At 66.0% G+C, this 48,095-nt stretch carries 52 protein-coding genes, 1 other RNA gene and 1 pseudogene; 25 read left to right on the top strand and 29 right to left on the bottom strand.

What is annotated here, in order from left to right; translation table 11 throughout:
* A partial coding sequence (locus G3N97_RS09675) for a glycosyltransferase family 9 protein (RefSeq protein WP_241030489.1) occupies positions 1-274 on the top strand: 274 nt, incomplete at its 5' end.
* On the opposite strand, the gene G3N97_RS09670 is transcribed toward G3N97_RS09675, so the two are convergent.
* Entirely contained in the window at positions 240-530 is a 291-nt protein-coding gene (locus tag G3N97_RS09670; protein ID WP_205993002.1) for a hypothetical protein, read from the bottom strand. The genes G3N97_RS09675 and G3N97_RS09670 overlap by 35 nt on opposite strands.
* Here G3N97_RS09670 and G3N97_RS09665 point away from each other — a divergent pair.
* Entirely contained in the window at positions 511-1,395 is an 885-nt protein-coding gene (locus tag G3N97_RS09665) for a Kdo hydroxylase family protein (RefSeq protein ID WP_205993001.1), read from the top strand. The genes G3N97_RS09670 and G3N97_RS09665 overlap by 20 nt on opposite strands.
* A gap of 88 nt (positions 1,396-1,483) precedes the next feature.
* Complete coding sequence (waaA, locus tag G3N97_RS09660) at positions 1,484-2,809, top strand: lipid IV(A) 3-deoxy-D-manno-octulosonic acid transferase (protein ID WP_205993000.1); 1,326 nt, start codon at positions 1,484-1,486, stop codon at positions 2,807-2,809.
* Positions 2,810-2,881: 72 nt separating this feature from the next.
* Here the strand turns inward: waaA and ureG are convergent, their stop codons facing one another.
* The 7 genes from ureG to G3N97_RS09625 form a co-directional block, all read right to left on the bottom strand.
* Positions 2,882-3,529 carry an urease accessory protein UreG gene (ureG, locus tag G3N97_RS09655; protein ID WP_205992999.1) on the bottom strand — a complete coding sequence of 216 codons (648 nt, stop codon included), beginning with the start codon at positions 3,527-3,529 and terminating at the stop codon, positions 2,882-2,884.
* Between the two features lie 47 nt (positions 3,530-3,576).
* A complete protein-coding gene (locus tag G3N97_RS09650) occupies positions 3,577-4,278 on the bottom strand; it encodes an urease accessory protein UreF (protein ID WP_205992998.1) in 702 nt (233 codons plus the stop codon).
* Positions 4,265-4,966 carry an urease accessory protein UreE gene (ureE, locus tag G3N97_RS09645; protein WP_205992997.1) on the bottom strand — a complete coding sequence of 234 codons (702 nt, stop codon included), beginning with the start codon at positions 4,964-4,966 and terminating at the stop codon, positions 4,265-4,267. The genes G3N97_RS09650 and ureE overlap by 14 nt, the downstream gene beginning before the upstream one ends.
* Before the next feature lie 47 nt (positions 4,967-5,013).
* Complete coding sequence (gene ureC / locus G3N97_RS09640) at positions 5,014-6,720, bottom strand: urease subunit alpha (RefSeq protein WP_205992996.1); 1,707 nt, start codon at positions 6,718-6,720, stop codon at positions 5,014-5,016.
* A gap of 37 nt (positions 6,721-6,757) precedes the next feature.
* Positions 6,758-7,063 (bottom strand): urease subunit beta, encoded by a 306-nt coding sequence (locus tag G3N97_RS09635; protein WP_110327549.1) that lies wholly within the window; start codon positions 7,061-7,063, stop codon positions 6,758-6,760.
* Between the two features lie 11 nt (positions 7,064-7,074).
* Complete coding sequence (ureA, locus tag G3N97_RS09630) at positions 7,075-7,377, bottom strand: urease subunit gamma (protein ID WP_065057295.1); 303 nt, start codon at positions 7,375-7,377, stop codon at positions 7,075-7,077.
* Positions 7,378-7,673: 296 nt separating this feature from the next.
* Positions 7,674-8,576, bottom strand: coding sequence for an urease accessory protein UreD (locus G3N97_RS09625; RefSeq protein WP_205992995.1), 903 nt, complete (start codon positions 8,574-8,576; stop codon positions 7,674-7,676).
* Between the two features lie 217 nt (positions 8,577-8,793).
* Between G3N97_RS09625 and G3N97_RS09620 the strand changes: the two genes are divergently transcribed.
* Entirely contained in the window at positions 8,794-9,036 is a 243-nt protein-coding gene (locus G3N97_RS09620) for an AbrB/MazE/SpoVT family DNA-binding domain-containing protein (RefSeq protein ID WP_205992994.1), read from the top strand.
* Complete coding sequence (locus tag G3N97_RS09615) at positions 9,033-9,464, top strand: PIN domain-containing protein (RefSeq protein ID WP_205992993.1); 432 nt, start codon at positions 9,033-9,035, stop codon at positions 9,462-9,464. Before G3N97_RS09620 ends, G3N97_RS09615 begins: the two co-directional genes overlap by 4 nt.
* 87 nt (positions 9,465-9,551) lie before the next feature.
* Here the strand turns inward: G3N97_RS09615 and urtE are convergent, their stop codons facing one another.
* The 7 genes from urtE to G3N97_RS09580 all read right to left on the bottom strand — a co-directional run bounded on the left by urtE (position 9,552) and on the right by G3N97_RS09580 (position 17,077).
* Positions 9,552-10,247 (bottom strand): urea ABC transporter ATP-binding subunit UrtE, encoded by a 696-nt coding sequence (gene urtE / locus G3N97_RS09610; protein WP_074984646.1) that lies wholly within the window; start codon positions 10,245-10,247, stop codon positions 9,552-9,554.
* A 52-nt stretch (positions 10,248-10,299) separates the two neighbouring features.
* Complete coding sequence (gene urtD, locus G3N97_RS09605; protein ID WP_241030491.1) at positions 10,300-11,085, bottom strand: urea ABC transporter ATP-binding protein UrtD; 786 nt, start codon at positions 11,083-11,085, stop codon at positions 10,300-10,302.
* 80 nt (positions 11,086-11,165) lie between these two features.
* The gene (gene urtC / locus G3N97_RS09600; RefSeq protein WP_205992992.1) at positions 11,166-12,356 is read right to left on the bottom strand and encodes an urea ABC transporter permease subunit UrtC; all 1,191 of its coding nucleotides are present in this window, start codon (positions 12,354-12,356) and stop codon (positions 11,166-11,168) included.
* 2 nt (positions 12,357-12,358) lie between these two features.
* A complete protein-coding gene (gene urtB, locus G3N97_RS09595; protein WP_241030490.1) occupies positions 12,359-13,942 on the bottom strand; it encodes an urea ABC transporter permease subunit UrtB in 1,584 nt (527 codons plus the stop codon).
* Between the two features lie 218 nt (positions 13,943-14,160).
* Positions 14,161-15,465 (bottom strand): urea ABC transporter substrate-binding protein, encoded by a 1,305-nt coding sequence (urtA, locus tag G3N97_RS09590; protein ID WP_205992990.1) that lies wholly within the window; start codon positions 15,463-15,465, stop codon positions 14,161-14,163.
* 546 nt (positions 15,466-16,011) lie between these two features.
* Positions 16,012-16,335 (bottom strand): rhodanese-like domain-containing protein, encoded by a 324-nt coding sequence (locus G3N97_RS09585; protein ID WP_065057301.1) that lies wholly within the window; start codon positions 16,333-16,335, stop codon positions 16,012-16,014.
* Between the two features lie 88 nt (positions 16,336-16,423).
* Positions 16,424-17,077: a protein-L-isoaspartate O-methyltransferase gene (locus G3N97_RS09580; protein WP_205992989.1), complete on the bottom strand. Its 654-nt coding sequence runs from the start codon at positions 17,075-17,077 to the stop codon at positions 16,424-16,426.
* Positions 17,078-17,396: 319 nt separating this feature from the next.
* On the opposite strand from G3N97_RS09580, the gene G3N97_RS09575 reads away from it, so the two are divergent.
* From G3N97_RS09575 to G3N97_RS09540, 8 genes are all read left to right on the top strand, one after another.
* Positions 17,397-18,512 (top strand): LacI family DNA-binding transcriptional regulator, encoded by a 1,116-nt coding sequence (locus G3N97_RS09575; protein WP_205992988.1) that lies wholly within the window; start codon positions 17,397-17,399, stop codon positions 18,510-18,512.
* A 147-nt stretch (positions 18,513-18,659) separates the two neighbouring features.
* Complete coding sequence (locus tag G3N97_RS09570; protein ID WP_205992987.1) at positions 18,660-20,147, top strand: sugar ABC transporter ATP-binding protein; 1,488 nt, start codon at positions 18,660-18,662, stop codon at positions 20,145-20,147.
* Positions 20,128-21,156 (top strand): ABC transporter permease, encoded by a 1,029-nt coding sequence (locus tag G3N97_RS09565; RefSeq protein ID WP_205992986.1) that lies wholly within the window; start codon positions 20,128-20,130, stop codon positions 21,154-21,156. The genes G3N97_RS09570 and G3N97_RS09565 overlap by 20 nt, the downstream gene beginning before the upstream one ends.
* 104 nt (positions 21,157-21,260) lie before the next feature.
* Complete coding sequence (locus G3N97_RS09560) at positions 21,261-22,241, top strand: ABC transporter substrate-binding protein (RefSeq protein WP_065057306.1); 981 nt, start codon at positions 21,261-21,263, stop codon at positions 22,239-22,241.
* Positions 22,242-22,318: 77 nt separating this feature from the next.
* Positions 22,319-23,368: a sugar phosphate isomerase/epimerase family protein gene (locus G3N97_RS09555; RefSeq protein ID WP_205992985.1), complete on the top strand. Its 1,050-nt coding sequence runs from the start codon at positions 22,319-22,321 to the stop codon at positions 23,366-23,368.
* Between the two features lie 31 nt (positions 23,369-23,399).
* Entirely contained in the window at positions 23,400-24,551 is a 1,152-nt protein-coding gene (locus tag G3N97_RS09550) for a Gfo/Idh/MocA family oxidoreductase (RefSeq protein WP_241030488.1), read from the top strand.
* Positions 24,552-24,688: 137 nt separating this feature from the next.
* On the top strand, positions 24,689-25,051 hold the full coding sequence (locus G3N97_RS09545) for a type II toxin-antitoxin system RelB/DinJ family antitoxin (RefSeq protein WP_205992984.1): 363 nt from the start codon (positions 24,689-24,691) through the stop codon (positions 25,049-25,051).
* Complete coding sequence (locus G3N97_RS09540; RefSeq protein WP_205992983.1) at positions 25,048-25,335, top strand: type II toxin-antitoxin system RelE/ParE family toxin; 288 nt, start codon at positions 25,048-25,050, stop codon at positions 25,333-25,335. The genes G3N97_RS09545 and G3N97_RS09540 overlap by 4 nt, the downstream gene beginning before the upstream one ends.
* Before the next feature lie 42 nt (positions 25,336-25,377).
* On the opposite strand, the gene G3N97_RS09535 is transcribed toward G3N97_RS09540, so the two are convergent.
* Positions 25,378-26,577 carry an ABC transporter substrate-binding protein gene (locus tag G3N97_RS09535; protein ID WP_205992982.1) on the bottom strand — a complete coding sequence of 400 codons (1,200 nt, stop codon included), beginning with the start codon at positions 26,575-26,577 and terminating at the stop codon, positions 25,378-25,380.
* Positions 26,578-26,706: 129 nt separating this feature from the next.
* Positions 26,707-27,648: a CysB family HTH-type transcriptional regulator gene (locus G3N97_RS09530; protein ID WP_065057310.1), complete on the bottom strand. Its 942-nt coding sequence runs from the start codon at positions 27,646-27,648 to the stop codon at positions 26,707-26,709.
* Between the two features lie 224 nt (positions 27,649-27,872).
* Here G3N97_RS09530 and G3N97_RS09525 point away from each other — a divergent pair, with 224 nt between their 5' ends.
* The 6 genes from G3N97_RS09525 to cobA all read left to right on the top strand — a co-directional run bounded on the left by G3N97_RS09525 (position 27,873) and on the right by cobA (position 34,172).
* Positions 27,873-29,552, top strand: a complete 1,680-nt coding sequence (locus tag G3N97_RS09525; protein ID WP_205992981.1) for a nitrite/sulfite reductase — start codon at positions 27,873-27,875, stop codon at positions 29,550-29,552.
* A gap of 29 nt (positions 29,553-29,581) precedes the next feature.
* Positions 29,582-30,124, top strand: a complete 543-nt coding sequence (locus G3N97_RS09520) for a DUF934 domain-containing protein (RefSeq protein ID WP_205992980.1) — start codon at positions 29,582-29,584, stop codon at positions 30,122-30,124.
* Positions 30,121-30,885: a phosphoadenylyl-sulfate reductase gene (locus G3N97_RS09515; RefSeq protein WP_065057313.1), complete on the top strand. Its 765-nt coding sequence runs from the start codon at positions 30,121-30,123 to the stop codon at positions 30,883-30,885. Before G3N97_RS09520 ends, G3N97_RS09515 begins: the two co-directional genes overlap by 4 nt.
* A 114-nt stretch (positions 30,886-30,999) precedes the next feature.
* Entirely contained in the window at positions 31,000-31,962 is a 963-nt protein-coding gene (gene cysD, locus G3N97_RS09510; protein WP_065057314.1) for a sulfate adenylyltransferase subunit CysD, read from the top strand.
* A gap of 25 nt (positions 31,963-31,987) precedes the next feature.
* Entirely contained in the window at positions 31,988-33,304 is a 1,317-nt protein-coding gene (locus G3N97_RS09505; RefSeq protein WP_065057315.1) for a GTP-binding protein, read from the top strand.
* Positions 33,305-33,407: 103 nt separating this feature from the next.
* Positions 33,408-34,172, top strand: a complete 765-nt coding sequence (gene cobA, locus G3N97_RS09500) for a uroporphyrinogen-III C-methyltransferase (protein ID WP_065057316.1) — start codon at positions 33,408-33,410, stop codon at positions 34,170-34,172.
* Between the two features lie 102 nt (positions 34,173-34,274).
* Here cobA and G3N97_RS09495 read toward each other — a convergent pair whose 3' ends face one another.
* Genes G3N97_RS09495 through lptF form a run of 3 tightly spaced genes read right to left on the bottom strand, consistent with a single transcriptional unit; the run spans position 34,275 to position 36,972 of the window.
* On the bottom strand, positions 34,275-34,691 hold the full coding sequence (locus G3N97_RS09495; protein WP_205992979.1) for a CbiX/SirB N-terminal domain-containing protein: 417 nt from the start codon (positions 34,689-34,691) through the stop codon (positions 34,275-34,277).
* 28 nt (positions 34,692-34,719) lie between these two features.
* Positions 34,720-35,868, bottom strand: coding sequence for an LPS export ABC transporter permease LptG (gene lptG / locus G3N97_RS09490; protein ID WP_176080464.1), 1,149 nt, complete (start codon positions 35,866-35,868; stop codon positions 34,720-34,722).
* Between the two features lie 3 nt (positions 35,869-35,871).
* Positions 35,872-36,972, bottom strand: a complete 1,101-nt coding sequence (gene lptF, locus G3N97_RS09485) for an LPS export ABC transporter permease LptF (protein WP_205992978.1) — start codon at positions 36,970-36,972, stop codon at positions 35,872-35,874.
* Positions 36,973-37,106: 134 nt separating this feature from the next.
* On the opposite strand from lptF, the gene G3N97_RS09480 reads away from it, so the two are divergent.
* The 3 genes from G3N97_RS09480 to G3N97_RS09470 all read left to right on the top strand — a co-directional run bounded on the left by G3N97_RS09480 (position 37,107) and on the right by G3N97_RS09470 (position 39,785).
* On the top strand, positions 37,107-38,618 hold the full coding sequence (locus G3N97_RS09480; RefSeq protein ID WP_205992977.1) for a leucyl aminopeptidase: 1,512 nt from the start codon (positions 37,107-37,109) through the stop codon (positions 38,616-38,618).
* Between the two features lie 61 nt (positions 38,619-38,679).
* Positions 38,680-39,096 (top strand): DNA polymerase III subunit chi, encoded by a 417-nt coding sequence (locus G3N97_RS09475; RefSeq protein ID WP_065057321.1) that lies wholly within the window; start codon positions 38,680-38,682, stop codon positions 39,094-39,096.
* Between the two features lie 41 nt (positions 39,097-39,137).
* Complete coding sequence (locus tag G3N97_RS09470) at positions 39,138-39,785, top strand: DUF2486 family protein (protein WP_205992976.1); 648 nt, start codon at positions 39,138-39,140, stop codon at positions 39,783-39,785.
* 119 nt (positions 39,786-39,904) lie between these two features.
* Here G3N97_RS09470 and G3N97_RS09465 read toward each other — a convergent pair whose 3' ends face one another.
* A complete protein-coding gene (locus tag G3N97_RS09465; RefSeq protein ID WP_205992975.1) occupies positions 39,905-40,288 on the bottom strand; it encodes a c-type cytochrome in 384 nt (127 codons plus the stop codon).
* 201 nt (positions 40,289-40,489) lie between these two features.
* Positions 40,490-42,163 (bottom strand): dihydroxy-acid dehydratase, encoded by a 1,674-nt coding sequence (gene ilvD / locus G3N97_RS09460; protein WP_205992974.1) that lies wholly within the window; start codon positions 42,161-42,163, stop codon positions 40,490-40,492.
* A 138-nt stretch (positions 42,164-42,301) separates the two neighbouring features.
* On the opposite strand from ilvD, the gene G3N97_RS09455 reads away from it, so the two are divergent.
* Entirely contained in the window at positions 42,302-43,273 is a 972-nt protein-coding gene (locus tag G3N97_RS09455) for a LysR family transcriptional regulator (protein ID WP_205992973.1), read from the top strand.
* A 33-nt stretch (positions 43,274-43,306) separates the two neighbouring features.
* Here the strand turns inward: G3N97_RS09455 and G3N97_RS09450 are convergent, their stop codons facing one another.
* On the bottom strand, positions 43,307-43,489 hold the full coding sequence (locus G3N97_RS09450) for a hypothetical protein (RefSeq protein ID WP_124261103.1): 183 nt from the start codon (positions 43,487-43,489) through the stop codon (positions 43,307-43,309).
* On the opposite strand from G3N97_RS09450, the gene lgt reads away from it, so the two are divergent.
* Entirely contained in the window at positions 43,482-44,405 is a 924-nt protein-coding gene (gene lgt / locus G3N97_RS09445; RefSeq protein WP_205992972.1) for a prolipoprotein diacylglyceryl transferase, read from the top strand. The genes G3N97_RS09450 and lgt overlap by 8 nt on opposite strands.
* Before the next feature lie 105 nt (positions 44,406-44,510).
* Here the strand turns inward: lgt and G3N97_RS09440 are convergent, their stop codons facing one another.
* From G3N97_RS09440 to G3N97_RS09420, 5 genes are all read right to left on the bottom strand, one after another.
* Positions 44,511-45,239 carry an SIMPL domain-containing protein gene (locus tag G3N97_RS09440; RefSeq protein ID WP_205992971.1) on the bottom strand — a complete coding sequence of 243 codons (729 nt, stop codon included), beginning with the start codon at positions 45,237-45,239 and terminating at the stop codon, positions 44,511-44,513.
* A 258-nt stretch (positions 45,240-45,497) separates the two neighbouring features.
* Positions 45,498-45,956 (bottom strand): EVE domain-containing protein, encoded by a 459-nt coding sequence (locus G3N97_RS09435; protein ID WP_065057379.1) that lies wholly within the window; start codon positions 45,954-45,956, stop codon positions 45,498-45,500.
* Positions 45,957-46,024: 68 nt separating this feature from the next.
* A non-coding RNA gene (gene ssrS / locus G3N97_RS09430) (6S RNA) lies at positions 46,025-46,205 on the bottom strand.
* Between the two features lie 114 nt (positions 46,206-46,319).
* Positions 46,320-46,634: a cell division protein ZapA gene (locus tag G3N97_RS09425; protein ID WP_065057327.1), complete on the bottom strand. Its 315-nt coding sequence runs from the start codon at positions 46,632-46,634 to the stop codon at positions 46,320-46,322.
* Positions 46,631-46,981, bottom strand: a complete 351-nt coding sequence (locus G3N97_RS09420) for an ATPase (protein ID WP_176080467.1) — start codon at positions 46,979-46,981, stop codon at positions 46,631-46,633. The genes G3N97_RS09425 and G3N97_RS09420 overlap by 4 nt, the downstream gene beginning before the upstream one ends.
* 548 nt (positions 46,982-47,529) lie before the next feature.
* Here G3N97_RS09420 and G3N97_RS09415 point away from each other — a divergent pair.
* On the top strand, positions 47,530-47,943 hold the full coding sequence (locus G3N97_RS09415; protein WP_205993004.1) for a hypothetical protein: 414 nt from the start codon (positions 47,530-47,532) through the stop codon (positions 47,941-47,943).
* A 6-nt stretch (positions 47,944-47,949) separates the two neighbouring features.
* Here the strand turns inward: G3N97_RS09415 and G3N97_RS40145 are convergent.
* Positions 47,950-48,051 (bottom strand): annotated as a pseudogene (locus tag G3N97_RS40145) (hypothetical protein); the annotation flags it as partial.
* Positions 48,052-48,095: the final 44 nt, after the last annotated feature.

Raw genomic sequence — 48,095 nt, 5'->3', positions numbered from 1 at the left:
CGAGTTCGGCGAGGCGGCCATCGTGCCGCCCAAGCTCTCGCTGCCCGCCGTGGTCGGCCTGATCGACGGCGCGGCGGCCACGGTCGGCGTGGACACGGGGCTCGTGCACATCGCGGCGGCGCTGAAGCGGCCGACCGTCGAGTTGTACAATTTCGCGACCGCCTGGCGCACCGGCGGCTATTGGTCGCCGAACGTCGTCAATCTCGGCACCGCCGGGCAGCCGCCCACGCTCGCGCAGGTCAAGAGCGCGCTGGCCGGTTTCGGGCTGCTGTGACGGCCAGGGCGCCGGAAGCGCGAAGGGCAATCTCTGACAGACTGCGTCGCATCAAAGCGCGCCGCGCGGCCCGCGGGGTATAAGGAGCGGCGCGTGCGGCAAGATAACGCTCGCCGCGCGCCACTTCGGGCCGGGCCGCGAACGTGCCGACGATATTGTCGATCGCGTCGATATCACGCACGCCGCGCACCACGCACAGGCCGGGCAACCAGATCCAATCGCTTGCAGGGGCGACCATGAAAGAATCCCAGATCATCGAAATCACTTCCGCCGACTGGCAGGGCAACGGCCTCGCGATGCCGCGAGAGACGCTGCTCGATGCCGTCGAGCAGGGCAAGGTGCTGTACTTTCCGAAGCTCGAATTCGCGGTCGAAGGCGGCGAGCGCGCGCTGCTCGATCCGGCCATCGCCGATCCGAAGCGCAAGAACATCAGTCTCGATCCGAACGGCGGCGCGCTGCATGGCGTGCTTGGCGACACCGTCACGCAGTCGGCCGTGCGCGCGCTGATCGCGCGTTATCAGGCGTGCGCGCGTTCGCTCGTCGACGGTCTCTTTCCCGAGTACACGGGCAAGCTGCGTGTGGCGCCCACGAGTCTGCGTCTGCATCAGGTGGAAACGCGCGAGACTTCGTGGCGCAAGGACGATTCGCGTCTGCACGTCGATGCGTTCCCGTCGCGCCCGAACTACGGCGAGCGCATCCTGCGCGTCTTCACCAACGTGAATCCGAACGGCGTGCCGCGCGTGTGGCGCGTGGGCGAGCCGTTCGAGGACATGGCCAAACGCTTCCTGCCGAACATCAAGCCGCAGTTTCCGGGCTCGGCGTGGCTGCAGAATCTGCTGCACATCACCAAGTCGCCGCGCAGCGAGTACGACCATCTGATGCTCAATCTGCACGACGGCATGAAGGCCGATCTCGACTATCAGAAGTCGAGCCCGCAGCAGACCATCAACTTTCCGCCGGGCAGCGTCTGGGTGTGTTTCTCCGATCACACCTCGCACGCCGTGATGTCCGGCCAGTTCATGATGGAACAGACCTTCTTCCTGCCGGCGAAGGACATGGTGCATCCGGAATGGGCGCCGCTCGGCATTCTCGAACGTCTCAAGGGCAAGGAACTGGTTTGATCTTCGATTTGAGCGTCGATTCGAGCGTCGATTTGAGCGCTGACTTCAACGTTGAGCCGGGCGCGCGGGCTGCGATCGCGGAGGCCCGATGCTGAGGGCGGTTTATCGCGCGGCCTGGTGGCTGATCGCGCCGCTCGCGGTGCTGCGCCTGTTCATCCGCTCGCGGCGCGAGCGCGGCTATCGCGAACACGTCTGTGAGCGTTTCGGTTTTGCGGCCGGCCGTCTGCCCGAGGACGACACGCCGCTGATCTGGGTGCATGCCGTCTCGGTCGGCGAGACGCGCGCGGCGCAGCCGCTCATCGACGCGCTGCTCGCGGCGCGACCCGATGCGCGCATCCTGCTCACGCACATGACGCCCGGCGGGCGCGCGCAAGGCGAGCAACTGTTCGGCGACCGCGTGCTGCGCTGCTATCTGCCGTACGACATGCCGCACGCGGTGCGGCGTTTTCTGCACACGTGGCGGCCGTCGCTCGGCCTCGTGATGGAAACCGAGGTGTGGCCGACGCTCATCGACGAATGCAGGCGCGCCGATGTGCCGCTCGTGCTCACGAATGCGCGTATGTCGGCGCGTTCGTTCAAGCGCGCGGCGAAGTTCGGCGCGGGCGCGCGCGAGGTGTTCGGCGGCTTCACGCGCGTGCTCGCGCAAAGCCCGTCTGATGCCGAACGTCTGACCGCGCTCGGCGCGCGCAACGTGGCCGTGCTCGGCAATCTGAAGTTCGATATGGCGAGCCCGCCCGCGCTCGTCGCGCGCGGCCGCGACTGGCGACGCGCGATCGGCGCGCGTCCCGTGTGGGTGGCGGCGAGCACGCGCGAGGGCGAAGAGGAACTGGTGTTGCAGGCATTCGCGGCGCTCGAAGTGCCTGACGCCTTGCTGATTCTCGTGCCGCGTCATCCGCAGCGTTTCGACGAAGTGGCCGCGCTGGTCGCGCGCAGGAATCTGAAGCTCGAACGGCGCTCGCAGTGGGCGCCGGCGTCCACCGGCACCGCGCATGCGGATGTGCCGGCCTTGCCGCAGGACGTGAACGTGCTGCTCGGCGATTCGATGGGCGAGATGGGCGCGTACTACGCGGCCGCCGATGTCGCGTTTATCGGCGGAAGTCTGTTGCCGCTGGGCGGGCAGAATCTGATCGAGGCGTGCGCCGTCGGCACGCCGGTGCTGATCGGCCCGCACGTGTTCAACTTCACGCAGGCGACGGCCGATGCCGTGGCGGCGGGCGGCGCGTTGCAGGTGCAGGACCCGGCCGACCTCGCGCGCGTGTTGCGCGAACTCTTCAAGGACAAGTCGCGCCGCGTGACGATGGGCGCGGCGGCGTCGGCTTTCGCCTCGCGCCATCGCGGCGCGACCGCGCGCACGGTCGACGTGCTCACGACGCTGTTGCCCGAGCGCGCCTCGGCGACGACGCTCGATCTCTGAACGACGCACTCACCAGGTACTCACCGCGTTCTCACGATACGCGCCGCCCGGCACGCATCGTGAGCCGCGCGCTCAACCCACCAGCAACCCCTTCTTCTCGATGAAACCGATCACCTGATCGAGGCCGTCGAGCGCCTTCAGATTGCACATCACGAACGGCCGCTCGCCGCGCATCTTCTGCGCGTCGGAGGCCATGATGTCGAGATTCGCGCCCACGAGCGGCGCGAGATCGGTCTTGTTGATCACCAGCAGATCCGACTTCGTGATGCCGGGGCCGCCCTTGCGCGGAATCTTCTCGCCGCCGGCCACGTCGATCACGTAGATCGTCAGGTCCGACAATTCCGGGCTGAACGTGGCGGCGAGATTGTCGCCGCCGGACTCGATGAACACGATGTCCGCATCGGGAAAACGCGTGAGCATCTGGTCGACGGCTTCGAGGTTGATCGACGCATCCTCGCGGATCGCCGTGTGCGGGCAGCCGCCCGTTTCCACGCCCATGATGCGCTCGGCGGGCAGGGCGCCCGCGACGGTCAGCAGGCGCTGATCTTCCTTCGTGTAGATGTCGTTGGTGATGGCGACGAGGTCGTAGCGCTCGCGCATCGCCTTGCAGAGCATTTCGAGCAGCGTGGTCTTGCCGGAGCCAACCGGGCCGCCGACGCCGACGCGCAGCGGCGGTAGTTTCTTGGTGCGCTTATTGGACGAACTGTTGGGCGAATTCATGTGTGAGTGCGAACGCGAAGTGACGCGAAGTGAGGAGAGCGCGGCGCTCAGGAACGAAACAGCCGCGAGTATTGCGATTCATGGCGCGCGCTCAGAATGCCGAGCTGCGGCGCGAACGTGTTGAGCGAGTCGGGCGGCGTGGCGAGCGCGCGCGCCACGGCGTCGGCGATCGCAGGCCGCAGCGCGACGACGATGCGTTGCCCCGCGACCTGACCGAGCGGCACCGCCTTGAGCGCGGCGGCCGTCTGGTTCTCGACCCAGCTGAACGCGTAGGCGGCGAGCGTCGCTTCCGTGGACGCATCGTGCGCGTAAGCCGCGAAGGCAAACGCGGTGGGCTGCGCGACGGGCGTCATGCGATCGAGCGTGGCGCGGCGCGCGGCGTCGCCCCATTCGAGTTGCGCGCAGAGCTGGCGCAGCGACCAGCCCATCTGCGCGGTCTCGCGACGCAGTTCCGCCGACTCGCGGCTCGCGATGAATTCCGCATTGGCGTCGATCAGCGCTTGAATGGTGTCGGCGTCGCTATCCGTATCGTGCGCGCGCCAGCGTTCGAGCTGATGCGCGAGGAACGGCAACTCGCCGGGCGCGAGCACGTTGGCGAGGCCGTGGGCGATCCAGTGCGCGGCGTCGTCGGCGGTTTCGACCAGTCTGGCGTCGATCGCCGCTTCGAGTCCCTGCGAATAGCTGAACGCGCCGATCGGCAGCGCCGGCGACGCGAGATGCAGCAGTGCGGTGAGTTCAGCGATGTTCATGGCTGTGGTCGTGCGCGTGGCCGTCGCAATGACCGTGGTCGTGTCCGCATTCGTGGTCGTGCGTGTGTTCGTCGCCGTGCGGATGTTTGTGATCGTGCGAATGATCGTGGCCGTGTGCGTGGCTGTGATCGTGTGCGTGATCGTGTGCGTGATCGTGTGCGTGATCGTGCGAGTGACCGTGATGCTCGTCGTACACGCGCTGCGCGAGCGCGTAGTCTTCGGCGAACGTCGCATCGTGACCGTGACGATGCCCGCCGCCATACGCGCCCGACTCGGGCTGGAACGGCAGTTCCGCGCGCTCGACCTGCGCGCCTAGACGCTTGAGCATGTCTTCGAGCACCGGATCGGCTTCGAGCTTCAGTTCGTCGACGCCCACTTCCACGGGCGTATGGCGATTGCCGAGGTGATACGCCGCGCGCGTGAGCGTGAGCCGGTCGTGCGCGCGCACACGCAGCACGCTCTGCGCCGCCGCGATCACGCGCACGAGGCCGCCGTCGTCGGCGACCAGCATGTCGCCGTCACGCAGCACCGTGCCGCGCGGCAGCACCACGCCCACGTCCTCGCCCGTGTCGAGCCTGGCCGCGAGACGGCTCTTGCAGCGCTCGTCGTAGGCGAGCGTGAGGGTGGGCGCGCGCTTGACCAGCACGGGCGCGAGTTTGGCGTTGAGTCGTTTGTCGATCGTGCGCATATCAATACTTCAAACTTCATGACTGCTGTTCGCGGATCCCGAACAGATCAGAACAGAAAATACCGCTGCGCCATCGGCAGCACCGTGGCGGGTTCGCAGGTGAGCAACTGGCCGTCCGCGACCACCTGGTAGGTTTCGGGATCGACGCTGATCGACGGCTGCCATGCATTGTGGATCATGTCGGCCTTCGTCACGCTCCGGCAGTTGCGCACCGCGACCACGCGCTTTTGCAGACCATAACGATCGACGATGCCTTTGTCGAGCGAGAGTTGCGAGACGAAGGTGAGCGAGGTCTGCGTGAGCGCGCGTCCGCGCGTGCCGAACATCTCACGATAATGCACGGGTTGCGGTGTCGGAATCGACGCGTTCGGGTCGCCCATCTGCGCGAGCGCGATCATGCCGCCCTTGAGAATCAGCGAGGGCTTGATGCCGAAGAACGCCGGGTCCCAGAACACCAGATCGGCCCATTTGCCCGGCTCGATCGATCCCACTTCATGCGCGATGCCGTGCGTGAGCGCCGGATTGATCGTGTACTTCGCCACATACCGCTTGACGCGGAAGTTGTCGTTGCGCGCGTTGTCCTCGGCCAGCGCGCCGCGTTGCACCTTCATCTTGTGCGCGGTCTGCCACGTGCGGATGATGACTTCGCCCACGCGACCCATTGCCTGGGAATCCGAAGAAAGCATCGACAGCGCGCCGAGGTCGTGCAGGATGTCTTCGGCGGCGATGGTTTCGCGGCGGATGCGCGATTCGGCGAAAGCAATATCTTCGGCAATCGACGGATCGAGGTGATGGCACACCATCAGCATGTCGAGGTGTTCGTCGAGCGTGTTGACGGTGTACGGGCGCGTGGGATTGGTCGAGGAGGGCAGCACGTTCGCCTCGCCGCAGACCTTGATGATGTCGGGCGCGTGGCCGCCGCCCGCGCCTTCGGTGTGATACGTGTGGATCGTGCGGCCCTTGAACGCGCCCACGGTTGCTTCCACGAAGCCCGATTCGTTGAGCGTGTCGGTGTGGATCGCCACCTGGGTGTCGGTGTCGTCGGCGACGCTCAGGCAGTTGTCGATGGCCGCGGGCGTCGAGCCCCAGTCCTCGTGCAGCTTCAGGCCGATCGCGCCGGCCGCGATCTGTTCTTCGGCGGGCGCGGGCAGGCTTACGTTGCCCTTGCCGAGAAAGCCGAGGTTGATCGGCCAGCCGTCGGCGGCCTGGAGCATGCGTTCCATGTGCCACGGGCCCGGCGTGCAGGTCGTGGCGTTGGTGCCCGTCGCCGGGCCGGTGCCGCCGCCGAGCATCGTCGTCACGCCGCTCGCGAGCGCCTCGTCGATCTGCTGCGGGCTGATGAAGTGGATGTGCGTGTCGATGCCGCCCGCCGTGACGATCTGGCCTTCGCCCGCGATCACTTCGGTCGAAGCGCCGATGGGAATCGTCACGCCCGGCTGCACGTCCGGATTGCCCGCCTTGCCGATGCGCCAGACGCGCCCGTCCTTGATGCCGATGTCGGCCTTCACGATGCCCCAGTGATCGATGATCACGGCGTTGGTCACGACCGTATCGGCGACTTCGGCGTGCAGGCGCTGCGACTGGCCCATGCCGTCGCGGATCACCTTGCCGCCGCCGAACTTCACTTCGTCGCCGTAGACGGTGTAGTCGCGCTCGATCTCGATGAGCAGTTCGGTGTCGGCGAGACGCACGCGGTCGCCGGTCGTGGGGCCGAACATCTCCGCGTAGGCGCGGCGGCCGATCTTCAATGTCATATCGGATTCCTGATGAATTCGGGGCGTGACGCGCCGCTCAGAGCGGGCCCATCACCTTGCCGTTGAAGCCGTAGACCGCGCGCTCGCCCGCGAGCGCGACGAGTTCGACGGTGCGCTCCTGGCCGGGCTCGAAGCGCACGGCGGTGCCCGCCGCGATGTTCAGCCGGAAGCCGCGCGTGACCTCGCGCTCGAACACGAGCGCTTCATTCACTTCGTAGAAGTGGTAGTGCGAGCCGATCTGCACCGGGCGGTCGCCCGTGTTCGCGACCGTCACGCTGAGCGTCTCGCGGCCCACGTTGAGTTCGATTTCGCCGTCGTCGATCAGCATTTCGCCGGGGATCATGGGCGCGTCCTTCAGGGAATCGGATGGTGGACGGTGACGAGCTTGGTGCCGTCGGGGAAGGTCGCTTCGACCTGAATGTCGGGGATCATTTCGGGCACGCCGTCCATCACGTCGTCGCGCGTGAGCAGCGTGGTGCCGTAGTGCATGACCTCGGCGACGGTCTTGCCGTCGCGGGCGGCTTCCATCAGCGCGGCGCTGATGAACGCCACCGCTTCCGGATAGTTGAGCTTGAGGCCGCGCGCGCGGCGCCGTTCGGCGAGCAGCGCGGCGGTGAAGATCAGGAGCTTGTCTTTCTCGCGTGGCGTGAGCTTCATCGTTCTGGTTCGGTTGGGGCAAGTCTGGACGCGTGGCGCAGCCGAAGCGGCCAGGCGCGCGGGAAGGGCGCGGACCAGCTTACGGGAGCCAGGTTACGGGCAGCTTGCTGCCTCGTGCGCGGCGCGCACGATTCGCTGCAAGCTCACAGCAAGGTGTGTGCCAATGAAGGGGTAAGCGTGAATGCACCATATGCGCGGTGTTTGTGCACCGATACATTGCCTCGATGTCGCAAGTTTGTGCGTAGATGTGCGAGTGAGCACCAGAATGGTGCGATGTAAAGCAGGAACGATGCGGATCAGGTCGTCCACAGACGCAGCGGCGCGGCCTTCACGCCGTGCACGAACGGACGCAGTTGCGTCCAGCATTGCGCGAGCGTGGTTTGCAGCGGCTCCATCGAGCGGCCCACCACGCGCACGAGCAGCACGCCCGGCGCGATGCAGCTCGCGCCCGAGCGCAGCGCATCGTCGAAAGGCAGCGTGGCGGCGAGATCCTGCGCGAGCGCGTCGGTGCATGCGGGGCCGATCGCCCACAGCACGCCGAACGCCGGAAAGCCCGCGAGACCTTGCGGCGCGTCACGCAGCGGATCGGCGGCGTCGATTAGCGCGCGCTCGAACCAGAGCAATTGTTCCTCGGCCTCGGGCGTGGCCGCGCACACGACGCGCGTGAGCGCGCGCAGCATGCCCGCCGACCAGCGCTCGCCCGCCGCCTGGCGGCCAAGTTGTGTCGCGTCCCAGCCGATGGCCGTCGCGCCTGCGCCGAGCGTGAGCGCGAAGTCCAGTTCCGCGTGCGCGTGATCGAAGACGAGATTGTTCTGCGGCAGCCAGTCGAGCTTCGCGCCGTCGCCCACGCGCACCTTGATGCGCTGGCGCGCGACGCGGCCGTTCGACTTGTACCACTTGGTCGCGCCCGGCGTGGTGAGCACGGCGTGCGCGCCATCGCCCACGTTCACGTCGATGTCGAGACGGTCGCCGCCCGCGATCCCCGCCGGCGGATGCACGATCACCGCGTGGCAGATCGCGTCGCCTTCGGGATAGAGCGGACGTTGCACGCGCAGCGGTCCCACATGCAGACGATGCGTGAGCGCCGTGCGCGCCTTTTGAAGCTCGAAACCGAGTTCGAGCTTCGCGACCCATTCGGGTTGCGCGACCTGGCGCAGCGTGGTGTTGGCGAGCGCGGCGTGATCTTCGTGAAGCGACATGCGCAGTAAGGTGTGAGGGCGGAAACAGGTCGCGAGGATAGCATGCGGGCTGGCAAGCGCCAGCCCGGGAAAATCAGGCGCCTGGCAGTCCGCGCGAAAGGAGCGATTGCATGTCGCGTTGACCGCCGGCTATGACGTAGATGAGAACCTGATTTTCGCTTGAAAAACACCGTCTGAGATATACAATTTATACTGTGTATATCCATCGGGGTGAATCATGCAAGTCGCAAAATGGGGTAATAGCCTTGCTGTCCGACTGCCTGCCGCCGTGATCGATGCGCTTGGCCTCAAAGAAGGCGATGACATCGAGATTTACGCCATGCAGTCGGGAGCGTTCTCAGTGAGCAAAACGCCGACCGCTTCCGAGCGGATCGAGCGCCTTCGTAAATATCGTGGTCGTTTGCCCGCCGACTTCCGGTTCGAGCGCGAGTCGCTTGACGAAAGAGGGAGCGGTAAATGACCGCCGATGCATCGACGCGATTTGCCGTCGATAGCAACGTCATTGTCTACCTCTTTTCCAGCGACGCGACGAAGGCCGACCGGGCCGAGGCTCTGTTGGTGCAGGGGAGTTCGAAACCCGTCATCAGCACTCAGGTCATGAATGAAGTTACCCTCGTCATGACCCGGAAAATGCAGCTCGCATGGCCGGAGATCGATGGGTTGCTCGCAGACGTGGAGGCGTTGTGCGAGATCGTGCCTTTGACACTCGAAGTCCACAAAGAGGCGCGCCGTGTGGCCGCGCACTACGGTTTCAGGTTCTACGATGCATGCATCGTCGCCTTCGCCTTGCTTGAAAATTGCCAGGTGCTCTTCAGCGAAGACATGCAGGATGGTCAAGTCATTTTTGGTCAACTCAAGGTGATCGATCCGTTCCGCACGTCCAGATAGTGGGATCTTGTATCTAAACCGACACCCGGTAAGCCGACACCCGGCGCCGCACAGTTTTTTCCGTAAGCGCTTCTCTGCGGCACCGGCTCAGACCGCAATCAACTCCCTCACCCCGTCCGCATCCATCTGCGCGCCCGCGCCGCCCGCGACGATTTCGCCGCGGCTCATCACCCAGTAACGGTCGGCGATGGCCTTCGCGAAGTCGTAATACTGCTCGACCAGCAGCACGGTGAGATTCATCTCCTCGACGAGCCTGCGCAGCGTGCGCCCGATCTCCTGAATGATCGACGGCTGAATGCCTTCGGTCGGCTCGTCAAGTATCAGCAGTTGCGGTTCGCTCATCAGCGCGCGGCCGATGGCGAGCTGCTGCTGCTGGCCGCCCGAGAGATCGCCGCCGCGCCGTGACTTCATGTCCTTGAGCACGGGAAAGAGCGTGTAGATGTGCTCGGGCACGCCCTTGGGCATGCGCTTCTTGCTCGCCGCGCCCACCAGCAGATTCTCCTCGACCGTGAGACGCGGAAAGATATCGCGCCCTTGCGGCACGTACGCGAGGCCGTGCGCCACGCGCGCATGCGTGGGCATTTTCGTGAGCGCGGTATCGCGCCACGCGATGCTGCCGTTCTTCGTCGGCACCACGCCCATCAGGCAGCGCAGCAGCGTGGTCTTGCCCACGCCGTTGCGGCCGAGCAGCACCGTGAGTTCGCCTTCGGGCACCGTCATCGAGACGTTGCGCAGGATGTGGCTGCCGCCGTAATACTGGTTCAGCGATTCGATTGTGAGCATGTCGATGCCTTCGAGGCTTTGTCGATCCCTTCTCGGGCCGGTTGGGAGAGGCTCAGCGGCCCAGATACGATTCGATCACCGTTTCGTCGCGCTTGACCTCGTCGAGCGTGCCGTGCGCAAGCACGCGGCCTTCGGCCATCACGGTCACGCGTCCGGTCGCGCCCGCGAGCGCCGCGACGAATTCCATGTCGTGCTCGACCACCATCATCGAGCAACTGCCGCGCAGGCGATTGAGCAGTGCGGCGAGTTCCATCGTCTCGTCGTCGGTCATACCCGCGGCGGGTTCGTCGAGCAGCAGCAACTGCGGCTTCTGCATCAGCAGCATGCCGATTTCGAGCCGCTGTTTTTGCCCGTGCGAGAGCTCGCCCGCGAGCCGGCGCGCGTCGCTTTCGAGGCGGATCGTTTCGAGCGTCTGCTCGATCTTCGCCTGCGCGTCGCGCCCGAGTCGCGCACGCAGCGTGGCGAACCAGCCCTTGTCGGCCTTCATCGCGAGTTCGAGGTTTTCCCACACGGGATGCTGCTCAAACACGGTCGGCTTCTGGAACTTGCGGCCGATGCCCACGCGCGCGATCGCCGGTTCGTTCATGCGCGTGAGGTCGAGCGTCTGGCCGAGAAATACCTTGCCCGAATCGGGCGAGGTCTTGCCGGTGATGACGTCCATCATCGTGGTCTTGCCCGCGCCGTTCGGCCCGATCACGCAGCGCAGTTCGCCCGCGTCGATCTCGAGCGAGAGCTTGTTGAGCGCGCGAAAGCCGTCGAAGCTCACGGTCACGTCTTCGAGATACAGAATCGTGCCGTGCGAGGTGTCGATCACGCCGGGCTCGACCACGTGACCCATGTCGGCGACGCCCGAGAGCGTGAGGCCTTCCTCGTCGAACGGATTGTGATTGAGCGGATCGTTGAGCAGGATGTGTCCGTTCATGAGCGCTTGCCTCCTGCCGCGAGCTTCATGCGCCGCACGGCGAGTTCGATGAGGCCCATGATGCCGTTGGGCAGCAACAGCGGCACGAGCACGAAAATGAGGCCGAGGAAGAACAGCCAGTATTCGGCGAAATAGGCGGTGAAGAAGCTCTTCGCGCCGTTCACCGCGAACGCGCCGATGATCGGGCCGATCAGCGTGCCGCGTCCGCCCACGGCCACCCAGATCGCCATTTCGATCGAGTTGCCCGGCGACATTTCGCTCGGATTGATGATGCCGACCTGCGGCACGTAGAGCGCGCCCGCGATGCCGCAGAGCATCGCCGAAACGGTCCAGATGAACAGCTTGTAGCCGAGCGGGCTGTAGCCGAGGAACATCAGGCGCGTTTCGCCGTCGCGCACGGCGGTGACCACGCGTCCGAGCTTCGAAGTGACGATCGCGCGCGTGGCGAGAAACGCGAGCACGAGCGTGGCGAAGGTCAGCAGGAACAGCACCGTGCGCGTGCCCGGATGCGTGATCGGCATGCCGGCGATGCGCTTGAAATCGGTGAAGCCGTTATTGCCGCCGAAGCCGGTCTCGTTGCGATAGAACAGCAGCATCGCCGCGAAGGTCATGGCCTGCGTGATGATCGACAGATACACGCCCTTCACGCGCGAGCGGAACGTGAAGAAGCCGAACACCCACGCGACCACGGCGGGCACCAGCACGACCAGCAGCAGCGCGTAGCCGAGATGCTGCGTGCCGCTCCAGTACCACGGCAGGCTGTGCCAGTCGAGAAAGACCATGAAGTCGGGCAGATCGCTGCCGTACTTGCCGTCGTGGCCGATCTGGCGCATCAGGTACATGCCGATGGCGTAGCCGCCCAGCGCGAAGAACAGGCCGTGGCCGAGGCTCAGGATGCCGCAGTAGCCCCAGACGAGATCGAGCGCCAGCGCGGCGATCGCGTAGCACATGAGCTTGCCCGCGAGCGTCATCGTGTAGGCGGAGAGATGCAGCGCGTTCGTTTGCGGCAGCACCAGCGCGCACAGCGGCACGCCCACGCCCATCGCGATGATCAGCGCGATGAGCGCGAGCCACGCGCGCCGCGAGAGCAGGGCGGGGCGCGCGGGCAGGCCGAGCGCGAAGGTGTCGGCGTTGCCGTCTTGCGGCGCGAGCGCCGAACGCGGCGAAGTGGAGGTGGCGGTCGTCATGGTCAAGCCTCCGCGCTGCGGCCCTTGAGGGCGAACAGGCCCTGCGGACGCTTCTGGATGAACAGCACGATCAGCACGAGCACGGCGATCTTCGCGAGCACCGCGCCCCAGAACGGCTCGATGGCCTTCGAGACGAGCCCGAGCCCGAAGCCGCCGATCACGGTGCCGGCGATCTGGCCCACGCCGCCGAGCACCACGGCCATGAACGAGTCGATGATGTAGCTCTGGCCGAGGTCCGGACCGACGTTGCCGATCTGCGAGAGCGCGCAGCCGCCGAGTCCGGCGATACCCGCGCCGAACGCGAACGCCCATGCATCGACGCGCGCGGTGCGCACGCCCACGCAGGCGGCCATGCGGCGATTCTGCGTGACGGCGCGCACGAACAGGCCGAGGCGCGTTTTCGTCAGCACGGTCCACGCGATGCCCACCACGATCAGCGCGAAGGCGAGAATCGCGAGGCGGTTGTACGGCAGGATCAGGTTCTGCATCACGGTCACGCCGCCGCTCATCCACGCGGGGTTTTCGACCTGCACGTTCTGCGCGCCGAAGATCATGCGCGTGGCCTGAATCAGGATCAGGCTGATGCCGAAGGTGGTGAGCAGCGTTTCGAGCGGGCGGCCGTACAGATGGCGGATCACGAGGCGCTCGATCACCGCGCCCACGAGCGCGGCGGCGACGAACGACGCCGGAATCGCCAGCAGCGGATACCAGTCGAACGCGCCCGGCGCGTAGCGCAGGAACAGCGTCTGCACGACATAGGTGGCGTACGCGCCGATCATCAGAAACTCGCCGTGCGCCATGTTGATCACGCCGATCAGGCCGTACGTGATCGCGAGGCCGAGCGCTGCGAGCAGCAGCACGCTGCCGAGCGACAGACCCGCGAACAGCGTGCCCGCAATTTCGCTGCGGCGCTGGATCGAGTCGAGCGCGTCGATGCCTTGCTGTGCGACGGCGCGCACATCGGCATCGGGTTCGTTGAATGCGCCGCTCGCGTTCTTCGCGACGAGCGGGCGCAGCAGTTCGTACATGTCGAGATCGTGGCGCGCCGCGACGAGCTTCGTCGCTTCGAGGCGCGTCGCCGCGTTCGGGTCGCGCAGCGCGGTCATCGCCCAGAGCGTGTCGAGGCGGCGCTTGAGCGCGGCGTCGGTTTCCTTCGCGCGGGCGGCGTCGATCATTGGTTTCATCGACGGATCGGGGTTCTTCAGCAGCTCCGCGATGGCCGCGCGGCGCGTTGCCAGATCGGGCGACGCGAGTTGCAGGCCCGAGACCGCGCCCGCCACTTTCGAGCGCAGCAGGTTGTTCAGCGTGATGGGCTGCGCACTCGACGCGACGTCGGCGGCGACCGGTTTGCCGGTTGCGGCGTCGCGCGCGGTGTCGCCGTCGGTGACGAGCACTTCGCCGGCGTCGGTGGCGCTCACGTTGTCCTCGGCGAGCGCCTTGAGCAGCGCGAGCGAGGCGGCGTCGTGGAGGGCAATGAGTTTGTCGACGGCGGCGGACTTGGCGTCGAAGTCGTCGCCGCCGAGCGGTGCGACGTCGGCGGCTTCGAGCGCGTGCGCGGCCGTGGTGAAGGTGGCAAACAGCGTCATGCACAGCGTGACGCTGGCAATCGCGCGCCGCAAGCCCAGGCGGGCGTACCTCGGGAATGAGAGAGCCATGATGAGGTCTTTATGATGCGGGCCGCCGCGTCGCGCGAACGCTGGCGCAAGCGGCGGCCCGTGGGCAGAACGCGCGCGACGCTCAGGGCGCGCCGCGCGTGGCTTGCATGACGTGCAGGGTGCGCAGGATGGCCGTGCGATCGCGACGATCAGGCCGTGCGCGAACGGCGCAGGAAGTTCGGCAGCACGTCCTGCGAGACCACGTCCGGCTTGCCTTCGTTGCCGGCGATATACGGGCTCCACGGCTGCGCGCGAATTGCGGTCTTGGTGCGCCACACGACGTTGAACTGGCCGTCGGCGCGAATCTCACCGATCATCACCGGCTTGTGCAGGTGATGGTTGCCGTCCATCGTCAGCGTGAAGCCCGAGGGCGCCGCCACGGTCTGGCCGATCATCGCCGTGCGCACCTTGTCGACATCGGTGCTCTTCGCCTTTTCGACGGCCTGCTTCCACATGTGGATACCGACAAAGGTCGCTTCCATCGGATCGTTGGTGACGCGCTTGCTGCCGCCCGGCAGATTGTTCGCCTTCACCCACGCCTCGAACTGCTCCTTGAACTTCGTGTTCTGCGCGCCCTTCACCGACATGAAGTAATTCCACGCCGCGAGGTGGCCGACGAGCGGCTTGGTGTCGATGCCGCGCAGTTCTTCCTCGCCCACCGAGAACGCGACCACGGGCACGTCGGTCGCCTTGATGCCCTGGTTGCCGAGTTCCTTGTAGAACGGCACGTTCGAGTCGCCGTTGATGGTCGAGACGACGGTGGTCTTGCCGCCCTGCGAGAAGGTCTTGATGTTCGCGACGATGGTCTGATAGTCGCTATGACCGAACGGCGTGTAGACCTCCTGAATATCGGCGTCCTGCACGCCCTTCGAATGCAGGAAGGCGCGCAGGATCTTGTTGGTCGTGCGCGGATACACATAGTCGGTGCCGAGCAGGAAGAAGCGCTTCGCGCCGCCGCCTTCCGCGCTCATCAGATATTCCACGGCCGGAAGCGCCTGCTGGTTCGGCGCGGCGCCCGTGTAGAACACGTTGCGCGACATTTCCTCGCCTTCGTACTGCACCGGGTAGTAGAGCAGGCCGTTCAGTTCCTCGAACACCGGCAGCACCGACTTGCGCGACACCGAGGTCCAGCAGCCGAACACGCACGCGACCTTGTCCTGGGTGAGCAACTGGCGGGCCTTCTCCGCGAACAGCGGCCAGTTCGATGCGGGGTCCACGACCACGGGCTGAATCTGACGCCCCATCACGCCGCCGTTCTTGTTGATGTCGGCGATCGTCATCAACGCGGTGTCCTTGAGCGACGTCTCCGAGATCGCCATCGTGCCCGAGAGCGAATGCAGGATGCCGACCTTGATCGGCCCGCTGCCCGTGTCGGCATGCGCGAACGGCACGCGTCCCGCTACGGCGAGCGCGCCCGACATCGTCCCGAGTTTCAACAGACTGCGACGTTTCATGTAGATGCCCCTATGGGTGAAGTCCTGGGTCTCGGCGCGTCTGATTACGCGCCCCCGTTGGTGTGTCCAGCCTTGCGGGGTTGTTACTGCAAAGGCTATGCCAGCGCGTGTGGGAAGCGCGATGCACGTGCTGTCGACGCGCGCCGAGCGCGGGGCGGGCCTTCGGCGAGCAAGACGGGCGGGACGTAAGCGAACGCGCCGTGCGGCGGGCGGGCGAATCTGGTGCAGCGGGGCGCATGTTCGGGCGCGCTGCATCGTTGCAGTGCGCGCGTGCATGAAAGCCGATGATCGTCGCGGTGCATGCGTCGCGCGCAGTGCATGACGATGCGATCAGGTGCATGCGGTGTGCATGCCGCAGGTGGAGAAGTCGGCTCGCGCGCTACATCGTTGTGCAAGCACGCATTGGGAACGAGGCGCACACGAGTGCGAAGCGAGCGGCGATGCAAAGCGCGCAGAAATGCAAAAGGGCGCGGTGTGAACCGCGCCCTTCGACGAAGACATCATCTTGACCGGTGATGGACCGGTCTTGCCGCAATCAGCGTGTGATCAGTACGTCGGCACCTTCGGATCGACCTGACGCGACCACGCGTCGATGCCGCCTTGCAGATTGAACACCTGCGTATGGCCGCGCGATTCGAGGAACATCGCGACCTGGGCGCTGCGCGCGCCGTGATGGCAGATGCAGACGATCTGCGCGTCGTCGTCGAGTTCTTCGCTGCGCGCGGGGATCTGCGCCATCGGAATCGAGATGCTGCCGTCGATCTTCGCGGTCTCGATTTCCCACGGCTCGCGCACGTCGAGCAGGACGGGCGCCGGGCGCGCGGAGTCGGCGAGCCATTCGGCGAGGGCGGGGGCGGTCAGGATCTGCATGGAAAACTCGATCGAAGAAAAACGGAAGATAAACGTAACACAGCGACGTAACACAGGGCGCGGGCCGCACACGCGGCCCGGCGACCACTTAGAACTTGAAGCGCGACGGCTGCACGGCGTTTTGCAGCGGTTCGACGTAGGTTTCGAACACGCCCGCGATGCGGTACTGCTTCTCGTCCATACGCGTGATGATCTGCATTTCCATCACCGGCGCGCCGCCGACGAACGCCGCCAGACGGCCGCCCACCTTGAGCTGCTCGAGCAGTTCCTGCGGCACGACCGGCAGGCCGCCCGAGACGCAGATCACGTCGTACGGCGCGTTCGCGGCCCAGCCGCGCGCCGCGTCGCCGACCGCGACTTCGGCGTTCAGCACGCCGTTCTTCACGAAGTTGGCGCGCGCGAATTCGGCCAGTTCCGTGTCGATTTCCACCGTCAGCACCTGTTGCGCGCGGTGCGCGAGCAGGGCGGCCATGTAGCCCGAACCGGCGCCGATTTCGAGCACGTTTTCGTGCTTCTTCACCGCGAGTTCCTGCAGCACGCGCGCTTCGACGCGCGGCGCGAGCATGTGCTGACCGTTGGGCAGCGGCAGTTCCAGGTCGGCGAACGCGATATCGACATAGGCCGCGGGGACGAAATGCTCACGCTTGACGATCGAGAGCAGATTCAGCACGTCCTGGTCGAGCACTTCCCAGGGGCGAATCTGCTGTTCGATCATGTTGAAACGCGCTTGTTCGATGTTCATGGTGACTCGGCGTTATGGTTCGGTTCGAAGTTCGGGCGATACGTAAGGGGGACTGGCGGGGACTGGCTGTCCTGGCGGCCGCGTGCCGCTGCGGACGCCCCGAAAAACGGTGCCAGGCAATCGCGAGATTGTACCAAAGGCCTTTGCGGCGGCGTCCGGCCGCCGGCAGCGCGGCGCCGTCGCGGGATCAGTATTTGTCCTGGCTTCGTGCACCTTGAAGTTTCGCCGTCCGCGAACCAAGAATGTAATCGATTACATTGCCGACGCGCCTGCGCGGCCACCTTCGACCGCCTCGACCCGGCCACCGACCGCCTTTTTCATGACGACCACCGCCCAGCCGCACGCCTCACAAACCGATCCCGCGGCGTCAGCCGAAGCGGGCGAGGCCATCGCGCAGGCCGACGCCGCCGGCGACGACGCACGCGGCGGCTCCATCGTGGCGGTGGCGCGGCGCGTGGGCGTCTCGGTGGCCACGGTGTCGCGTGTGCTCAACGGCCACACCAACGTGCGGCCCGCCACCCGCGCACGCGTGCTCGCCGAGGTCGAGACGAGCGGCTATCGCGTCAACGAGCTGGCGCGCAACCTGCGCACGGCGGAAAGCCGCCTGCTGCTGACGATGGTGCCGGACTTCGGCAATCCGTTTTACGCCGAGATCGTGCGCGGCATCGACAGCGTCGCGCGTCAGCACGGCTATTTCATGTTGCTCTGCGACACGGGCGCCGACGCGGGCCGCGAGCGTAGTTACTTCGACCTGCTGCGCCGCCATCGCGCGGACGGCGCGATCTGCCTCGATCCGGCCACGGTGCAGCAGGCCAACCGCGCCGCCGCGCACGAACCGGCGCTGCCGTGGGTCGCGTGCTGCGAGTTCGATCCGGCAGCGGGCGTGCCGTACGTGGGCATCGACAATTTCGGGGCGGCGCGCGACGCAGTGCGCCATCTGATCGCGCGCGGGCGGCGGCGCATCGCGCTGATCAATTCCGACGATCACTATCTGTATGCGCAGCAGCGCCGCTTCGGCTACCTCGCCGCACTCGCCGAAGCGGGCATCGAGGCGCGCGAGGCGTGGCGCGTGAATCTGAACTGTCTGGATTACGACGCGGGCGCGCAGGCCGCCGCCGCGCTCATGGCGCAACGCGGCGGCGCGCGCGCGGCGAAGCCGGACGCGATCTTCGCGGTTTCGGACACGCTCGCGGTGGGCGTCGTCAATGGTTTGCGCGGCAGCGGCTGGGCCGTGCCCGACGACGTCGCCGTGGTCGGTTTCGACGACATCGCGCTGGCCGCGCAGATCGATCCGCCGCTCACGACCATCGCGCAGCCGATGCGCGAACTCGGCGAAACGGCCGCGCGTCTGCTGCTGAAGCGGCTCGCCGATCCGCGCGCGAGCGTGCCGGGCGTGCTGTTGCCGCATCGGCTGGTGGTGCGGCGCAGCGCCTGAACGCGCGGGGTCGGCTGAACATGCTGGATCGCAGGACAAACGCTTATTAGCAGTGGAGACCAGCGAGAGAAGGCGGGCAGCGCCGCACGGTTTGTCGACGTGCACGCGGCCCGCCGGACCCCGCGCGAATTGGAGGAGCGAGCGGCCATGAGCGTCGCCGTGCGATTCAACGATATCCGCAAGGACTTTGGCCCTGTGCGCGTGCTGCACGGCGTGAGCTTCGACCTCGCGCCGGGCCGCATTCACGGGCTGCTGGGCGAGAACGGCGCGGGCAAATCCACGCTGATGAAAATCCTTGCGGGCTACGAGCGCCCGAGCGCGGGCGAGATGCTCGTCGACGGCCGCGCCTGCCAGTTCGACGGCTCGCGCGCCGCCGAAGCCGCGGGCATCGTGCTGATCCATCAGGAGTTCAATCTCGCCGAGCATCTGACGATCGCGCAGAACATCTTTCTGGGCCACGAAAAGAAGCGCGGCCTGTTTGTCGACGACACCGCGATGCGCCGCGAGGCGCGCGCGCTGCTCGCCCAGGTCGGGCTCGAACGGCATCCCGACACGCCCGTGCGCGAGTTGATCGTCGCCGAAAAGCAGCTCGTGGAAATCGCCAAGGCACTCGCGCGCCGCGCGCGCCTGCTCATCATGGACGAACCCACGGCCACGCTCACGCCGAGCGAAACCGCGCGCCTCTTCACGCTGATGGCGAAGCTGCGCGCGGACGGCGCGACGATCGTCTACATCTCGCACAAGCTCGACGAAGTGGAGCGCATCACCGACGACGTGATCGTGATGCGCGACGGCCGCTTCGTGGCCGCGAGCGCGACGGCGGGCCTCGCGCGCCAGCAGATGGCCAACCTGATGGTGGGCCGCGACGTCTCCGACATGTTTCCCGACAAGCGCCTCGCCGCCGCCGATGCGCCCGTCGCGCTGCGCGTGCGCGGCCTCGCCGTGCCGGGCTGGGTCGAGGACCTGAGTTTCGAGGTGCGCGCAGGCGAGATTCTCGGCTTCGCGGGACTCGTGGGCGCGGGGCGCAGCGAGGCCTTCGAGGCGCTCGTCGGCCTGCGCCGCAAGCTGGCGGGCGAGGTGGAGATCGGCGGACGCGCCGTGACGCTCAGGCATCCGCGCGACGCCATGCGCCACGGCCTCACGTATCTGAGCGAGGACCGCAAGGGCAAAGGCCTGCATCTGAATCTGAACCTGCAGGACAATCTCACGCTGATGACGCTTGAACGCTACGGCCGTCCGCTGCTCGATCTGAAGGCCGCGCGAGTCGCGCTCGAAACGGCGGTGTGCGAATTCGGTATTCGCACCGGCGACCTGTCGAGCCGCGCGCGCATGCTCTCGGGCGGCAATCAGCAGAAGCTCGCGCTCGCCAAATTCCTGCAGCCCGATCCGCGCGTGATCGTGCTCGACGAGCCCACGCGCGGTGTCGATATCGGCGCGAAACGCGACATCTATTTCCTGATCGAGCGGCTCGCGGCCTCGGGACGCGCGGTGGTGGTGATCTCGTCGGAGCTGATCGAACTGATCGGCCTCGCGCATCGCGTCGCGGTGATGCGCGCGGGGCGGCTTGTCGCCACGCTCGGCCGCGACCATCTGAACGAAGAGGAGCTGATCGCCCATGCAACCGGCACCCACTGAAGCGGCGAGCGCCCAGGCGCGCACGCGGCGCTTCGTCGTGCGGCTCGCGCACCGGCTCGCGGGCGTGGGGCCGCTGATCGGCCTCGTCGCGCTGTGCGTGGTCGGCACGCTGCTCAACCGCGATTTCGCGACCGTCGACAATCTGCTCAACGTGCTCACGCGCACGTCGTTCATCGGCATCATCGCGGTGGGCATGACCTTCGTGATCATCTCGGGCGGCATCGATCTTTCCGTGGGCTCGATGGCGGCGCTGATCGCGGGCGTGATGATCTGGGTGATGAACGCGCTCGCGGCGGGCGTCAACGGCCACGCGTTCGCGCCGCTCGCCATCATCGCGATCGGCATGGCGATCGCGCTCGTGCTGGGCGCGCTGTTCGGTCTCGCGCACGGGCTGCTCATCACGCGCGGACGCATCGAGCCGTTCATCGTCACGCTCGGCACGCTGGGCATTTTCCGCTCGGTGCTCACGTGGCTCGCCGACGGCGGCGCGCTCACGCTGCAAAACAATCTCGTCGATCTCAACAGTCCCGTGTATTACGCGAGCCTCTTCGGCGTGCCGGTGCCCGTGTGGGTGTTCGCGCTAATGGCGGCGGGCGGCGCGCTGGTGCTCAACCGCACGGCGTTCGGGCGGCACGTGCAGGCGATCGGCTCGAACGAACAGGTCGCGCGTTATGCGGCGATTCGCGTCGATCGCGTGAAGTGCGCGACCTATGTGCTGCTCGGCGTGTGCGTGGGCGTGGCGACGGTGCTCTACGTGCCGCGTCTGGGCTCGGCCACGCCGACCACCGGCATCTTGTGGGAACTCGAAGCGATCGCGGCCGTGGTGGTCGGCGGCACGGCGCTCAAGGGCGGCGAAGGACGCGTGGCGGGCACCGTGGTGGGCGCGATCCTGCTCTCGGTGATCGCGAACATTCTGAATCTCACGAGCATCATCAGCGTGTATCTGAATGCGGCGGTGCAGGGCGTGGCGATCATCGCCGTGGCCTTCCTGCAGCGCGGCAGGCGGTAGTCGTGTGAGTCGTGGTTAGTTCGGATGGCGAAATAATGGTCGGTGCAAGGCGTGGTCAAAGGACGGGCGTGCGCGCCCGCACAACAATCATCGGAGACGGCATCATGAAGAATACGATTCGTGCGATGTGGACGGGCGCGCTGACGCTCGGCGTGGCGGCGATGTTCGCTTCGCCTTTCACGGCAAGCCCGGCGCACGCCGAGGACAAGGTCACGCTCGGCGTCGCCATTCCCACGGCCGATCACGGCTTCACGGGCGGCATCGTCTGGTGGGCCAACGAGGCGAAGAAAGAGCTGGAGAAGGCGCATCCCGACCTGAAAGTCATCGTCAAGACGGCGGCCAACGCGCCCGATCAGGCGAACCAGTTGCAGGACCTCGTGACCGTCAACAAGATCAACGCGCTGGTGATCTTCCCGTTTGAATCGGCCTCGCTCACGCAGCCGGTCGCGCAGGTCAAGAAGAAGGGCGTGTACGTGACGGTTGTCGATCGCGGCCTGACCGACAAGAGCGCGCAGGACGCCTACGTGGCCGGCGACAACACCGCGTTCGGCCGGATTCCCGCCGAGTATCTCGCGAAGCAGTTGAACGGCAAGGGCAACATCGTCGCGCTGCGCGGCATTCCGACCACGCTCGACAACGAGCGCTGGAACGCCTTTACGGCGGTGCTGAAGAACTATCCGGACATGAAGATTCTCGACGCGAAGTACGCGAACTGGAACCGCGACGATGCCTTCAAGACCATGCAGGACTTCCTCACGCGCTTCAAGCACATCGACGCCGTCTGGGCCGCCGACGACGACATGGCCGTGGGCGTGCTCAAGGCGATCGATCAGGCCAAGCGCAGCGACATCAAGATCGTGTTCGGCGGCGCGGGCTCGAAGGACATGGTCAAGCGCGTGATGGACGGCGATCCGCTGATTCAGGCCGACGTGTCGTATTCGCCGAAGTTCATCTACGACGCGATCAAGCTCACGGCCGAAGCGCGGCTCGCGGGCAAGGCGCTGCCGCCCACGACGATCATTCCTTCGGTGCTCATCACGAAGGAGAACGCCAAACAGTTCTATTTCCCGGATTCGCCGTTCTGAGCGCGGCGCATCACGCTGGCTTGCATCGTTCGTCAATCGCCGCCGCGCCGCGGTGGCTTTGCTGAGGACTCGGACCGATGAAAACCCTCAAGGGTCCGGCGATCTTTCTCGCCCAGTTTCTGGGTGAGAAAGCGCCGTTCGACAGCTTCGTGCACATGGCGCAATGGGCCGCGCAACTGGGCTACAAAGGCATTCAGGTGCCGACCGATGCGCGCCTGATCGATCTCGAACAGGCGGCCGCGAGCCCGGCGTATTGCGACGATCTGCGCCAGACCGCCGACGACGCGGGGATCGCGATCACCGAGTTGTCGACGCATCTGCAAGGTCAGCTCGTGGCCGTGCATCCCGCGTACGACGCGCTGTTCGACGGCTTCGCCGCGCCGCACGTGCGCGGCAATCGCGAGGCGCGCACGGCGTGGGCCATCGAGCAGTTGAAGCTGGCCGCGCGCGCGTCGCGCAACCTGGGCTTGAGCGCGCATGTGACGTTTTCGGGCGCGCTCGCGTGGCCTTATGTGTATCCGTGGCCGCAGCGTCCGCCGGGTCTCGTCGAGGCCGCGTTCGACGAGCTCGCGCGTCGCTGGCGGCCGATTCTCGATGCATTTGACGCAGCGGGCGTGGACGTTTGCTACGAACTGCATCCGGGCGAGGATCTGCACGACGGCGTGACTTTCGAGCGTTTTCTGGCCGCCGTGGACGATCATCCGCGCGCGAACATTCTCTACGACCCGAGCCATTTCGTGCTCCAGCAGCTCGATTACCTCGCGTTCATCGATCTCTATCACGCGCGCATCAAGGCCTTTCACGTGAAGGACGCGGAGTTCCGGCCCACGGGGCGGCAGGGCGTGTACGGCGGCTATAGCGACTGGGTCGAGCGCGCGGGGCGTTTTCGTTCGCTCGGCGACGGGCAGATCGACTTCGGCGCGATTTTCTCGAAGCTCACGCAGTACGACTTTCCGGGCTGGGCGGTGCTCGAATGGGAATGCGCGCTCAAGCATCCGCACGACGGCGCGCGCGAGGGCGCGGAGTTCATCAAGCGGCATCTGATCCGCGTGGCCGAGCATGCGTTCGACGACTTCGCGGGCAGCGGCGTGGACGACGCGCAACTCAAAAGCGTGCTGGGCCTCTGATACGCAGTGACGCACAACGCGGAGCACGACGATGACACGCAGACTGAAACTCGGCATGGTGGGCGGCGGCGAGGGCGCGTTCATCGGCGCGGTGCATCGGATCGCCGCACGCCTCGACGACGATTTCGACCTGGTGGCGGGCGCGTTGTCGTCCGATGCGGCGCGCGCGCAATCGAGCGCCGACGCCATCGGCCTCGCGCGCAGTTACGCCGACTGGCGCGAGATGGCGCGCGAAGAAGGCGCGCGCGCGGACGGCATCGATGCGGTTGCGATCGTCACGCCCAATCATCTGCACGCGCCGGTGGCGCATGCGTTCATGGCGGCGGGCATCCACGTGATCTGCGATAAGCCGCTGGCCGTTTCGCTCGACGAAGGGCGCGCGCTCGCCCAGCACGCGCGCGACGCGAACGTGGTGTTCGCGCTCACGCATACGTATTCCGGGTATCCGCTCGTGCGCCATGCGCGCGAACTCGTGGCGGCGGGTGAACTGGGCGAGGTGCGCGTCGTGCAGGTGGAGTACGCGCAGGACTGGCTCGCGCATCCGATCGAGCAGGGCGGCGCGGATGGCCGCAATCGTCAGGCGAGCTGGCGCACCGACCCGGCGCTGGCGGGTCCGGCGGGTTGTCTCGGCGATATCGGCACGCACGCGTATCAGCTGGCGGCGTTTGTCAGCGGCATGGAGCCGGTGGCGGTCGCGGCGGAGCTGCATACCTTTGTGCCCGGACGGCGTATCGACGATCACGTGCAGGCGATGCTGCGTTACGCGAACGGCGCGCGCGGCATGCTTTGGGCGAGCCAGGTCGCGAGCGGCGCGGAGAATGCGCTGAGGTTGCGGGTGTACGGCACGAAGGCCGGGCTCGCGTTCGATCAGGAAGCGCCGAACGAGCTGTGGTTCACGCCGCAGGGCGGCGAGGCGCAGCGGCTCACGCGCGCACGGGTGACGGGCGCGGCCGCCGCGCACGCGACGCGCGTGCCGCCGGGGCATCCGGAAGGGTATCTGGAAGCGTTCGCGCAGCTTTATCGCGACGCGGCGGCGCAGATTCGTGCGCGCGATATGGGCGTGCCGCCGCCGCCCGAAAGCGCGCTGCTCACGACCGTCGACGATGGCGTGGCCGGGCTGCGCTTTATCGAAGCGGTGCTGGCCAGCAGTGCCGCCGATGGCGCCTGGCGCGCGCTGCGTTAGCCATTCGGATGAATGGCGCGGATTTCTGGACGCGACAAAACTTGCGGTGTGTTTAACGCACTTCAAGGATGCTCATGTCTAATGTAATACAGCTGAATTACAATGCGGCTTCGATCACCACGCGAGGGAGTCAGGCGATGGGCGCAAGCGCATTGGTACAGGTTCGCATCGATCCGGCGTTGAAAGAACGCGCCACGGCGGTGCTGGAAAAGATGGGACTCACGGTGTCGGACGCGGTGCGCATCCTGCTCACGCGGGTGGCGAACGAGGGCGCGCTGCCCGTCGGCTTCGCGGTCGATCCGGCCACGCACGACGCGTGGTTCCGCGCGAAAGTGCTGGAAGCGCTGGAAGACGCCCGCCCGGCCGTGGAGGCGGACGCGGTCGAAGCGAATTTCGCGAAGCGGCGCGCGGCGGCGTCGAGGCGCGTGGACGAGGCCGAGCCGGCGGCTCCGAAGCTGACCGCCTCGAAGCCAAACTCCATTCGCAAGCGCAAAAGTTGAGGCTCGAATGGTCGCCGCTCGCGCTGGCCGACCGCGAAGCGATATTCGACTTCAACGAGACACGCGGCGCGCATGCAGCCGTGAGCGTGGACGAGTGCATCGCCTCCGCGGTCCGGCGGTTGCGGCTCTATCCGGAAATCGGCCGTCGTGGCCGGGTGAGCGGCACACGCGAACTGGTCGTGCACGGCGCGCCGTTCGTGATCGCCTACCGTGTCGAACGGCAAACGCTCACGGTGCTACGCGTGCTGCACGGCGCGCGGCGCTGGCCTGCCGAGCTGGATTAGCACACGTTGTGCCGACTTACTGCGCCGACTCACTGCACCAACTCACTGCGCCAGATACACGAACTTGCCGCCGCGTATCGTTCCCATCACGCTCGCGCGCTGGTCCAGTCCAACGTGATCCTTTTCGCTCGTGTTGACCACGCCGTTGGGCACGACCAGTTCGTGCGCGTGCTCCAGTTCGCTGCGCAGCGCCACGCGGAACGCCTCGGTGCCGGGTTGCGCGGTCTTGAGCGCGCGCGTCACGGCGTCCGCGAGGCGCGGGTACACGCCGGCCGCGTCGCCCGCGAACTGCGTGACGGTGCCGGGGCCGTATTTGGCCTCATAGGCGTCCACGAAGGCGAGCGCCGCTTTCTGCGCGGGCTGATCGGCAGGCAGCGTGCGCGCCACCACCACCGGCTGCGTCGGGAACAGCGTGCCTTCCACATCCTTGCCGCCGAGCTTGATGAACTCGGGCGTGGCGATGCCGTGCGTCTGATAGATCGCGCCCTTGTAACCGCGCTCGACCAGCGTGCGCTGCGGCAGGACGGTCGGCGTGCCCGCGCCCGCGATCAGCACGGCGTCGGGTTTCGCGGCGATCAGCTTGAGGATCTGGCCGGTCACGCTTGCGTCGGTGCGGTTGAAGCGCTCGGTCGCGACGATCTGGAGATTGCTCTCCTTCGCGAACTTCGTGAACTCGTTGAGCCAGCTGTCGCCGTAGCTGTCGGCGAAACCGATGAAGCCCACCGTCTTCACGCCGTGCGCGGCCATGTAGCGCGTCATCACGTCGGCCATCGCGGCGTCGGTCTGCGCCATCTTGAACGCCCAGGTGCGCGCGCCCTGCTGCGGCTCGACCACCGAGGCCGAGCCCACCAGCGTGATCATCGGCGTCTTGCTTTCGGCCACGGCGTCGAGCGCCGCGAGCGCGGCGGGCGTGATGTTCGGCCCGACGATCACGTCGACGTGATCCTCGTTGACCAGTTTGCGGATGTTGCGCACGGCCGCGCCCGGGTCGGAGCCGTCGTCGAGCACGATGTAGTCGGCTTTCTGGCCCGCGATGGTCGGGGGCCACATCAACACGGCGTTCTTGCTCGTGATGCCGATGGCGGCGGCGGGACCGGTGCTCGACAGGTCGATGCCCACCTTGAGGTCGGCGTGCGCGGCGGGCGCGGCAACGCCCAGCGCGACGGCGGCGGCGAGCACCAGCGGACGAAGGGCAGGGCGCAAGCCCGGATTCAGATGATGCAGACGCAGATACGACTTCATGCAGCGGTCTCCAGGAAGGAAAAAAGCGAGAAGCGTTCTATCTAATTAGTTGTGGGTGAATCCGCGCGCTTGAACCCGGCACGCGCCGTCCGCTTACAGTTCGCATTACAGCGCGCATTACAGCGCGTATTACAGCTCGTAAGTCTCGTGCTCGCCCTTGAGCGCCTGTTCGATCAGCTTGCGGTTCAGGCTTGGCGAAAGCAGCTCGACGAGCGTGTACACATAACTGCGCAGATACGCGCCCTGCTTGAGCGCCACGCGCGTCACGTTGCTGCCGAACAGATGCCCCACCGGCACGGCGCGCAGATGGCGGTCGCGTTCGGCGTTGAAGGCGATATCGGCCATGATCCCCACGCCGAGGCCCAGTTCCACGTAGGTCTTGATCACGTCCGCGTCGATGGCTTCGAGCACGATATCGGGCGAGAGTCCGCGCAGGCGGAACGCCTCGTTGATCTTGGTGCGGCCCGCGAACGCGTTGTCGTAGGTAATCAGCGGAAATTGGGCCAGATCGTCAAGCGAGAGCGGCTTGCGCTCCAGCAGCGGATGATCGGGTAGCATCACGGCCACGTGATGCCAGGTGAAGCAGGGCAGCGAGACCAGTTCCTTGTAGTTGGAGATGGCCTCGGTGGCGATCGCCAGATCGGCCTGGTCGTGCAGCACCATTTCGGCGACCTGGGTCGGGCTGCCTTGCAGAATCGAAAGGTGGACCTTGGGGAAGCGCCGCTTGAACTCGGCGATGGCGGCCGGCAGCGAGTAGCGCGCCTGCGTATGCGTGGCCGCGATCACCAGATTGCCTTGATCCTGGGCCGCATAGTCCTTACCTACGCGCTTGAGGCTCTCCACTTCCTGAAGGATGCGCTCCACGGAGGCGAGGATGATGCGGCCGGGTTCCGTGAGCGAGCGCACGCGCTTGCCGTGGCGTGTGAAGATTTCGACCCCTAATTCATCCTCGAGCTCGATGATCGCCTTCGAGACACCGGGCTGACTGGTATACAGGGCCTTCGCGGCTTCCGTGAGGTTGAAATTCTGGCGCACGGCCTCGCGTACGAAGCGGAACTGGTGCAGGTTCATATATAACCCCTTGGCATATCAACCTGATTTTTGAATCGTTTGAAATATAAGGCGAGTTTATTACCATTTCCCCAACTTTTCCAATATGGATATCTGTTTTGGTCATTAGCAAATGACCGGCGAGTTGAAGGCGCCGGTCGGGCTGGAACAGAAATAGCGAAGTCGAAGTCGGAGAACGCGGCGTAACCGGAACGCCGCGATTGATACAACCCTGGGGTCCCCGAATGTACCAATACGATCAGTACGACCAGACCATCGTCGACGAGCGCGTCGCGCAATACAGCGACCAGGTTCGCCGCCGCCTGTCGGGCGAATTGAGCGAAGAAGAGTTCCGTCCGCTGCGTCTGCAGAACGGCCTGTATTACCAGCGCCATGCCTACATGCATCGCATCGCGATTCCTTACGGCAATCTGCGCAGCGACCAGATGCGCATGCTCGGCACCATCGCGCGCGAGCACGACCGCGGTTACGGCCACTTCTCGACGCGCTCGAACATCCAGTACAACTGGATCAAGCTCGAAGAGACGCCCGAAATCCTGCGCAAGCTCGCGTCGGTCCAGATGCACGGCATCCAGACCTCGGGTAACTGCATCCGCAATATCACCGCCGACCAGTTCGCGGGCGTTGCGCCCGACGAAGTCATCGATCCGCGCCCGTGGGCCGAGATCATGCGTCAGTGGTCGACGTTCCACCCCGAATTCGCGTGGCTGCCGCGCAAGTTCAAGATCGCCGTCTCGGGTTCGAAGGAAGACCGCGCCGCCGTGCAGATCCACGATCTGGGCGTCTACCTCGACCGCAACGAGCAGGGCGAAGTCGTCGCGAGCATTCTCGCGGGCGGCGGCCTCGGCCGTACGCCGATCATCGGCGCGATCATCAAGCGCGACCTGCCGTGGCAGCATCTGCTGACCTACTGCGAAGCCGTGCTGCGCGTGTACAACCGCTATGGCCGCCGCGACAACATCTACAAGGCGCGTATCAAGATTCTCGTGAAGGCGCTCTCGCCCGAGAAGTTCGCGCAGCAAGTGGAAGAAGAGTGGCAGCACCTGAAGGACGGCCCGTCGACGATCACGCAGGCCGAAGTGGACCGCGTGTCGCAATACTTCGCGCCGCCGGCCTACGAAAAGCTGACCGACACCGACACCTCCTACGAAAAGCATCTGCTCGAAAACCGCGCGTTCGCGCGCTGGGTCGACCGCAACGTGCGTCCGCACCGCGTGCCGGGCTACGCTTCGGTCACGCTCTCGCTCAAGCCGCAGGGCATCGCCCCGGGCGACGCGACCGACGTGCAGATGGAAGCCGTGGCCGACTGGGCCGACGCTTACTCGTTCGGCCAGGTGCGCGTCTCGCACGAGCAGAACCTGATTCTCGCGGACGTGAAGAAGCAGGACCTGTTCGCGCTGTGGGAAAAGGCCAAGGCAGTCGGTTTCGCGACGGCCAACGTCGGCCTGCTGACCGACATCATCGCGTGCCCGGGCGGCGACTTCTGCTCGCTCGCGAACGCCAAGTCGCTGCCGATCGCCGAAGCGATCCAGCAGCGTTTCAGCGACCTCGATTTCGTCTACGACCTCGGCGACGTCTCGCTCAATATCTCGGGCTGCATGAACTCGTGCGGTCACCACCACGTCGGCAACATCGGCATTCTGGGCGTCGATAAGGACGGCTCCGAGTGGTACCAGGTGTCGCTCGGCGGCGAGCAGGGCAACGGCGCCTACGGCGCACGCCTTGGCCGCGTGATCGGCCCGTCGTTCTCGGCGGAAGAAATGCCCGACGTGATGCAGAAGGTGATCGACACGTTCGTCGAACTGCGCATCGACGGCGAGCGTTTCATCGACACCTACGACCGCCTCGGCATCGCGCCCTTCAAGGAGCGCGTGTACGCCTCGCGCCAGACGGCGCACGCCTGAGCCGCACGCAACGAATCGAGAGTTAAGCAATGGCATTGATCATCAAGAACCGCGAGATCGTCGAAGACAACTGGCAGGTCGTGCGTGCCGCCGAAGACGGCGCGCTGCCCGACGTGGCCGCGCTGCCGGCCGGCAAGGTGCTGGTCCCGTTCGCGTACTGGCAGGCCAACCGCGACGCGCTGGCCGCGCGCGGCAAGGACGAACTGGGCGTGTGGCTCGCGCCGGACAGCGAACCGGCTGACGTGGTCGCCGACTTCGACAAGATCGCGCTGATCGCAATCGACTTCCCGGTGTTCCGCGACGGCCGCGGCTATTCGATCGCGCGTCTGTTGCGCGAGCGTTATGGCTACAAGGGCGAGATTCGCGCGATCGGCGACGTGCTGCGCGACCAGCTGCGCTTCTACGAGCGCTGCGGCTTCGACGCCTACGCGCTGCGCGCCGACAAGGACATCCACGACGCGCTGAAGGCGTTCACGGAATTCACGGTGCAGTACCAGGGCGCGTTCGACGAACCGTCGCCGCTGTTCCGCCGCCGTGCGGCACAAGCCGCCGAATCGGGCGCGGCAGCATGAGCACCGCCCCTACCGCAGCCAGCGAGATCACGGCTGACCTGCAGGCGAAGATCGAGCGGCTCGATGCGCTGCTCGATTCGATCGCCGCGCGTCACGCCGACGTCAAGCTAGCCAGCAGCCTCGCCGCCGAAGACATGCTGCTCACGCACGCGATCCTGTCGCGCGGCGTGAAGATCGGCATCTTCTCGCTGAACACGGGCCGCCTGCACGCCGAAACGCTCGGCATGCTCGACGCGGTGCGCGAGCGCTACGGCTACGCGATCGAGCAGTTCCATCCGCAGCAGGACGCGGTGGACGAATATGTCGCACAGCACGGCCTGAACGCGTTCTACGAGAGCGTCGATCTGCGCAAGCGCTGCTGCGAGATCCGCAAGGTCGAGCCGCTCAACCGCGCGCTGTCGGGCGTGTCGGCGTGGGTCACGGGCCAGCGCCGCGAGCAGTCGGTCACGCGCGCCGAGCTGCACGAGGAAGAACGCGACGAAGCGCGCAACATCGACAAGTTCAATCCGCTCGCGGACTGGACCGAAGCCGATGTCTGGGATTACCTGCGCGCCTTCGCGGTGCCGGTGAACCCGCTGCATGCGCGCGGCTACCCGAGCATCGGCTGCGAACCCTGCACGCGTGCGATCCGTCCCGGCGAAGACAGCCGCGCGGGCCGCTGGTGGTGGGAGTCGCGCGACACGAAGGAATGCGGGCTGCACATCACGTCGGTGTCCGCGATTCCGGTGGTGGCGGTGTCGCCGATCGGCCAGGCGAGCTAAGATTGAAGTTTTCGCGCCGCTTTCGACGTTTTAACGAACGCCGAACGGCAGCGAAGTCGAATACAGAGTAACGCGCCCGATGCAAAGGGCGCGATCAGACGAAGGATTCCGAACATGAGCACGACGCTCGATTCCGCAGTGAACGCCCCGCTTCAGGTGACGGCGAACCGCATGGACCATCTCGACTGGCTCGAAGCCGAGTCGATTCACATCCTGCGCGAGCTGGTCGCCGAATGCAGCAAGCCGGCGCTGCTGTTCTCGGGCGGCAAGGATTCGGTCGTCGTGCTGGCGCTCGCCCTCAAGGCGTTCGGTCTCGGCGCGAACCGCAAGACCTCGCTGCCGTTCCCGCTCGTTCACATCGACACGGGCCACAACTACGAGGAAGTGATCGACTTCCGCGATCGCCGCGCGGCTGAAATCGGCGCGGAACTCGTGGTCGGTCACGTCGAAGATTCGATCAAGAAGGGCACCGTGCGCCTGCGCCGCGAAACCGATTCGCGCAACGCCGCACAAGCGGTCACGCTCCTCGAAACCATCGAGCAATACGGTTACACCGCGATGATCGGCGGCGCGCGCCGCGACGAAGAGAAGGCCCGCGCGAAGGAGCGCATCTTCTCGTTCCGCGACGAATTCGGCCAGTGGGACCCGAAGGCGCAGCGCCCGGAACTCTGGAGCCTGTACAACGCGCGTCTGCACAACGGCGAACACCTGCGCGTGTTCCCGATCTCGAACTGGACCGAGCTCGACGTGTGGCAATACATCGAGCGCGAAAAGCTCGAACTGCCGTCGATCTACTACGCGCACCAGCGCGAGATCGTGCGCCGCAACGGCCTGCTCGTGCCGGTCACGCCGCTCACGCCGATGAAAGAAGGCGAAGTCAGCGAAATGGCGCAGGTGCGTTTCCGCACCGTGGGCGACATCAGCTGCACGTGCCCGGTGGCGAGCGATGCCGACAACGTCGAGAAGATCATCGCCGAAACGGCCGTGACCGAAATCACGGAACGCGGCGCGACGCGCATGGACGACCAGGCGTCGGAAGCCGCGATGGAACAGCGCAAGAAGCAAGGTTATTTCTAAAGAGCACGCAGAGGAAGAATTGAACATGGTTACGACGCATCAACCTGAAGACCTCGGCGTGCTGCGCTTCATCACGGCGGGCAGCGTGGACGACGGCAAGAGCACGCTGATCGGCCGCCTGCTGTACGACAGCAAGGCAGTCCTTTCGGATCAACTCTCGGCGCTTTCGCGCGCCAAGAACAAGCGCACGGTCGGCGACGAAATCGACCTGTCGCTGCTCACGGACGGCCTCGAAGCCGAGCGCGAGCAGGGCATCACGATCGACGTGGCGTATCGCTACTTCGCCACGGCCAAGCGCAAGTTCATCATCGCCGATACGCCGGGCCACGAGCAGTACACGCGCAACATGGTCACGGGCGCCTCGACGGCGCACGCCGCGATCATCCTGATCGACCCCACGCGCGTGACGGTCGAGAATGGCGTGACGCAACTGCTGCCGCAAACGAAGCGCCATAGCGCGATCGTCAAGCTGCTCGGTCTGCAACACGTGATCGTCGCGATCAACAAGATGGATCTGGTCGATTACAGCGAAGCGACTTTCAACCTGATCCGCGAAGCCTACGTCGAACTCGCGCGCCAGCTCGGCCTCGAAGACGTGCGTTTCGTGCCGGTGTCGGCGCTCAAGGGCGACAACATCGTCGGCGCGAGCGAGCGCATGCCGTGGTACGCGGGCGAAGCGCTGCTCGACGTGCTCGAGCAACTGCCGGTCGCGCAGGCAACGGGCGAAGCGCTGCGCTTCCCGGTGCAGTGGGTCGCGCGCCAGGACGGTTCGAGCGCCGACGACTTCCGCGGCTACATGGGCCGTATCGAAGCGGGCGAAGTGAAGCTCGGCGACGCCATCACGGTGCTACCGGCGGGCCGCGCGGCCACGGTCGCGGAAATCATCGCGCCGGTGCCGGGCGGCACGGCACAGGTCGACCGCGCGTTCGCGGGCCAGACCGTCACGATCCGTCTCGCGGAAGACGTCGATGTCTCGCGCGGCGACACCTTCGTGCCGGCCGGCGACGACACGCAACCGGCGAAGAAGCTCGAAGCGGACCTCTGCTGGTTCGACGAAGAGCCGCTCTCGCCGCAGCGCAAGTACCTGCTCAAGCAGACCACCAGCACGGTGTTCGCGAAGATCGGCGCGATCAAGGAAGTGCTCGACGTGCATACGCTTTCGCACGCCGTCGACCGTCACGACCTGGCGATGAACGACATCGGCCGCGTCTCGCTCACGCTGCAAAAGCCGCTCGTCGCGGACCTGTATGATGTGCATCCGGGCACCGGCGCGTTCGTCCTGATCGACGAAGCCACGCACCACACGGTGGCCGCGGGCATGATCCGCGCCGTCGCCGCCTGAGGCCGCAGCGCGCTGCGCCCGCGCCATCCACGTCATGTGGCGGCGCGCGGCGGAGCGCCGGGCATGCGCGTGTCGAGCGTGCGGTATGGGAGTCTTCTAGCAAATGGGTAAGGTCTATCTGATCGGCGCCGGTCCGGGCGCCGCGGATCTCATTACGGTGCGCGGCGCGCGTCTGCTCGGGCAGGCGCAGGTCGTCCTGCACGACGCGCTCGTCGAACCGGCGATGCTCGAGTACGCGCCGGCCGATGCGAAGTTCATCGCGGTCGGCAAGCGTTGCGGGCAACGCTCGACGGCGCAGCACTTCATCAACAAGCAGCTCGTCGATGCCGCGCTGGAACACGACGTGGTCGTGCGCCTGAAGGGCGGCGACCCGATGCTGTTCGGTCGCGCCGACGAAGAAATGCGCGCGCTCGAAGCGGCGGGCATCGAGTACGAAATCGTGCCGGGCATCACGGCGGCGCTCGCGAGCGCGGCCACGCTGCAACGCTCGCTCACGCTGCGCGGCGTGTCGCGCAGCGTCGCGCTCGCGACGTATTCGCGCGCGGCGGGCAGCGAGGAAATCCGCGAACACGTGAACGCCGATTCGCTGGTGTTCTATATGGGCCGCGACAGCGCGCCCGAGATCGCGCGTCAGCTGATCGAAGCGGGCCGCGCGGGCGAGACGCCGGTGGCGATCGTCGAGGCGTGCAGCACCGCGCGCGAGCGAACGCTGACACTCACGCTGGCGGCGCTGCAGGCGGGCGAGGCGCAGGACTGGCTCGACGCCGCGCAGCCGAGCCTGCTGATGATCGGCGAAGCGTTTCGTGCGCGCGCCGCGCAGGAAGACGCCTCGCAGGACGAACAGGATCCGCGCCGCGCCGCTGCGTAAAGTATAAAAAAACGGGGGTTGTGCGTAGTACGAGCACGAAAGCAGAAAGGGAAAGGGCCGCTGAGAAGCGGCCCTTTTCTTTTGCGCGGTTGCGCGACGGATTCAGGCGTCGTCAGGCGACGCGTGCTGCGATGCGTGAGTCAGGCAATAGCCGACGATGGCGTCGAGCACCGCATCGTCTTCGCCGACGGCGGTGGCGCAGCGGATCTGCACGTCGGGATGGTCGGCCTGACATTGCGCGATGAGCGCGGGCAGATCGCGGCGAATATGGCCGCCCTGGCCGAAGAACACCGGCACCACGGTGATGACCGTGCAGCCTTGCGCGGCCTGCGCGGCGATGGCGTCGGGCAGGCTCGGTTCCATGAGTTCGAGGAAGGCGAGGGCGACCGGGCCGGCGTCGTTGTCAGCGGTGTCGTGAGTGCGCGCCGCCGCGAGTTTCGCGGCGAGGCGCGTGAACGGCTCTTTCCAGCGCGCGTCGCGCGCGCCGTGGCCGAAGAGAATCATGCCGTGCGTGCTCATCGTCGATTCTCCGTGATCTACGTGGCCGCTAGTGCCGGTCGACCCACTTCAGCCCGATCAAGCCGAGCGCGAGATAGATCAGCGCGGGTGTGGCCGCCGTGAGCGGCGCGGGCCAGCTACTCAGATTGCCGATGTGCGAGAACAGCGTGTTGACGAGCTGGAAGCTCATGCCGAGCATGATGCCGCCGAACACCTTCACGCCGACCACGCCCGCACGCGTATGCAGATACGCGAACGGCAGCGACAGCACCAGCATCACGAACACCGCGAACGGGTAGAGCAGCTTGCGCCAGAGCGCGATTTCGTAGCGCTGCGTGTCCTGATGGTTTTCCTGCAAATGCTGGATGTAGCGGAACAGGTTGAACATCGACATGCGATCCGGCGACACCAGCAGCACCGAGAGAATCTGCGGCGTCAGTTCCGAGCGCAGCGAGTATTCGGGCAGCGCGGTCTGACTTGCGCGATAGACGGGCGCGAGCGCGTCGGTCGGCTGGTTCGGCGGCGGCGGCACGCTGACCAGTTCGGTGTCGGTCACGTCCTTGAGCAGCCAGTGGCCCGGCGGCTGGTACGTGCCGCTCTTCGCGATGCGCACGTTCGAGAGCTTGAACTGTTTGTCGAATTCGTAGATGCGCACGTCGGTGATGGTGGCGTCCGGCTGCAGCTTGCCGACGTTCACGAAACGCGTGACCTGCTCGCCGTCGAGGCGCGCCGTGAGCGTGTCCTTGACCCACACGCCTGACTGGAAATTCGTCGACACGGCCGAACCCAGCGCTTCGAGACGCACGCGTTCGGAAAGCTGGTCGGTGTACGGACCGACGACTTCGCCGATCAGATAGGTCAGCAGCACGAGCGGCACGCCGATCTTCAGCAGCGAGCGCAGCGCCTGGCCGGTCGCGAGACCCGAGACGCGGAAAATCGTGAATTCCGAGCTGGCCGCCATCTGCGCGAACACGTAGATCGCGCTGATCAGCGCCGCGACGGGAATGATTTCATAGAGCCGCGAGGGCGCCTGCAAGCCGACGCGCAGCACCGCGTAGCCGAACTTGTAGTTGCCGTGGCCGACCGAGTTCAGTTCGTTGATCAGGTCGAAGAAGAAGAACAGACCCGAGAAGGCGAACAGGATAAACACGAACGTCAGGTAGACCTGGCGCGCGAAGTATTTCTCGTAAATGCGCATCGGTCAGTTCCCCTGCGACGCGCGGCGGAACATCGCGCGTGTAAAGAGCGGCCGGTTGCGCACGCGCAGCCAGAAAATAAACACGACGAGCGCCAGCACGATCACGTGCAGCACGACGAGCCCGAGGCCGAACGACATCTTTCCTTGTTCGATCTGCGACTGGATGACGTTGAGCAGATTCGAATACGTGAGGTAGATCAGGACGGCCATCACGAGGTTGATCGTGCGGCTGCGGCGCGGATTCTGATACGCAAGCGGGATCGCCAGCAGCATCAGATTGATCGCGATCAGCGGCAGGCCCGCGCGCCAGGCGAATTCGCCGAGATTGTCGTCGGTGGGCTGGCGCAGCAGGTCGGGCGTGGAGGTCGAGCTGGCCGACGGCGTGTTCACGACCGGCTGGCTCTGGATCTTGACGCCGTAGCGCTGGAATTCGGAAATGCGGAAGTCGGGATGGCCCGGCTCGCCGTCGTAGCGGCGGCCGTTTTCGAGCACCACGAAGCGGTCGCCGTTCTTCTCGGTTTCCGTGTGACCGGTCTTCGAGACGATGACGTTGACCTTGCCGTTCTCCGTGCTCGTGACGAACACGTTCTCCACGCGCGCCTGGTCGGGGCTCATGGACTCGATGAAGAACACGCGGTGCGTGGTGGGCGATTCGCGGAACTGGCCCGGCGCGAGCAGCGAGACCTCGTCGCGCTGCTGGAAGCGCGCACGAATGAGCTTGCTCTGCGCGTTCGACCACGGCCAGCCGATAAAGGCGAAAAACACGATCAGCAGGATGATCGGCGTGGAAAACACGGCGATCGGCTTGATCAGGCGCGTGAGGCTCACCCCGGAGGCGAGCCAGACGACCATTTCGGAATCCTTGTACCAGCGCGTGAGGACGAACAGGATCGACACGAAGAGCGTGACGATGAGCATCACGGCGAGATAGCCGATCACGGTCAGGCCGATCAGGACCAGCACATCGCGCGGGTCGATCTGGCCCGAAGCCGCGAAACCGACGATGCGGATCATCATCGTCGTCAGCATGATCGTGAGCAGAACCATGAACACAGCGCCAGCCGTGTACGCGAGTTCGCGCTGCAGGGAACGTTCGAAGATCATTCTAGATGGGCAGGGCGGGCGGCTCGGACCAGGCGCCGCGCCTTTCGCGCAACCGCCGAGGAGCCGCCGCGGGAAAAATAGCGGATAATTGCGGCTTTCATCCTAAGCCCTGATTTTATCCGAGGACAAGCGCGATGGACTTTAGCATAAAAGCCTGTGATTGGAGCAAAGGCGGGGAAGGCCCCTTCCTGACCGGCAAGTCGGATTGCGTCGTGGTGGGTGTCTTCGAGGCCCAAACCCTCTCGGGCGCGGCATTCGCGCTCAATGCGGCGCTCGGCGGCACGATCGCCCGCGTCGTCAAGGCTGGCGATATCGACGGCAAACCCGGTTCCACGCTGTTCCTGCCCGAAGTGACGGGCATCGGCGCGTCGCGCGTGCTGCTCGTCGGTCTCGGCAAGCAGGATGCGTTCGGCCAGAAAGCCTATAACGATGCCGCCCGTGCGGCATGGCGCGCGATCCTCGGCACGCGTATCGCCCAGGTGACCTTCACGCTCGCGCAGTTGCCCATCAAGGAGCGCACGAGCGACTGGGGCGTGCGCGCCGCGATCCAGGTCCTGCGCACCGAGACCTACCGCTTCACGCAGATGAAGAGCAAGCCCGACGTCACGCAGCGCGCGCTCAAGCGCGCGGTGTTCAGCGTCGACGCCGCCGACGAGAAGGTGGCGAAGGTCGCCGCGAAGCAGGCCGTGGCGCTCGCCAACGGCATGGACCTCACGCGCGACCTCGGCAACCTGCCGGGCAACGTCTGCACGCCCACCTATCTGGCCGCCACCGCGAAGAAGCTCGCGCGCGACTGGAAGCTAAAGGTCGAAGTGCTGGGCCAGCGTCAGATCGAAGCGCTCAAGATGGGTTCGTTTCTTTCTGTAACAAAGGGCTCGGTCGAGCCGCCGCAGTTCATCGTGCTGCATTACCAGGGCGCCAGCGCGAAGTCCGCGCCGATCGTGCTGGTCGGCAAGGGCGTCACGTTCGACACCGGCGGCATTTCGCTCAAGCCCGGCGAGGGCATGGACGAGATGAAGTACGACATGTGCGGCGCGGGCTCGGTGCTCGGCACGATCCGCGCGGTCGCCGAAATGGGCCTGAAGCTCAATGTGATCGGCATCATCCCGGCCTGCGAGAACATGCCTGCGGGCAATGCCACCAAGCCGGGCGACATCGTCACGACGATGGCGGGCCTCACGGTCGAAGTGCTCAACACCGACGCTGAAGGCCGCCTGATCCTGTGCGACGCGCTCACCTACGCCGAACGCTTCAAGCCGGCTGCGGTGATCGACATCGCCACGCTCACGGGCGCGTGCATCATCGCGCTCGGCCATCACAACAGCGGCCTGTTCTCGAAGGACGACGCGCTCGCGGGCGAACTGCTCGACGCGTCGCGCGAAGCCTCGGACCCGGCCTGGCGTCTGCCGCTCGACGACGAGTATCAGGATCAGCTCAAGTCGAATTTCGCCGATCTGGCCAATATCGGCGGGCGTCCGGCGGGCAGCGTGACGGCGGCGTGCTTCCTGTCGCGCTTCACCGAAGCGTATCCGTGGGCGCACCTCGACATCGCGGGCACCGCATGGAAGAGCGGCGCGGCGAAGGGCGCAACGGGCCGTCCGGTGCCGCTGCTGGCGCAATTCCTGATCGATCGCGCCGCGCAGTGATGCAGGTGTTGCAAATCATGTTGCAAAGCGGGGCAGGCATGAAAATAGCGGCGGGGCGGGCATGACGCGCATCGACTTTCATACGAATGTCGGCGACTCGCTGCTGTACGCATGCCGTCTCGTGCGCAAGGCGTATCAGGCGGGCCAGCAGGCGGTCGTGCTGGCCGAGCCTGGGCGCCTGCGCGCTTTCGACGAGATGTTGTGGACGTTCTCGCCGCTCGACTTCGTGCCGCATTGCATGGCCGACAGCGCGCACGCGGCCGAGACGCCCATCGTGCTGGCCACGGACCTCGAGCGCGCGCCGCATCATCGCGTGCTGCTCAATCTCGGCGCCGAGGTGCCGCCGCAGTTCGCCCGCTTCGAGCGCCTGCTCGAAGTGATCGGCGATGCGCCCGAGGAACTCGCGTCCGGGCGCGAGCGCTACCGCTTCTATCGCGATCGCGGCTATGCGCTGAATAACTACAAGCAGGGCAGTTGACGCGCCTCGCCTTGCTTGACCGACTTTCGAAGGAGGCGATCATGCCCGATCTCCACGACGTCGACGAGGCGCCGATTCCCATGCTGGACGAGGTGCTGGTCAACGGCAACCTGCTGCGTGCGCGTTCGCCGTTCGAGCGCGCCGAGTCGCCACAGGGCGAGGCCGCGGCAGCGGCCGTTCATGTTCAGGCGGGTGAAGCCGGTCACGGCGAGCACGCGGAATTGAGCGGCGATGCCGGCCACGGTAGCCGCCTCGATCACATCGATCACGACGATCTGCCCGAGCTGGTCGATCGCTTCGAACCGCTCGTGCCGGCGACGCCAGCCAGCGCGGCGGCCGCGCTCGCAGCCGCGAACGCCGTGCCGGAGCCGCAGTTGTCGGCGCAAACTTCGGCCGAGCCGCCCGCGCAATCCGCCGCTTACGAACCCGAAGGTCTCTTCGCCCACGACGCCGATGCGCTCGTCGAGCGTCTGCGCGGACGCGCGCTGAGCTGGCTCACCGGCGAAGGGCGCGGCGTGATCGAGGCGCGTTGCAGTGCTGCCATGCAGGAGCACGCGCACTGGATCGTCGGACAGGTGTCGCGCGAGATCGGTCTCGCGCTCGAAACGGAACTGAAGGGCTGGGTGAAGGCCGCGGTGCGCGAGGAGCTCGCCGCGCGCGCCGGACATGGCGGCTCGCACAAAGCCTGAGCGGCGCGCGTTCTTCGCGCTCGCTGAATCCTTGATTGTTTTCGCTGCGGCGCGTCACGACTTGTGCGCGCCGCACGCGTCTTCATGGCACGCGTCTTTCGAACGCGTGCGTTACCCCATCATTTCAGCGTGAGAATCCAGCCGGCGAGCGTGGCCGCCTGGCCGGGGCTCAGCTGCGTGTTGGCGGGCATGGGCACGACGCCCCAGACGCCGCTGCTGCCTTCCGCGATCTTGTGGGCGAGATAGCTTTGCGCTTCCGGCTTGCCCGCGTACTTCGTGGCGACGTCGCGCAGGGCGGGACCCATGAAGGTGCGCGTGACCGAGTGACAGCTCATGCAGTTCTGCTGCTGGGCGAGGGCGAGTCCGCCGGGTGAGCTTTGCACCTGCGTCTGCACCTGCGTTTGTGCCTGTGCTTGTGCGTGCGACGCGGCGAGGAGAAACGTGAGCGTGAGCGCGGCGGCGAGCGTCGCTGTCTTGTTCTTCGCTTGCGACTTCTGTTTCATGCTGGTCTCCGCCAGCGTAGGCGCCGGCTGTGTCGACGCATTATAAGAGCAAAGGGCGCGCGGATTTTCCGCGCGCCCTTTGCCGGGTTGCCGCCTGTGTTATCGCGCGCGCATTGCCGTGTGCATTGCTGCGAGTATTGCGTCTGGCGCGCGTCGTCCCGATTCCTGCCTGTCCGGCCGCAAGCCGCCCTCAGCCCGCCCTCAGCCCGTCACGGCGCCCTTGTTCGCGGGCCGAGCGAGCGCCGCGAACTTCGCGAGCACGCCGCGCGTATAACGCGGCGCGGGCTGCTTCCACGCGGCGCGGCGTCGCGCGAGTTCGGCGTCGTCGATGTTCAGTTGCAGCAACAGCTGGTGCGCGTCGATGGTGATCGAATCGCCTTCCTGCACGAGCGCGATCGTGCCGCCCTCGAACGCCTCGGGCGCGACGTGCCCGACCACCATGCCCCACGTGCCGCCCGAGAAGCGACCGTCGGTGATGAGCCCGACCGTTTCGCCGAGCCCCTTGCCGATGATCGCCGACGTCGGCGCGAGCATCTCCGGCATGCCGGGCCCGCCCTTCGGCCCGAGGTAGCGCAGCACGACCACGTCGCCGGCCTGGATCTTGTCGGCGAGGATCGCGTCCATCGCGCTCTGCTCGTCGTCGAACACGCGCGCCGGGCCGGTGATCACCGGATTCTTCAGCCCCGTGATCTTGGCGACCGCGCCGTCGGTCGCGAGATTGCCCTTGAGAATCGCGAGGTGGCCTTCCTTGTAGAGCGCCTGGTCGATCGGATAAATCACCTTCTGGTCGGCGCGCGGCTGCGACGGCACGTCCTTGAGTTCTTCCGCGATCGTGCGGCCCGTGATGGTCATGCAGTCGCCGTTGAGCAGACCCGCGTCGAGCAGCAGCTTGAGCACCTGCGGAATGCCGCCCGCCGCGTGCAGATCGGTGGCCACGTACTGGCCCGAGGGCTTGAGGTCGCAGATGACCGGCACCTTCTTGCGCATGCGCTCGAAGTCGTCGATGGTCCAGTCGATTTCGGCGGCATGCGCGATGGCCAGATAGTGCAGCACGGCGTTGGTCGAGCCGCCCGTTGCCATGATCAGCGCCACGGCGTTTTCGATCGACGCCTTCGTGATGATGTCGCGCGGCTTGAGGTCTTTCTTGACCGCTTCGACGAGCACGCGCGCCGACTCCGCCGCCGAATCCACCTTCTCCTGATCGGGATTCGCCATCGTCGACGAATAGAGCAGCGACATGCCGAGCGCCTCGAACGACGAGCTCATCGTGTTGGCCGTGTACATGCCGCCGCAGGAGCCGGTCGACGGACACGCGTTCTGTTCGACGCCCTCGAAATCCTCCTCGCTCATGCGGCCCGCCGTGAATTCGCCGACGGCCTCGAACGCCGAGACGATCGTCAGGTCCTTGCCCTTCCAGTGGCCCGGCCGGATCGTGCCGCCGTACACGTAGATGCCCGGCACGTTGATGCGCGCGAGCGCGATCATGCCGCCCGGCATGTTCTTGTCGCAGCCGCCGATCACGACCACGCCGTCCATCCACTGGCCCTGCACGCAGGTTTCGATGCAGTCGGCGATCACCTCGCGCGAGACGAGCGAGTACTTCATGCCTTCGGTGCCCATCGACATGCCGTCGGAAATGGTCGGCGTGCCGAAGGTCTGGGCGTTGGCGTCGGCGTCCTTGAGCGCGCCCACGGCGGCGTCGGCGAGCCGTTGCAGGCCCGCGTTGCAGGGCGTGATGGTCGAATGGCCGTTGGCGACGCCGATCATCGGCTTGTCGAAGTCGGCCTTCTCGTAGCCGAGCGCGTAAAACATCGAACGGTTCGGCGAGCGCGCGACGCCTTGCGTGATGTGCTTCGAACGACGGTTGTATGCCATGGGGACGCTCCGTGTCTCGATTTCGATTGTTGTGGGGATGAGGGGACGTGCGTGTCAGGATGGTGTGTCGCGAGCGCAATGTCCAATATATTATTCGTGGCTTATTGAGTCGAAAAACATATCAATGGAGCGGTCACGATGAGTCTCGCGAGTCCCGATCTGCGCCAGTTGCGCTATTTCGTGGCGGTGGCGGAGGAGCAGCATTTCGGCCGCGCCGCCGCGCGCCTGTCGATGACGCAGCCGCCGCTCTCGCAAGCGATCCGCGCGCTGGAGGAGGCGCTCGGCGTGGAGCTGTTCGCGCGCACGCGCCGCTCGGTCGAGCTGACGGCCGTGGGCGCCGATCTGCTGCCGGAAGTGCGGCGCATTCTGGCTTCGGCGGATGCGTTGCGCCCGCTCGCGCAGAGTCTCGCGCGCGGCGAGGCGGGCGTGCTGGCGCTGGCTTTCGTCTCGACCGCCGATTACGGCCTGCTGCCGCTTTTGCTGCGCGACTTCGGCGCGCGCTATCCGCGCGTGCGGCTGCAACTGGCCGAAGCGACCAGCGACGTGCAGGTGGACGAACTGGTGGCGGGGCGCATCGACGCGGGCCTCGTGATTGCGCCCGTGCCGCCGCGCCACGCGGCGCAGCTCGCGTATCTGCCGGTCGCGCGCGAGCCGCTGGTGATCGCGATGCCGGCGGCGCTCTCGGCGCAACTCGGCGGCGCGGATGTCGAACCGGACGCCGACGACGGCTGGTGCGCCGCGCCCGTGAACCTGCGCGATTTCGCCGACGTGCCGCTCGTCGTGTTTCCGCGCCATCTGGCCCCCGGTTTTCACGACACGATCATGGACTGCTACGGCGCGGCCGGTCTCGCGCCGCGTGTAGGCCAGGAGGCAATCCAGATGCAGACGATCGTGAGCCTCGTCTCGGCAGGCATGGGCGTGGCGCTGGTGCCGCAGTCGCTGCGCCATCTGCGGCGCACGGGCGTGGTCTACCGGCCGCTCGCGCAGGCCGTGCCGACGATCGAAACCGGCCTCGTCTGGCGCGTGGAGGAGGTGAGTCCGGTGCTGGCGGCTTTCATCGAGATCGTGCGCGCGCATGCGGCGACGGTGAACGCGCAGCCGCACGCGTGAAGTCCGGGCGGCCGACGCGTGTGCACGGCGGCTTCATCTCTGTCCCTTAAAATCGCGGATCAGCACGATCAGCGAGAAATGTGCATTTTGGCTCGCGCGCCCCGGCGTCGGCGATAATGTCACCCCTCGGCGCCGCGTAACGTGCAACCCGCGTGGCGTATCTTGCAACCCGCTTTCAAGCTCACCGCCGACAAGAATCCACTTCACGATGCTCATCCATCCGAATTTCGACCCCGTCGCCATCCATCTGGGGCCGCTCGCCGTGCGCTGGTACGGCCTCATGTATCTCGTCGGCTTTATTCTCGCGATCGTGATCGGCCGTCTGCGCCTGCGTCTGCCGTATGTGGCCGCGCAGGGCTGGACCGCCAAGGACATCGACGACATGCTGTTCTACGGCGTGCTCGGCACGATCCTCGGCGGGCGTCTCGGCTACGTGCTGTTCTACAAGGCGAGCTGGTACTTCGCGCATCCGCTCGACATCTTCAAGGTGTGGGAAGGCGGCATGTCTTTCCACGGCGGTTTCCTCGGCGTGACCTTCGCGATGATCCTGTTCGCGTGGCAGCGCGGCCGCACGTGGCTGCAGGTCACCGACTTCGTCGCGCCGATGGTGCCGACGGGTCTCGCCGCCGGGCGTCTCGGCAACTTCATCAACGGCGAGCTGTGGGGCCGCGTGACCTCGCCGGATTCGCCCTGGGCGATGATGTTCCCGGGCGCCGCGAACGACGACGCCGCGTGGCTGCAAATGCATCCCGCGCTGGCCGCGAAGTGGCATCTGAACGAAGTGTTCGCGCAATATCACCTGCTGCCGCGCCATCCGTCCGAGCTGTACGAGATCGCGCTCGAAGGCATCGCGCTGTTCTTCGTGCTGATCCTGTTCTCGCGCAAGCAGCGTCCCGTGGGCGCGATTTCGGCGATGTTCCTGATCGGCTACGGCCTCGCGCGTTTCACGGTGGAATTCGCGCGCGAACCCGACGACTTCCTCGGCCTGCTCGCACTCGGTCTGTCGATGGGCCAATGGCTTTCGCTGCCGATGATCATCGCGGGCGTGCTGCTGATGATCTGGGCGTATCGCCGCGCGAAGCGGACCAACGGTGCGAACGGCACGCAGCAGACGGCCGCCGCGAAAAGCTGAGGCGCACGACGCTCACGCTGAAGTCCCATGAAAAAAGCCACGGTGTTTGCCGTGGCTTTTTTGTTTTGCAGCGCGTTCAAGCGTGCTCTCGCACGCGCTGTCGCGTTACTTCATCTGCACCGAACCCGAAACGTTGACCGTCACGGTGGACGTGCCGCCTTCGAGCGGCATGGGCGCCATCTTCGCGTCGGCGCTGGCGGCGCGCGCGCTCATCATCATCATCGGACGCGGCGGCACGCCGGAGTGCCCCACGTTGACGTCGCGGATCGCATAGCCGCTGTAGCCGAACGCGCGCGCATTCGCGGACGCCTGATCGCGGAACGACGCGATCGCCTCGCTCGACAGCTTCTGTTCGGCGGCGCGCTGCGCTTCGGGCGAGAGCGAGAACGCCACGTTGCCGACCTGCATGACCGACGAGATATCGCCCGCGAGTTTCGACGCGGCCGCGAAGTTGCGCGATTCGAGCACGACCTCGGTGCGGCCGCGCCAGGCGGAGATGCGGCCGTCGCGGTCGGTCGACGGATAGATCGAGAACTGGCCCGAGCGCGCGGTCACGCCGTCGACGCCCTTGGCTTTTTGCAGCGCCGAATCGGCGCGCTGATTGAGCGTGCTGGTCAGCGACGCGGGATCGCTCGCTTCCTGCTCATAGAACAACGTAATCGTGACGACGTCCTGCGGCACCTCGGCGCTCGCCTGGGCCGACAGCGAGAGCACGCCCGAGGGCTGATAGCGCGCATCGCTCTGCGCGAAGGCGGCGCTGGGCGCGAGCGTCAAGGCGAGCGGAGTCGCAGCGGAAAGGGCGGCGGCGAGCGTGACGGCGGTTCTTTTCTTCATTGTGGCTCCTTGCAGAACGAATGCGCCGGCGGGTCGTTGCAGCACGTGGCAGCGCTGCACATCGCGCGACTGCCTGGACTGACGCGTACCGGCACGAGCGCATGATTGTGCTGAACTTCGCGCACGCGTGTCGGCTGCCTGTACGAAGGCACGGTCTGCTGCGTTGCGGCCGGCGTGTTCGTTAGGCGATGCGCCGCACGCGGGGTTCCCGCACGCAGGCGGTTTTGCACAGTTTGAAGATCGAGCGCCTGAATCAGGCTACATCAGCCGCTTCGTGATGAAATCCCACTCGGCGCGCGTGACCGGCGTGATCGAAAGACGATTGCCTTTGGCGAGCACGCGCATCTCGGCAAGCTCGTCGTGCTCGCGCAGCGTGGCGAGCGGAATCAGCGCGCACTTCTTCTTGAACACGACGTCGACGAGCATCCAGCGCGGCGTTTCCTGCGTGGATTTCGCGTCGTAGTAAGGGCTTTTCGGATCGAACTGGGTGGGATCGGGATACGCGGTGGACGACACTTGCGCGAGTCCCGCGATGCCGGGTTCGGGACAGCTCGAATGATAGAAGAGCACGCCGTCGCCGATCTGCATGGTGTCGCGCATGAAATTGCGCGCCTGATAATTGCGCACGCCGGTCCAGGGCAGCGAGTGCTGCGGCGCGTTGGCGAGATCGTCGATGCTCGCTTCGTCGGGTTCGGACTTCATCAGCCAGTAGCGCATGACGTGAAGATCGATTTGTAGACCGCAAAAGGAAAACGGCATCGGACGAGTGTCCGATGCCGTTCGAATAGGTCCCCGCCTTAGCCGCTAGGCCGGCATCCTGAACCTGAGGTTCAGAATTGGTCGCAGTTAGCAGCACTTCGGGTACATCAGACAAGTGACGCGCACACCCGTGCTACAAATTTCCGCAACCGTGCACATGGCATTGGTTCAAGGAATATATGACCTTGGCGAACCAGGCAGGGAAGCTGAACTGATTGCAACTGCCGTTGATGACAACCACAGCTGCTTAAACCTGTTTGGAAACGTATTCACTTCCTACGTTTCGATGAGACCATTTTAACGCATTATGCAGCGGCGGTTTTATTGCACGCCATATTGCTGGATCACTGCGCCAAGCTGATCGTTCATTTGGCGCATTGTACGACGGATTTCTTCGGCTGGGAATGCTTCTCCGTGACGCACGCTGGTCTGCAAACGCAGCAGTTCCGAGGCGAGCGAGAGCGCCGCCATGACGGCGATGCGATCCTGGCCGCGCACGTTGCTGTGATTGCGGATCTTCGACATTTCCGCGTCCACGCGTGCCACTGCTTCGAGCAGCGCGCCTTCGGTTTCAGGCGAACAGGCGAGGCGATAGCTCTGGCCGAGAATGGTCGCTTCGATCTGTTTGGTCGTCATGCATTTTCTCCGTGGCGAGCGGCGTTGTCGTCGTCGGCGCTTTGCTGCGGTTCGAGCAGGTCGAGCTGACTGTCGCGGTCGGCGCCGGCGCGTGCGCGCGGCAGCTTTTCGAGGATCGCGTTCAGGCGCACCTGTGCATCGTCGATCTTCGCCGACAGCCCGTCGCGTTCGGCTTGCAGCGCGTTACGCTCTTCGCGCACCTGTTCGAGTTCCGTGCGCGTGGCTTCGCATTGCGCTTGAAGTTGTGCGAGTTGCTCTTCGAGCGCCACGCGTGCTTCGTGATGGCGCTGATTGATCTCGATCAGCCGCCCGATGTTTTGTGAGAGTGTTTCGAGTTCGTTGAGCATGTGCTGCGTCCTCTAAAGACAGGCATTCTAGCGCGGATTGTGGCGTATTCCGATAATTGCGTCGTTTCCAGACGTAACAGCCCTGCTTCGTGCCTGTATCTTGCGTTTTTTAACGGTTGGCGTGTTGCGTGCCGTGCTGCGGGAACATATTTTGCCGAGCGTTGTCGGATGCGCGCTCACGCTCGATCGCCACGTTTACGGCAATAATCGCGCTTTCTTGACGCTTGATTCGCGCAGTCTCAGTACTTTTTTTGCGCGTCGTTTTGTGGTGCGGTTTGCGTACTGCTCTGCGTCGTGCTTTGCGTTGTTTTGCGGCTGTCCGATGAATCGTGCAGCGCGTCACGCGAAAGAGGGCGCGAAGTGCCGCGAGCGAGCCGCCGCGCGAACCGCATTTCAGATGGGGAATCGGCGGCCAAACGCGTGGCGCGCGTTATAACATCTCGACATCTCGATTTTGCGACGCGCAACGATGGACACGCACGCGCCCGCAGCCACACTCCAGCCACGTCCGAGCCACGCCGAACCCAGCATGCGAACCGCCAGTCCCGATGAACCGCGCCACGCGCGCGAGCGCTCGACGCACGCGTCGGGCGTTCGCGTCGCGCCGCCGCGTCGCGGCATGCACGCGCGCCGCGCGGCGGCGATCTGGTGCGTGCTCGCGCTCGCGGCAGTCGCGGTGTTCGGCGTCGCTGCTGATCGGCAGCGTGCCGGTGTCGTTCGCACAGGCGCTGCATGCGCTGATGCCTTCGACGTCGCTTCATACAGTTGCCGCGAACGCGGCCACCGACGACATGACCACCGAAATCGTCCGCACGTTGCGCGTGCCGCGCGCGCTCGGCGGCTTCGCGGGCGGGCCGCTGCTCGCGCGCTGGGGGGCGCTGGGGCGGGGGCGGGGAGCGCGGGGCCGGGAGGGCCGGATGACGCACGAGCGGTGCGCCGACCGCCGTGCCTTCGCCGGGTAGCAGCGAGAACACGCCGTCCGGCGGGCCGGTTTCGCGTGCGGCGCGGGCGAGCGCCTGCGCGACGAGTGCCGACTTGCCGAGGTGCGGAGGATGGGCCGTGACGATCACGGGGCAACCGGCGGCCGGCGCCGGCGCCGTGGCGCCGCCCGCCC

The organism is Paraburkholderia sp. Ac-20347 (assembly GCF_017104805.1).
GTDB lineage: Bacteria > Pseudomonadota > Gammaproteobacteria > Burkholderiales > Burkholderiaceae > Paraburkholderia > Paraburkholderia tropica.
The sequence above is the reverse complement of the archived record's forward strand: the minus strand, read 5'-3'. Positions and strand labels throughout refer to the sequence as shown.

Bases quoted from the DNA above. Each gene is read 5' to 3' on its own strand.
- G3N97_RS09455 (WP_205992973.1), top strand. From the start codon at position 42,302: ATGAGTCTCGCGAGTCCCGATCTGCGCCAGTTGCGCTATTTCGTGGCG.
- lptG (WP_176080464.1), bottom strand. From the start codon at position 35,868: ATGCGCATTTACGAGAAATACTTCGCGCGCCAGGTCTACCTGACGTTC.
- ureA (WP_065057295.1), bottom strand. From the start codon at position 7,377: ATGAAGCTCACGCCACGCGAGAAAGACAAGCTCCTGATCTTCACCGCC.
- G3N97_RS09635 (WP_110327549.1), bottom strand. From the start codon at position 7,063: ATGATCCCCGGCGAAATGCTGATCGACGACGGCGAAATCGAACTCAAC.
- G3N97_RS09580 (WP_205992989.1), bottom strand. From the start codon at position 17,077: ATGAACATCGAACAAGCGCGTTTCAACATGATCGAACAGCAGATTCGC.
- G3N97_RS09585 (WP_065057301.1), bottom strand. From the start codon at position 16,335: ATGCAGATCCTGACCGCCCCCGCCCTCGCCGAATGGCTCGCCGACTCC.
- G3N97_RS09650 (WP_205992998.1), bottom strand. From the start codon at position 4,278: ATGAACATCGCTGAACTCACCGCACTGCTGCATCTCGCGTCGCCGGCG.
- G3N97_RS09470 (WP_205992976.1), top strand. From the start codon at position 39,138: ATGCCCGATCTCCACGACGTCGACGAGGCGCCGATTCCCATGCTGGAC.
- G3N97_RS09535 (WP_205992982.1), bottom strand. From the start codon at position 26,577: ATGAAGTCGTATCTGCGTCTGCATCATCTGAATCCGGGCTTGCGCCCT.
- G3N97_RS09565 (WP_205992986.1), top strand. From the start codon at position 20,128: ATGCAACCGGCACCCACTGAAGCGGCGAGCGCCCAGGCGCGCACGCGG.
- G3N97_RS09615 (WP_205992993.1), top strand. From the start codon at position 9,033: ATGACCGCCGATGCATCGACGCGATTTGCCGTCGATAGCAACGTCATT.
- G3N97_RS09480 (WP_205992977.1), top strand. From the start codon at position 37,107: ATGGACTTTAGCATAAAAGCCTGTGATTGGAGCAAAGGCGGGGAAGGC.
- G3N97_RS09550 (WP_241030488.1), top strand. From the start codon at position 23,400: ATGACACGCAGACTGAAACTCGGCATGGTGGGCGGCGGCGAGGGCGCG.
- urtA (WP_205992990.1), bottom strand. From the start codon at position 15,465: ATGAAACGTCGCAGTCTGTTGAAACTCGGGACGATGTCGGGCGCGCTC.
- G3N97_RS09555 (WP_205992985.1), top strand. From the start codon at position 22,319: ATGAAAACCCTCAAGGGTCCGGCGATCTTTCTCGCCCAGTTTCTGGGT.
- G3N97_RS09435 (WP_065057379.1), bottom strand. From the start codon at position 45,956: ATGCGCTACTGGCTGATGAAGTCCGAACCCGACGAAGCGAGCATCGAC.
- G3N97_RS09420 (WP_176080467.1), bottom strand. From the start codon at position 46,981: ATGCTCAACGAACTCGAAACACTCTCACAAAACATCGGGCGGCTGATC.
- G3N97_RS09525 (WP_205992981.1), top strand. From the start codon at position 27,873: ATGTACCAATACGATCAGTACGACCAGACCATCGTCGACGAGCGCGTC.
- G3N97_RS09530 (WP_065057310.1), bottom strand. From the start codon at position 27,648: ATGAACCTGCACCAGTTCCGCTTCGTACGCGAGGCCGTGCGCCAGAAT.
- G3N97_RS09665 (WP_205993001.1), top strand. From the start codon at position 511: ATGAAAGAATCCCAGATCATCGAAATCACTTCCGCCGACTGGCAGGGC.
- G3N97_RS09575 (WP_205992988.1), top strand. From the start codon at position 17,397: ATGACGACCACCGCCCAGCCGCACGCCTCACAAACCGATCCCGCGGCG.
- G3N97_RS09505 (WP_065057315.1), top strand. From the start codon at position 31,988: ATGGTTACGACGCATCAACCTGAAGACCTCGGCGTGCTGCGCTTCATC.
- urtD (WP_241030491.1), bottom strand. From the start codon at position 11,085: ATGGGTCACGTGGTCGAGCCCGGCGTGATCGACACCTCGCACGGCACG.
- G3N97_RS09570 (WP_205992987.1), top strand. From the start codon at position 18,660: ATGAGCGTCGCCGTGCGATTCAACGATATCCGCAAGGACTTTGGCCCT.
- G3N97_RS09625 (WP_205992995.1), bottom strand. From the start codon at position 8,576: ATGTCGCTTCACGAAGATCACGCCGCGCTCGCCAACACCACGCTGCGC.
- G3N97_RS09440 (WP_205992971.1), bottom strand. From the start codon at position 45,239: ATGAAGAAAAGAACCGCCGTCACGCTCGCCGCCGCCCTTTCCGCTGCG.
- G3N97_RS09425 (WP_065057327.1), bottom strand. From the start codon at position 46,634: ATGACGACCAAACAGATCGAAGCGACCATTCTCGGCCAGAGCTATCGC.
- urtE (WP_074984646.1), bottom strand. From the start codon at position 10,247: ATGCTCACAATCGAATCGCTGAACCAGTATTACGGCGGCAGCCACATC.
- cysD (WP_065057314.1), top strand. From the start codon at position 31,000: ATGAGCACGACGCTCGATTCCGCAGTGAACGCCCCGCTTCAGGTGACG.
- cobA (WP_065057316.1), top strand. From the start codon at position 33,408: ATGGGTAAGGTCTATCTGATCGGCGCCGGTCCGGGCGCCGCGGATCTC.
- ureE (WP_205992997.1), bottom strand. From the start codon at position 4,966: ATGCGCACGATCGACAAACGACTCAACGCCAAACTCGCGCCCGTGCTG.
- lptF (WP_205992978.1), bottom strand. From the start codon at position 36,972: ATGATCTTCGAACGTTCCCTGCAGCGCGAACTCGCGTACACGGCTGGC.
- G3N97_RS09670 (WP_205993002.1), bottom strand. From the start codon at position 530: ATGATCTGGGATTCTTTCATGGTCGCCCCTGCAAGCGATTGGATCTGG.
- G3N97_RS09515 (WP_065057313.1), top strand. From the start codon at position 30,121: ATGAGCACCGCCCCTACCGCAGCCAGCGAGATCACGGCTGACCTGCAG.
- ureG (WP_205992999.1), bottom strand. From the start codon at position 3,529: ATGAATTCGCCCAACAGTTCGTCCAATAAGCGCACCAAGAAACTACCG.
- lgt (WP_205992972.1), top strand. From the start codon at position 43,482: ATGCTCATCCATCCGAATTTCGACCCCGTCGCCATCCATCTGGGGCCG.
- G3N97_RS09415 (WP_205993004.1), top strand. From the start codon at position 47,530: ATGAACCGCGCCACGCGCGCGAGCGCTCGACGCACGCGTCGGGCGTTC.
- ilvD (WP_205992974.1), bottom strand. From the start codon at position 42,163: ATGGCATACAACCGTCGTTCGAAGCACATCACGCAAGGCGTCGCGCGC.
- ureC (WP_205992996.1), bottom strand. From the start codon at position 6,720: ATGACATTGAAGATCGGCCGCCGCGCCTACGCGGAGATGTTCGGCCCC.
- G3N97_RS09495 (WP_205992979.1), bottom strand. From the start codon at position 34,691: ATGAGCACGCACGGCATGATTCTCTTCGGCCACGGCGCGCGCGACGCG.
- G3N97_RS09465 (WP_205992975.1), bottom strand. From the start codon at position 40,288: ATGAAACAGAAGTCGCAAGCGAAGAACAAGACAGCGACGCTCGCCGCC.
- urtB (WP_241030490.1), bottom strand. From the start codon at position 13,942: ATGACGCTGTTTGCCACCTTCACCACGGCCGCGCACGCGCTCGAAGCC.
- G3N97_RS09620 (WP_205992994.1), top strand. From the start codon at position 8,794: ATGCAAGTCGCAAAATGGGGTAATAGCCTTGCTGTCCGACTGCCTGCC.
- G3N97_RS09560 (WP_065057306.1), top strand. From the start codon at position 21,261: ATGAAGAATACGATTCGTGCGATGTGGACGGGCGCGCTGACGCTCGGC.
- G3N97_RS09545 (WP_205992984.1), top strand. From the start codon at position 24,689: ATGGGCGCAAGCGCATTGGTACAGGTTCGCATCGATCCGGCGTTGAAA.
- waaA (WP_205993000.1), top strand. From the start codon at position 1,484: ATGCTGAGGGCGGTTTATCGCGCGGCCTGGTGGCTGATCGCGCCGCTC.
- G3N97_RS09520 (WP_205992980.1), top strand. From the start codon at position 29,582: ATGGCATTGATCATCAAGAACCGCGAGATCGTCGAAGACAACTGGCAG.
- G3N97_RS09450 (WP_124261103.1), bottom strand. From the start codon at position 43,489: ATGAGCATCGTGAAGTGGATTCTTGTCGGCGGTGAGCTTGAAAGCGGG.
- urtC (WP_205992992.1), bottom strand. From the start codon at position 12,356: ATGACGACCGCCACCTCCACTTCGCCGCGTTCGGCGCTCGCGCCGCAA.
- G3N97_RS09475 (WP_065057321.1), top strand. From the start codon at position 38,680: ATGACGCGCATCGACTTTCATACGAATGTCGGCGACTCGCTGCTGTAC.